Raw genomic sequence first — 57,671 nt, 5'->3', positions numbered from 1 at the left:
AGCTAGCAGATCATCAGCATGGCAAGAATCAAACGAATGGTTAGCGTTTCGATAGGCCGCTGAAGATAAAAATCCTTTTCTTTTGTTTCCACGTATCAATTTATCAAAAACGACATTCGCAGGCGCAAAAGAAGTATATACATCATCTGATGCCGACTGATCAGATATCTCTTGAAGTACGCTTGTGGTTACATATGCAGTTTTACCAGGTTTTGACCAAGTCATTTCCATCATCCTATAATTCTATTGAATAGTGAGGCGAGTAAATTGTTACTGTTCCTTAAAAAAGGGATGCTGCGCGTGGGAGTCCCTATTTTTGTATTGGCTATCCTATGGTTTAGCTTCATCTTTTATAGAATGGCTCAAGTAGAACGTTCGGCTGTGCCACAGCCTGCCGATGTTGCGATTGTCCTTGGCGCCGCTGTCCATGGTGATCAGCCCAGTCCCGCCTTGGCAGAACGTTTAGAAAAAGCATTCGAGCTTTATCAGCAAAAATACATAAAATCCATTATTGTTTCTGGCGGAATTGGAAAAGGAAAAGAGCATAGCGAAGCTGATGTTATGAGTACTTATCTTATAAAAAAAGGAGTCCCCGCCTCCAGCATCTACCTGGAAAGCAAGGCTGTAAATACGCTGGAAAATCTCAGCTTCAGCCAGAAAATCATGCAGGAGAATGGCTATCACACAGCATTGATCGTAAGCCATAATTATCATTTAATGCGTGCCATGGAAATGGCCAATGTATTAGCAATGGATGCACACCCGGTTGGAACCGACTCAGCAAGCATCTATATCCCTTACTATCGTGTGAAGGAAGGCTTTGCGTATACCAAATGGACCTATCATAAGCTTTTGGTACTGCCTGCCCAAGAAAAGGCGAAGGGAAATAAATAGTTTCCCTTCTTTCATTTTCGGTCAGATTTTTTGAAAATAACAGAGACTGAATTCCCATGAATTCATGCAAAAATATCTATAGATTGCTAGATAACTTTTCATATTCTTTTAGAATACCGTACTTTTTTTACATTAGCCGCTATTTTTTTCACTAAAAGTGTATTTCACCTAGTTCTTTACTCATATTAACTATCGATCTAACTAAAAAGTCATAGTCTTTTTGGATTATGTGTCCGATATCCCTTCCATTGCAGAACTACGCCGTCTTTTTTTAAAGATTTATCCGCATTTGATGCTTCCAATTAGCATTACATTTCTTACCGGCATTTTCACTTTTGTTCCCTCCGCTTCTGATTGCATCATATTTTGGGCACAAAAATGAGCAAAAAAGTAAAAAATACCCTTCATTTATTGTATAATGTAAAAATACTGATTTATCAAAACATACATCCTGCAACTAGTACTGGTAGGAAAACAAGGAGGTTACAAGTGTCAGCCAAAATGAAATTATTTTGTATCCCTTATGCCGGGGGATCTGCTACCGTATACACCAGTTGGAAAAAAGCTTTTCTCCCAGATATAGAGCTAATCCCTATTGAGCTTGCCGGGAAAGGAAGTCGGTTTAACCAACCTCTGTACGAACATATAGAGGAAGCGGTGTCCGATATTTTATCGATTTTACAGAGTAAATTAGATTCCAGCCCGTATGCATTGTTTGGTCATAGCATGGGGGCCTTGCTCGTTTTTGAAGTGCTTCATGCTTTAAAAGAACAAAATGCTCCTATGCCAATCACCACTTTTTTTTCTGGAAAAAACCCTCCCCATATCGCACCCACAACGAATCGCCACAAGCTTGAAGGCAAAGCGTTTTGGGAGGAAGTTAGATCAATGGGCGGGACTCCAGCCGAACTGATGACAAGCACAGAGTTAATGGACATATTCACGCCTATTCTTAAAAGAGATTTTAAATTAGTAGAAACGTATGCACCTAATCTGAATAGAGAGCTTATTACCACACCCGTTACGGTTCTCTATGGGACAAAGGATGACACCGTATCTGTAGATCGAATGACAGAATGGAGTAGACATACAAGTGAAGATATCAGCTTTGCCACCTTTGACGGCGGGCATTTCTTCATTCAGGAGCATGAGCAGGCTGTGATCAGCCTAGTTAATCAAACCTTGCTGTCAACCATGCTCAAGGTATAAAAAATACGATAGCTATCTCATCATACCTATAAAAAAGGCATTTCCTACCCGATCTGGAGGAAATGCCTTTTTACCGTTATAGAAGCAGATATTGTTGAGCGTTTTTTGCCTCTGGTTTATCCTGTGTGTACCTTATCGTTGGCGATCACTTGAATAAAATTCAGGTAATGTCCCAACAAGGTTTTCATTGCTTCTTCTTCAAATAAGTCGGTATTAAATTCCAGCTTAAATCTCAATTGATGCTCCTCTTCATAGACATGTAAGCTTAGATCGTACTTAGAGGTTTTATTGGAAACAATGTCCAAATAGGCTTTTATTTGTTCATTTTGATAGAGATGCTGTACCGCATTTTGCATGGTGAAGACAATTTGGAACAAAGGCGCCATATCGGCAGTATGCTTTACTTGTAACTCACGTAACACAGTTTCTAGTGGGACATTCTGATTATCATGCGCTTCTAACGCCATTCCTCTTACCTTATCTAGCAATTGGTCAAAAGTGAGCTCTTCCTTGAAATCAAAGGATAGTGTCACCGTATTGGCTAGATAGCCGATAATCTTTTCTGTTTGCGGCATGTTCCGATTCGCTAGAACCGTCCCAAGACGGAAGGTATCCTGCCCAGAATAACGGAATAATAGCGCCGCAAAAGTAGAAAGTAAAAACATATACGGTGTAGATTTCATATGTTTACTTGCTTCCATGATGTTTTTTGTTAACTCCTGGGTCACAAGCTGTTCAATGGTCATCCCTTGATAGCTTTGAATAGCTGGGCGTGAGAGTTGAATAGGCAGGGTTAATGGCGCTGTTTCAGTTGCCAAGTTCTCTTTCCAATAATATAGTTGATCAGCATATTCTGGGTTCTCTTTTGTCAGCCATTCCTTTTGGTCTAGCAGATAGTTTGTATAGGTATAATCTAGCTCTTTACTATCAATAACACCGTTTTCTTGCATTTCCTTATAAAAACGTAATAGCTCTTTGGTAAATACATGTATCGACCAGCCGTCTGAAATAATATGATGCATGCTTCCCAACAGGATGTGTACATTGTCGCCAACATGAATAAGGGTAAATCTTGACAGAGACTCCTTCATTATTTGAAAAGGAGTGTTTGCTTCCGTATCAATCAAGGCTGCCAGTTTCTGTTCTTTTTGTTCCAAAGGATAGGAGGATAAATCGATAATCGGTATCCCCACTACATAGGTATCGTGGATAAATAGCTTTGGATCATCCTCGATCATTCTGATTTCGGAACGTAGTGCTTCCTGCGATTGAATAACCGCCTGTATACTTTTTAATAAAGCTTGTCTATTCACATTTTCCTCGAAGGTAAGAGTGAACGTGATGTTATAAAAAGGACTGTCTGGACGCGTTTGATATAAGTACCATTGCCCTCTTTGCGATGGAGATAAGTCGATGATCTTTTCCCTCTTTTTAGCTGGCTCATAGATTCGCATGACGTTGGCCTTGGTCCCAGCTGCATTTCCCATGCGATGGATTAATCCCTTAATTGTAGGATTTTCAAAAAATACCTTTAGAGGAATGGCTACACCAAAACGTGACTGTACAGAGGAGAGTAATTGCGTTGCCTTTAGAGAGCTGCCTCCCAAATCAAAGAAACTATCAAAAGCCTGAAGCTGGTCGACCTGTAGGATTTCAGACCATAGCTGCTTGATTTCCTCTTCCATTCTTCGGTTATTGCTTACAAGGTGATCCTCAGCCTGATCTGAATGAAGCTGATCGACCTGTCTAAAAATAACCTTTGTGGAATGGCCCTTTTCATCAATGGTGTGTAATCTGATGGTGCTGTACATTTCAGATAAGGAGAATTGATTATGGGTAGTGGAGAAATAAACCGTCGTTACTAGTTCCTTTTCTACCACCTCAGAACATAGCGTTGCAATTTCGGAAACCCCTTTATTCAGCCCGATATACAGCATGTTATGTTCAAGCATCAAGCCTAATTCGAATGAAAAGATTCCTTTTTGCGGAGAGATCGGTTGATGTCCTTTTCTTATCAATAAATCTTTCATATCTGTAAATTGTTGCCCTAAACCGATATCATTCCATAAGCTCCATGCGAAACACCGTACGCCATCACGTTTTTGTGCTACATAATCGGTAAATGTCTCCACAAACATATTGGCGGAAGTGTAGGCTCCCACTCCATAGCCTGATAACAAGCCACTGGAGGAAGAGGAGGTAACCAAAATAGCTTCAGGGTATTTTTCAACCAATTTGCCTAATAGATAGGTTCCAGCTACTTTAGATTCATACATATGTTCCAGTGATTCAACAGATTCTTCCAATAATGGTTTTTCATAATAGACGCCAGCTAAATGAATAATGCCATCCACTTTTTCAGCATTCATATATAACATTGATTCATTAATTGCCTCTTCCATTACTGTTACATCTGATAAATCAGTGCTTTTATAGATGATTTGATTTTCTCTAGCAGTCAGCTTCTCTAATTCGCGAAGTGCTCGATAGCGCTCACTCTGTGTACCAGTATTTTTGTCAGTTGCACTAGGAAGCGCGGTCTTTCCGAGTAGTAGAATATTGGCATCAAACTTTTGAATCAAGTATTGTGCAATTTGCTTGCCGACCCCGCCAAGACCACCTGTAACGACATAAAATCCTTTTTCTACCAACGGCAATGGTTTTTTGTTAGCTTCTTGAAGATTTACCTGTTGCAGTTTCGGGACAAATCGTTTGCCCTTCGAATAAATAACCACGCTTTCCTCGTCCGGCAGCCCCTGCTCTGCTTGTAGCGCTAGCAATGGATGATAAGGAGGATGGTTGGTGTCTATATCTACAAATTTAGCGATTGTATTAGGAAATTCATGCTTCATAGTCTTAATGATTCCTGGAATCGTTGCTTTCTCGTAAGCTGAATGTTCAGGATTTTCTAACGAGAATACATTGGAAGAAACGAACGTCAACGTTTTTGGCATACCTACTTCTTTATGTAAAGCTTGTAACAAGAAAATAAGGCTAAAGCTACCTAAGAATTGACTTTCTTTTAAATAGGATAGCTCTTTTTCCGCTTCATCCAAGTCCTCCTGGTATGTCCATAGATGTAGAACATGATGAATGGTTACCGATTCTTTTTTTAGTTCCTCACATAGTAACTGATAGTCCTTTGGCTCATGCTGGTTTATTTCGTAGTGGAATTCTCCTCGCTTTTTAAAGCTTTCTCCCTGATCAACTATAATCATCGCGCTAGAACCATTCTGAGACAAGGATGACCATTGATCTCCCAGCCCTAATGTATCGCGAAAAATAAGATACGTTTCTTGCGGAAGCGGGGAGGCTAGTACAGAAATAGGGCGTTCTTCCCACTTTCTTGCATACATCCATTCTGGAAAGGTTTGATGCGGGTCCTCATTTTGTGTCTCTATTTGCTTAATAATCTCATCAAATTCCCCAGCATATAGTCTCTCCGTGAATTTATTTCGCTGAATTTTACCAGATTCCGTTTTAGAAAATGTTTCCTTCTTAATCGGAATGATGCGCTTCGGTGTTATACCTAAATTCCTGCTTACTGTTCGTCTAATTTCCGTAATGATAAAACCTAGGAATCTCTCATCTATCTCATTTATAGGAGTAAAAAAGATCGCTAGCTCCTCAACGCTTTTGGAGGTATCAATAAACGCTGCGGCGGCTACGAATGTAGATTGCACCCCGTAAACACTTTCTACTAATGATTCAATTTCGTAATTATAATAATTTTTTCCGTTCATAATAATGATATCTTTTTGACGACCTGTAACTGTTAATCGACCTTCATTGAGGAATCCTAGGTCCCCTGTAAAAAACCAGCCATCTCCAATAAAGGCCTCCTGATTGGCCTCTTGATTTTGATAATAGCCTGCCATGATTGTAGGGCCTGTGACTTGCACTCGGCCAATATGATTTTCATGCAGCAACTGGTTATTATCATCAACAATTCGAACACTTACACCCGGGATAGGTCCTCCTACCTCTGTAAAGCAAATATGTTCTTTTTCCGTATCATCTACAAATCGAAGCAGGGTTTCAAATGAAATCTTATCTACATAATGAACGCCAGATTGAGATTCACTGCGGAATGTTTTGGAAAATACAATACCGGAAGAGGTTTCAGACATTCCAAAAGAGGGGTACATGCAATCGTCACGGAGTTGATGTTTACGCAATATGGATAAAAATCGCTTAGCTGTCTTAGCAACAATCGCTTCTCCGCCATTTAAGATATGTTTTACACTGGATAAATCCCAGCTGCCTTCTTCAATATCCTTTTCTTGGTCATTTACCAGAGAAAAGGCGAAATTAGGAGCCCATGTTAAGGTAGCTTTATACTTGTCCATCCAATGCAACCAATTCAACGGCTGAGAAATAAATGAATCTACTCGTGGTAATATCTGTTGGCAGGCTAAATAAACACCTAGAATATGATACATGACCAATCCGCCAACATGCTCTAATGGCATCCAGCATAAAAGAACCTCTTCGCTGTCAAATCGGTTAAATTGTGCTGTGGCCATTGTGCGTGCCACCAGACTAGCATTTCTATGCTGCACGCATTTAGGTAAACCAGTACTACCCGATGTTAACAAATATAGGACAAAATCTTCCTCTTGATACGTATAAAATTCTTGTTCCTCATCATTATTCATTAACTGCTCAGCCGTGCTGATAACAAACTCATCTGTTTCCCAAACTTCCGATAACTTGTTAACTTCCTCCAGCAAATCTTCATCCGTTATGATTACTGGCTTATCTAACATGTTCCAGATATTGTATAGCTTCGAAGTATCAGCATTCTTTTCTGCATACGAGGCAGACGTAGCAATCGGTACAGTAATAAACCCACCTAATACGCAAGCCCAAAACATAGGGACATAGTTTTGATTTTTTTGAAATTGAAAAATAACCCGATCTTGAGGCTTGATCCCCATGTTCCGCAGTCCCTTTAATAGGCGCTTAGCTTGCTCAAATAACTGTCGATAGCTAGTTTCGATTTCATCTCCGTTATCCAAAACATAGATGATTCCCTTATCCTCCAGCTTAGCAGCATTGAGTAATACATCAATTAACGTAGTAGGACTGCTAGCTGTTCTCTTTAATTCATCCCCATGACTAATTGCTAAGGGAAGGGAGCTTTCAATCCGTTCGGTTTGCCGCAGCAGCTCTGATTTTGGTGTATCTATTTTTAACCTGTCTGTTTTCATCATGGTTGGGATTAAATCTTTTGCATGCCATATTCTGTTGCCTATATTTTTTTCTTCCTGTACCACACGAACTTCATCGATATATTCTAGGCCTTTGAGACTCTTCTCCATCTCCAAAACGATCTGAGATTGCTTTTGTATACTCATTGTCTCCTCCTGCTCTATGTTCGTATCATGAAAATTCTATACAGAAATACCTTAGTCCATGAAGAAGAACTAAGGTATTTTCTTTTTTTTACAGAACTCCCATCCCCTGCCACTCTTCCTTAGTAGGCGGCCCCAATGTCGGATCATGGAATGGATCATGTAGAGATTCTTTTATGATTTGATCAATTTGCTCTAGATCTTGTGCTGAAAGAGACCATCCCATTACTCCAGATACCTCGTCTAACTGAGACGGCTTCCTTGCCCCCCAAAGAGATATGCTTACACCAGGGTGATCTAACGTCCAACGTACAGCCAGTTGTGCCGTTGTTTTTCCTTTTTCTTGAGCTATTTCTTTTAAGCGATCCACTGCCTGTAGATACTGATCAAAATATTCTGGCGCAAATAAAGGATATCCATGTCGTAAATCGTCTTCAGCAAACGTGGAGTCTTTCGTGAATTTTCCTGTCAACAAGCCTTGTGCCAATGTTCCCCACGTAATGGTATTAATATGATTCTTATCGCAGTAAAGGAAGGTATCCTTATGCTCTGTTTGAAGCAGATTAAGTCTGTTTTGGCTACTGTGAAGCGGAGCTATTTTTTGCCACTGTTCTATTTGTTCAATGGAAAGATTGCTTACACCAATCGCTCTAATTTTGCCTCCCTTATAAAGCTGTGCAAAAATTTCTGCTGTTTCTTCAAGCGGCAATCCCGGATCAGGCCAATGAAGCTGGTATAAATCAATATAGTCTACTTGCAAACGGCGTAGGCTATCTTCGAACTCTTGAAGAATACGCTCTTTAGAGGAGTTGCACCAGTAAACGCCTTCTTCTCCTACCCACTCTACGCCAGCCTTGGTGGCGATATGAATTTTGTCTCTTTGACCATGTTGCTTAATAGCCTTACCGCATATTTCTTCTGATAAACCAAATCCATAAATGGGAGCTGTATCTAACGTATTTATCCCGATATCGAAAGCACGATGGATCGCTTGAATGGCATCTTTTTCATTGGTGCCTCCCCAAGCCCAACCGCCAATGGCCCAGGTTCCTAATCCAATACGGGAGCACTTTAACTCAGATGAACCTAATTGTACATAATCCATAAAACGACCTCCGCTATCATATTTTTCACTCTTAACAGATAAGTAGACAAATGAAGTAGAACTCAACTTATTTTAATATTTACATTTTTGACCTTAAAAGTCAATTTATGACACAAAATTACATTATTCTCTTTTTATCTCGCGCTATAACGAACTCCAACCAGACTCAATAGCAAGGTAAGCAGCACGATTGTAGCTAGAATGGGAATGCCAATATTGATCCAATATAACCAAAGACATACGCCTAGATAAATCAAACCCATAATAGACGATACAATGGCAATTGGCTTTTTCGGGGATTGCTTAAGCATTTCCTCTTCTTCCGAGCCTTCTTTAAGATTAACTCCACCTCTTCCCTTCTTATCAAGGGAAGCTATACTTAATTGAACGATGATGGAGCCAAAGGTAAAGCCAAGAATAAGCAATCCACCTAGTAGCCACTCCATGAAAGAGAATTGCAGGACAATGGCTAGAATGAGGTGACCTATAATCGCTGGGGCTACCACCAAGAGCGAAGCTGTCATTGTTTTTGCCCAGAAAATCGTACTTCCCTTTACAGCCGCTACATAATAAAGAATGTAGTTTTGTTCTTCTAATTGGTAGAGAGCTGATACAACCTCACCAAAAACGAGTGCTGTAAGCAGGGAAACGAACAACAGGACATAATAGGCTTGGTTCGCTTCTGTTAAAAAGGAACTGGCCACACCCGACTTCGCTACCACTGCTCCACAGATAATGGCAATCACCCAAAACCAGAAGCGGATTTTTGTGATGGGGTTTCTTATTAAGAGCGTGATGTCTTTAAAAACGATGGCATCATGAGCGTTTTTGACCAAATTCGATAGATTTTCCTGTGTTTCTGGTCTGGTCCTATCTTGCGACTCCGCATGGTTCAGCCAGCTTTCGTAATAAAACCTTCCAATTTGTTCAGAGAATAGAAACAACGCTCCAAGACCAACCGCGAAAACGCACAAAACATATACCATAAAACGCTCTAAGCTTTGCCAAGCTTCTGGAGAAATTGTTTCAACCTCAATCAATGCCCAAACCAATAGGCCAATTAAAGCAACATAGGCAAGTGAGGAGATACCTACGAATGTTTTGACAATAATAGGGAAAAACCGCATGGTCAGAACCATTAAAAATCGGCTTAAGATGTCTGTTAACCAAATCATCAATAGAGAAACGGCTAGGAAGAACAAAACATACAGAACTCTTTCCATAGCAGAATAGCCAATCGTTAATGGAATAGCAATCATAATGGATGACCACGTGTACAGAGGTAGACTTGAAGTAGATTGCCCAAGGATCATCCGAAACGGAGAAACTCCCGATACATGGAACAAAGTCAGTAATCGATCAGAGTACATTTGTTGTGTCAACGTATTCATGCCACGAAGCAAACCGACAAAAATACATTCCCCTATGAGAAGCATCAATCTAGCACTAAGACTGGCATGTAAGAGAAGCTGCCCAAAATTCTCCGAAAAGTACATGGCAATAGCAATGGTTCCCAAGCCCACATAAATGATCCATTTAGAAGGACTATGGATAAAAAAGCGATTAAAGAAGGGTCTTGTGTAAAAGAAACTAATCCATTTCGTTTGTGCCCACATACAATTCTGTCACCTCCTGCTACTCGATAGCGGATAAAAAGATATCTTCCAATCGCCCTTCTTCATTGCCTGCCACTTGGCGCAATTCTTCCATGCTTCCCGTCACTTTGACTTTTCCTTTATGCAGGATGGAAATTGTATCGGCTAATTCTTCAACAATGTCCAAAATATGGGTCGTAATAAAAACAGTACCACCCTCTTCTTTGGCAAAATGTCGAATATAATTTTTCACTTCACGGGTCGCCTTTGGGTCCAATCCATTCGTAACTTCGTCTAATAGCAGGATTTTAGGGCGATGAATCAATGCGCAAGCAATCGAAACCTTTCGTTTCATTCCTAATGAGTATTCTTTAATAAGCTGGTCTGCTTTATCTGCCAGCTCAAAATGTTCTAACAACGTGTCAACACGTTTATTCATATCTTCGTCACTATCATAAAGAGCCCCCACAAAGCGTATCATCTCTCTGGCTGTCAATCCTTCATGAAGAAGTGGAACGTCTGGAGCATAGCCCGCAATTCTTCTTGCCTCACGATCCTGCCAAATATTGCGCCCTAGAAATAGAACCTCTCCCTCCGAAGGGTTCAATTGGCCCGTCATCATTTTAATTGTGGTTGTCTTTCCCGCTCCATTGCTACCTAAAAACGCATAAATATGCCCTTGAGGTACTTCTATATTTAGATGATCAACAGCATAGACCTCATTATACTTTTTCGTAAGGTTTTTTAGTTCAATGACTGCCATGGGTTCCCTCTCCTTCCTTTAGCTATTCATTTAGGCTGGGAACCAGTCGCTAGCATAGCGCTAACGACTAGTTCCTATCTTTTCAGTAACAGTATGATTAGGAGTAACAAACCCAACTTTGATCATATGCATAGCCAGCTTGCGCAAATACTCATCATCAGGAACAGGATAGGTAAACGAGGTATCCTCTAATAGCTGCAATGTCCTACTTGAATCGACTGCAACATTAAATTGTTCAGCATGCTCTACATCATCCAACATCGTGGTTAGAATCCCAGCCAAGAACAGCTTTTCATCACCCTGAGATATCATTATATCTAATTCACGTGTAACATCTTCTCGGCTTTGTACCCGTCTTGAAAAGCCAAGCTCTTCAAATACACGATACATATCATCGTATGTTACCAAGTGCGGATTTTGTAAATGGAAGACTCTTTCCTGAATTCCTTTGCTGTTGATGATGTGTACAATAGCTTGTGCACATGTATCAATAGGGGTTAGATCAACCATACCCTGCATAATCTCCTGATCAAAACCTCCAAGCTCAAGGAAGGCTTTCGATAGGAGATAAAACATATTTTCATTAATGTTTTCCTGAAACCATCCATCCTGAAAGCGTCCTGTTAAATTGCCAACCCGGTAGACACGTGCATCGAGTCCGTTTTCCATTCCGCCTACAATTACGGCTTCGGCTTCAAATTTACTTCTCAGATATACATTTGACTCATAGTTTTGACCAACATAAAAGTCCTTCTCGGTAAATTCTACAAGCTCTGTTGCTTCTTCAACGGTGGTTCCCGAAACGCTCAGGGTTGAAACATGGTGCATTGGTAATTTATTGTTCAAGCAAAAGGTAACTACTTGCTGCGTTCCATGTACATTTGCTCTTTCAAACTCTTCATAGTACCCGTAATGCTTCACCAATGCAGCCGTATGAATGACAGTGTCAACGATAGCTCCTAGCGTTTGGTAATGTTTTGCCTCTAATCCAAAGTTGGCTTGCGTAATATCACCGTGAATGATTTGGATGCGGGTAAACCACTCATCAATTTGGGAGCTACTGAACTGTGAGGAAAAGTAAAAATCAATTTTTTTACGTAGACGTTGCATAGCAGCTTCATCATTTTCTGCACGAATGACGCAAAGAATTGTCGCTTCTGTTTTTTGTAGCAGCTCATGCAGCAAATGAATACCTAAGAAGCCAGTGGAGCCGAGCAATAAAACATACTCCATCTCTTTTTGTCTATCGTGGACGGGTACTACCGGGATTGATTTCTTCTCACCCTTTTTAAAGACCGAGCCACTGCCAGACAGATTTTGATTTTCCTGCATATCAGATGCCTTGCTTGCTATTTCCTCAAGGTTCTTGCAATTATAGAAGTCTTTCATTTCAAGCTTCCAGTTAAAGGTGTGAACCTTAGCAAGAATTCTTAGAATCGTTAGGGAATGTCCGCCTAGCTCAAAAAGATTATCGGTAATACTTATTTCACTAGCTTCTAGTCCCAGAACCTCAGCAACAATTTCAACTAACTGTTTTTCAGATTCATTACGTGGAGCAACAATTTCTCTAGTCAGTTGCAAGCTGCCTTCTGGTTCTGGCAATCCTCGTTTGTCGACTTTACCATTGGAGGTAAGTGGAAGTTTGTCTAAGCCAATAAAATAAGATGGCACCATGTGTTCTGGCAAAGCATCTCTTACATGCTTGCGCAATTCTTTAACATTCCATTGGCCATGGGCAACAATATAAGCGCACAAGTATGAGCTGCCTTGCTCATTTCGCTTGGCTAGAAGAACCGTTTCACTGATAGCAGGATGCTCCAATATCCTTGTTTCAATTTCACTAAGCTCAATGCGATGTCCGCGAATTTTCACTTGTTCATCCTTGCGTCCTACATATTCAAGAACTCCATCCGGTAACCAACGAGCCAAGTCCCCTGTGCGGTACATTCTTTCACCAGGTCTAAATGGATTTTCAACAAATCGCTCCATCGTTAACTCTGGTAGATTAAGGTAACCGCGTGCCAATCCTTCACCGCTTACGCACAGCTCTCCAATGACTCCAATTGGCTGTAGCTTGTCATCAGCGCTTAAAATGTGGATCGTGGTATTATGTAGCGGTCGACCAATCGGTATAATCCCCCATTCCTTAATGCGCTCATCCACAGTGTAGGTTGTAGCAAAAACTGTTGTTTCTGTGGGACCATATCCATTCACCAATCGTCCATTTCCGAGGAAATCCAATGCCTTTTCCACATGCTTAAATGAAGCCTTTTCTCCTCCAAATGCTATTTTGCGCATGTTTTGGAGACTGCTTACATCCAGTTCCACTAATGCATTAAACAATGAGGTAGTCATAAACGATACAGTGATCTGCTGTTCGCGTATCAATGTAACCAAGTCTGTTGGATTCAAAATCACTTCTTTTGGTACCAGTACCAGCGTTGCTCCGTGTAATAACGAGCTGAATATATCAAAGGTAGAGCCGTCAAATGCATAATTAGATAACTGCAAAAGACGATCCTCAGTCGTTATCTCAATATATCCGTTATTGCATACCGTTTTGATAATGTTTCGATGAGTAGTCAGGTTCCCCTTTGGTTTACCTGTAGAGCCAGATGTGTACATGACATAAGCCAAGTCTTGCGGCTGATTGATCAAATCTATGTTAGCTACTTGTTCATCTCGACTTATCTTATCCTCTATTATCAAAACTTCTCCCTGATAACCTGGTGGAACCATGTCTCTGTGTTGTACCAACAATAGGTGAGTTTGACTGTCTTCAAGCATGTATTGAATTCTTTCGGTCGGATAGGTCGAATCGATTGGCAGATAGCCCCCACCTGCTTTTAAAATTCCAAAAATACCTACAATCATCGACAGCGATCGATCCGTAATTAGCCCTATTACCTGATTGGGTTGAACGCCTTCTCTTCTTAATACGTGAGCTAACTGGTTAAATTTCACATTTAATTGTTCGTAGGTAAACTGTTCCTCACCACATATAAGCGCGATTTGATCAGGGTTTTTGTCTACCTGCTCTTCAAATAATTCTTGAATTGTTTTTTCTCTTGGATAGTCGACTTTTGTCAGATTAAAGTCTTCAAGTAACATTTTTCTTTCGGCATCTGCTACTAACTCCAGATGGCCAATGCGAGCTTCCGGTTGCTCAACAATTTGCGCTAGCAGTTGTTCAAAATGACTTGCCATACGTTTAATGGTTTCTAGCTTAAAGCATTTGGTGCTGTATTCGATTGTTACATAAAGGGACTCTCCTTCTGCTATTAACCAGCTAAGAGAGAATTTTGCATTCTTTTGTCCCGTTTCATAAGGAAAAATTTCCAGATCACTCATGTGGAACTCAGATATTTCTATATTTTGCAAGGAAAACAAGGTATCAAATAGCGGATGACGACTCATATCGCGTTCTAAATCGAGTTTTTCAATCAACTCTTCAAATGGATATTCTGCGTTCGCGTATGCTTGGAATACGGTCTCTTTTACCTGTTTTAGATAGGAGAGGAAGGATTGATCCGCCTTTGGCTTGCCGCGCAAAGCTAATGTATTTACAAACATACCTATAATGTTTTCCAAATCAGCATGAGAGCGTCCAGCAATTGGAGAACCTACAATGATATCCTCCTGCCCGGTATATCTAGCTAAGAACACCTGATAAGCAGCGAGAAGCGTCATATATAACGTCGTGCCTTGGCTAGAGCAGATTTGTTTGACCTTTGCTAGAAGATCAGCATTAATTTCAAACGTCCATTCATCTCCGTCAAATTGCTGTATAGCAGGGCGTTGAAAATCTGTTGGCAATTCTAAGGTAGGCAGCTCGTCAGAAAAATGATGTAACCAATATTTTTCCTGCTCTTTTAATCTAGCTCGCTGCTCATCTGATTGTTGCCATACGGCGAAATCCTTGTATTGGACAGCGAGCGCTGGCAATGCTTCTCCCTGATAGAGTGTCATGAATTCCTGCAGGAACAGGTTCATAGATACACCATCTGAAATAATATGATGCATGTCCAAGCTCAAAAGATGATGCTGTGGATGCAAGCAAATTAAACGAGCTCTGAAAAGCGGAGCCTCACTTAAATTGAAAGGTCTGATAAATTCCTCCAGTTTTACTTGAACCTCTGACTCCACAGCTTCTATTACTTCTAAATCCCATGAAATATCTTTATTTACTTTTTGAACTAGATTTTCATCAATCATATGAAACGATGTACGGAGACTTTCATGTCGTAGGACCAGAATCTGTAACGCTTCTCTCAGCTTATCCAGATGCAGCTTTCCTTTTAGCTCAAACGTAAACGGTATGTTATAGCTCGTCGTTTCACTATCTCTCATTTGCTGTACAACATACATTCTTCTTTGTGCAAAAGAAACAGGATAATAAGGCTGTTCCTCCGCTGGCTGAATCGCTGTGTAAGCAGAACCGTTCATCTGATCTATGTAGGCAGACAGGTCTTTAACCGTTGGGCGAGCAAACATCTCATTTAACTGCACATCCACACCTAGCTCCTTGTGCATACGAGACACAAGCATCATCGCCTTCAGCGAATGTCCGCCTAATTCAAAGAAGTGATCTGTAGTACCAATACGCTCAAGTCCTAAAATTTCTTGGAACAGTTGAACTAGCTTTTCCTCCGTCTCTGTTGCAGGTGCCACATATTCGTTCATTCTTTGCCTATCAGGCACTGGTAACGCTCGCTTATCTACCTTTCCGTTTGCAGTAAGCGGCATTTTTTCCATTTCCATCATGTAAGCTGGAATCATATATTCGGGCAATGTTTCGATTAAATGCTCGCGTAATGAAGATACGCTCCAGGCCCCGGTCGCTACCACATAAGCGCATAGATAGGTATAACCTTGCTCGTCGTTTCGAGCCACGACAAGCGCCTCACTAATGGAAGGATGTTCAAGAAGCTTTGTTTCAATCTCACCTAACTCAATTCTGTATCCTCGAATCTTGACTTGCTCGTCAATCCTTCCCAGATATTCGATGCTGCCATCGATTCTCCAACGAACTAAGTCCCCTGTGCGATACATTCTCTCTCCAGGTACAAAGGGATTATCAACAAAGCGTTCTACGGTGAGTTCAGGCTGATTTAGGTAGCCTCTTGCAAGCCCTGCACCACTGACGCACAGCTCGCCAGGTATTCCGATCGGCTGAAGATGTCCGTTCTGATCTAAAATATAAACGCTGTGATTGGTGATCGGCTTTCCAATCGGGAAGACATCCTGCTCAGGATGCAGTTGACCGCTCGTCGTTACTACTGTAATTTCAGTTGGACCGTAATTGTTTATGATTTGATATGCTGTCTTTTTAACCTTTTGAGCCCGGTCACCGCCAATGAGTAACACACGTAATGTACTGCTTGTAAGCTCCATGAATTGTTCGGCTAATTGAGTAGGTAAGAAGCTAATCGTGATCGCATTCTTTTCAAAGTATTCATGCAGAGCATAAATATCCCCACGGCTCGATTCCTCTAACACATGAAGCGTAGCTCCCTGTATAAGCGGAGGGAAGGTTTCCCACACCGATGCATCGAATCCAAAGCCTGCCAATTTCGTGCATTGATCAGTCATTGTTACGCCAAATGCCTCGTTATGCCACATGACTAAATTAACCAAGGCTTGATGTTCAACCATAACTCCCTTAGGCAGTCCTGTTGAACCTGAGGTATAAATCATGTATGCTAAATCATTTGCGCTCGTAGCAAGCGGCAGATGGGTCGTACTCTCCTTCGCCCAGCTCTCTTCTGTTAACCATAAGGCACTTCCCTTAAAGTCCTGCGGCATATTCAACTGGGGCTGGATAAGTAATTGTTCCGCTTTGCTATCTTGTAGCATATGGGCGATTCTTTTTTCTGGGTAGGATGGGTCAATAGGAAGATAGGCCGCACCTGCCTTTAAAGTCCCAATCACCCCAACCAACATCTCTAGGGAGTGCTCTGCCATGATCGCTACGATCTCGTTAGGTCTTACCTTTCGTTTTCTTAGCACCCATGCCAATTGATTGGCCTTCTCATTTAACTGGCGATAGGTTAAGGACTCCCCTTTATAAACGACCGCGATCTGCTCCGGTGTCCGTGATACCTGCTCCTCAAATAACTGGTGAATGGTTTTATCCATTGGAAAATCTGACTTGGCTGGAGTTGAATAGCTTAATAGCTGATTCTTCTCCTCCTTGGAAACAATAGCTATCTCATCTATTTGAATATCTAGGTTATGAATGGTAGACTCGGCAATCTGTTGCAGGTGATTAAAGATATTATCAATAAAGCTTCTATGATAAAGATGCTGATTATAAGAGATTTTTACTAGTAACTCTGTATCAAGCTGAACTTGCACATTAAAATCAAAGTTGGTCTTCTCATGATCGTCTATGACGTTCACAACTTTCAATTCTTCTGAATCGGACTCGCTCGAATCAACGAAGCTGTCCGAGGCAATCGGGAAATTTTCAAATGCCACAATATGATGGATCAGTGCATGATTCGATCCGGTAACTGCTTGAATATCAGCCAATGTTAGATAATTATATTTTTCAGAGTTGACAGATGCCTCCTGAACCTGGATCAGCAATTCCTTGAAGGTTTGCTTATCCAATGTCCGAATGCGAACAGGAATGGTATTAATAAAAATTCCAACTATTTTTTCCACATCAGGAATCTCTGGTGATCTTCCTGAAATAACCGAGCCAAATATAGCTTCCTGAGAGTTATTATACTTTTGGAGCAGGATGCCCCACATTGTTTGAAACAAGGTACTTATTGTTACTTGGCAAGCTTTTGCTACCTGCACCAGTTCCTCCGTCAGCTTTTTATCAAAGTGGAAGGTTACCTTATCAATAGAGCATACTTCCTTCTCTCCCTTAGCATTTTGCTTAGGGATAACAGATGCCCCCTCGAAATCTTGCAGATATTCACTCCAATAGGCTTTTGCTTTCTCTTCATCCTGTTCTTCTAGCCAACGAATATATCTGCTGTACGGAATCGATTTCTCAGCAGGGATAGGTTGATTTGCCACGAAGCATTGATAAAAATAAAACAGCTCCTGGTACAAAATACCCGTGCACCATCCATCAATGATAATATGGTGGCTACTGATCACTAATTCATATTGTTTAGGTGCGACTTTTAATAAAGATAGCCGCATGAGGATATCCCGGGAGAGGTCAAAGCCCTCGTCCCGGTCCCTCTGTTTTGCTGCACGAAGAGCCTTTGCTTGATCCGACTCGCTCTTCATAGAGAAATCCTCATAATGAATCCTTGCTGTTCTCTCCTTTAACACAACCTGCATCGGCTCTTTTAATTTCTGATATAAAAAGATCGTACGCAGAACATCATACTTGCGAATCAGCTCGTTAAAGCTTTTCTCAAGAGATTCGACACATATGTCACCTTCCATTTGAAAAGTTGTCTGATCAAAATAGGCAAGGTTTTCTTTGTCTTTTAAGGTATGAAATAACATTCCTCGTTGCATCGGGGATAAACTATAAATGTCTTTGACGTCTGAGGTATTAATCAAGTTAATCTTCTCCTCCTCAGGATACCTTTATAGATTTTTAAGTGTTGTAAACACGTCGTTTAAGTCCTCTAAAGAAAGCTTCTTCGTACTAAAATCACTAGGTGTTCGCTCTGTCTGCTCGCGTTGAACACAATGATCGAGGACTGCTTTTAAATTGCTCTTATAACGATCTGCCAGACGTTGAATTGTCTCCTGTTCGTAACGTTTCGGATTATAATCAAAAGTAACATGCAACGTATTATTCATTACAAGGCAAGTCATATTAAGCGAGCTCGGATTTGCGTTCATTGGGCTTATCTGATCTCCTGTATTGATAAGGACTCCATTATCCGTCTCAGACTGACTAGCGGAATCTTCTCCCATCTGACCTAGGTAGTTAAAGCTTATGTGATGAGAACTTAATTGGCTCTGGCTTACATCAGACTGAGTCATGTATTGTAAGATTCCAAAACCAATACCATTATTCGGCACATTGCGCAGCGTTTCTTTTACATGTTTAATCACACTGGAGAGTTGATGCTCCCCTAATTCAAATAGGACTGGAGAAATGGTCGTAAACCAGCCAATTGTACGGCTCAAATCAATGCCTTCCACAATCGTCTCACGGCCATGACCTTCCAAATTCACTATGATATCGCTTTGCTGAGTCCACTCATTTATGGTAAGAACCAACGCTGTCAGCAATAAATCATCCGCTTTTGTCTTATAAGCATGGTGGGCATTCGCAAGCAAGTCTTGGGTTTCATTTATATCAAAGGTAAGCTGTACTTCTTTTGTATCTGCAAAAAGGAATGTATCGCTTGATTCCTTATCCGCAGGCAGCTCTCTTACCGATTTGTTCAACAACCCTTTCCAGTAGCTTGCCTCGTCTTGTAGCTTTTTGCTGCGAGCATACTCCTCCAGTTGCACAGCCCACGTCTTAAAGGAAGTGGTTTTCGCCGGCAGCTCGCCCTTTTGCTCATAAAGCGTCTGGAAATCCTCCAACAGGATGCGCCATGAGACACCATCAATTAAGAGATGATGTACGACAATCAGAAGATAATCGCCATATGCCGTACGGTATAAGCCAAGCTTTACAAGAGGGCCTGTTGTCAAATCAAAGCTTGCTTGGAGTTGATTCGCTTCTTGTTCGATGCGGCTTTGCCAGTCTCTTTCCTTGGTTACATCCACCTCATGCAGGGTAAAAAACTCTCCCTTGATACCCTGATTTTCTTGAATGATCTTCTCTCTAAACTGGTACTTCATTCTTAAGGCATCATGGTGTTTAACAATGGTTGTAAATGCTTGTTCTATTCGTTGACGATCCCAGCCTTGTTCATTCGGCAGAAGCATAGATTGATTAAAGTGATGTGGATGCACAAAAGGTTGTTCAAAGAACCAGGATTGAATCGGTGTAAGCGGCACTTCGCCTTCAATTGAATCTTGCTCAATCAAAGCACCTCTTTGTTCAAGGTAAGGAGCCAGCATGGAAATCGTTGGATTTTTAAAAATATGTCTACTATCCAATTTCCGATTATATTTGCTAAGTCTAGCTACGATTTGCAATGCCTTAATGGAGTCTCCGCCTCGTTCAAAGAAGTTGTCCTCTACCCCAATCGGTTTGAACTGCAGGACTTCTTCCCATACCTGAACCAGTATTTCCTCGTCCTGAGAAGAAGGGGCAACGATTTCATGGCCTGCTTGTGCTGATATGAATTCGGAAGGATCAGGTAATGCTTGTTTATTTACCTTTCCGTTTCCTGTCAATGGAATATGATCTACTTTAATAAAGTAAGCAGGAATCATAAACTCAGGCAGAGCTTTAGCCAAATGATGGCGCAAATCGTTGACTTTCACTTCTTTATCCTCGATGAAATAGGCGCATAGTGTCGTTGCTCCATGTGTATCGACTATTGGTACAACAACAGCTTCTGTAATCGAAGGATGCGTAAGTAATTGGCTGGTAACCTCCCCAAGCTCGACCCGATTTCCGCGTACTTTAACCTGATCATCCATACGACCGACATATTCGATATTGCCATCAGGCAACCAGCGAGCTACGTCTCCTGTTTTATACATACGCTCACCAGGTGCAAAGGGGTTGTTTACAAATTTTTCTTGTGTCAGCTCAGGACGATTCAAGTACCCACGGCTTAATCCAGCCCCTGCTATGCAAAGCTCACCTGGAACCCCGATTGGTTGCAGCTGTTGATTTTCATTGATGATATAGGCCTTTTGATTAGGGAACGGTTTACCAATCGTGATGCGCTTGTCCTCTGCTGTAATCACACCAAAGGCACTGCAAACAGTTGATTCTGTAGGGCCGTATCCGTTTATAAAGGTGCGATTTTGCCCCCAAGTTTGCACAATATCAAATGTGCAAGCTTCTCCGACACTAACTATGCATTCTAGAGCTGGTAGTTCCGTATAAGGTACGGACCTTAATAAGGATGGCGGCAATGCTACTGTTGTTATTTGATTCTCTAGCAAGTAAGGAATTAAATTGGTTAATAGCTCCTCTTTCTCTTCAATATACAAAGTTGATCCAGTTAAAAGAGCTGGAAAGATCTCTGCTACCGAGGCATCAAAGCTGCTAGAGGCAAATTGAAGGACTCTGCTTCCTGCTCCCATTTTATAGGGGTGAGAAATATGAATCAGATTATGTAATGAACGATGCTCGATCATTACTCCCTTGGACTTTCCAGTAGAGCCTGATGTGTAAATAATATAGGCCAAATCTGCAGGCTGATTCATACTAGATAAATCCGTATCATCCTCATGATAAATATCAGCTTGATCAACGAAGAGAACTTCCCCCGAATATCCTGTAGGTATTTGGATTTCTTTTTGGGTTAACAGCATTGCGGTCTGACTATCCTCTAGCATGTGCTCAATCCGATCAAGCGGGTACGTTGGATCAAGTGGCAGGTATGCTCCTCCTGCCTTCAATACGGCTAGGATACTAATGATCAACTCATGTGAACGATTAATCATGACCGCAATTATTTGATCACGCCCGACCCCATGCTCTCTTAATGTACGAGCCATCTGATTTGATCTTTGGTTAAGCGCACGATAGGTTAACTCCTGACCTTTATATACAAGCGCCACTGCATCAGGTGTCTTCATAGCCTGTTCTTCAAATCTGTTTTGGATTGCCTGATCGTAGGTTATTTTTGTTGGTTGATGATTGAATTCCTCTAAGATTTGGATTCTCTCATCTTCTGTCGTCAACTGAATATCAGCTAAACGAATTTGGGGATTTTCCATAATCTGCTCGATGATATGTTCAAAGTGTCCGATCATTCGCTGAATCGTATTGCGCTCAAATAGGCTTGTGCTATACTCCACGTTAATTTCTAGACCGTCTGCTTCAAATATCATCCAGCTCATGTCAAACTTGGTGTTAGTCCAGTCAATATCCAATGGTTCTATACCCCAATCGGGTAACTCCACGTGGGATGTCTCCAGATTTTGTACACCAAACATTGTGTCAAATAGCGGATGTCTGCTTGTATCCCTTTGAACCTTTACTTTTTCAATTACATCTTCAAATGGATACTCCTGATGACCATAGACCTCTAGCATTTTAGTTTTCACATTTGCTAAAAACTCTTCGAAGGTTTGCTCAGACTCCAACTGATTTCGGACTGCCAGCGTATTTACAAACATACCGACAGTGGACATGACATCTGGATGCGGTCGGTCCGAAACAGGCGTACCAACAATAATGTCGCGCTGATTCGTGTATTTGTGCAGAAGAACGTTGTATGTCGCAAGCAGTACCATATATAGCGTTACTTCGCGATTTTTCATGAAGGCTTTTACGCTTGCATGGAGATCACCGCGTAGGCCTTGGCTTACATAATCTCCTTCCAATCGGCGAATTGGTGGACGAGAATAATCAGTAGGCAGCTCCAACACCGGCAACTCTCCAGAAAATTGCTGCATCCAGAAATTTTCACTTTCTTTCAAACGATCCTGCTGGGACAATTGCCACACGGCGTAATCTTTATAGTGTATCTTCACTTCAGGTAACGCTTGCCCTTGATACAACTGGATAAGCTCCTGGAACAAGATCGTAGTCGATACGCCGTCTCCTACAATATGGTGTACATCCATCATAAGAATGTGCTCATCTTTATGAATCGTAAGAAGACCGGCTCGGAACAAAGGAGCTGTACTGATGTCAAACGGTTGGATAAACGAATCCTTTACTCTTGAAACATCATTGGCGCTGACGGTTTTCATGTCCATTTTCCACGAAACCTGTTCGTGAACCTTTTGAACTAGCTGCTCCTCGATCATATGAAAGGAGGTTCGTAATGATTCGTGCCGATCAATTAATGTTTGGAAGACCTTCTCTAATTTCTCAGCATCTACAGAGCCTTTGATTTTATAGAAAGACGGCATATTGTAGCTCGTACCCTGAGCCTTATCTTCCAATGCTTGAATGACATACATCCTTTTTTGTGCAGAAGAGACAGGGTAGTATTCCTGTTTTGCTGCGGGCTGAATTCCGACGTATTCTTCTTCATCCCGACCATCGATAAATCGCGCCATTTCTTTTACTGTCGTATGATTAAAAATCTCACGCAAAGGCAGATCAATCTTTAATTCCTTATAAATGTTGGAAGCAAGCATCATCGCCTTGATAGAGTGACCACCTAGCTCAAAGAAGTTATCCTCTATCCCTACTCGCTCCATGCCCAGCACCTTTTGCCAAATCTGTACAAGAGTCTCCTCAGTTGGGTTCGTTGGAGCAACATATTCGGTTTGCAGCTCTACTTCTTTTTCTGGTTTTGGCAAGGCTTTCTTGTCTATCTTGCCGTTTACTGTGACTGGAATCTTATCGACTTTTATAAAAAACGATGGAATCATATAGTCTGGTAACGTTTGACTTAATTCCTTACGTAAGGCTGAAACCTGCAAATCGTTGTCCGTCACCAAATATGCGCATAGGTATACCTGCTTTTGTTCTCCTGAACGAGCTAGAACCACAGCCTGCTTTACAGATGGGACTTGGTTTAGCCGAGCTTCAATTTCTCCAAGCTCAATCCTAAATCCACGAATTTTTACTTGGCCATCCATACGGCCTAAAAATTCGATTGTCCCATCCGGCAACCATCTAGCTAAATCTCCCGTTTTATACATTCTTCCGTTTGGCACATAAGGGTCGTCCACGAACTTTTCATCTGTAAGCTCAGGTCTATGTAAGTATCCACGAGCTACGCCTTCTCCACCTACGCATAACTCCCCAGGAACACCGATTGGCTGAATCTGACCAGATTGATCTAAAATATATGCTCGCTTATTAACGGTTGGCGTACCAATCGAAGGCTTATCCGTCATTTCTACACAATCACCAATCGTAGCATCAACCGTCGTTTCTGTAGGACCGTACGCATTTAAAAATGTGCGGTTGGCTCCCCAAATCCTTACTAAATCGGCCGGTAATTCTTCCCCGCCAGTACTGATAGTTTTGAGCTTAGGCAGTTTCGCATATGGTAATTCTTTCAGAACGCTTGGTGGAATAAACGGAATAGTCGTAATGCCAGCTTCGTCTAACCACTCCATAAAGGCGTGTCCGGATAGTAATTGCTCTTTTTTTACAAGATGCAAGGTAGCTCCCGTTAATAGGCTATGGAAGATATCACCAACCGAAGCATCAAAGCTTAAAGAGGCAAACTGCAAAACCTGGCTTCCCTGTGCTATTCCATAGATGCCTGCTGACAAATGCAAATTATGAACAGCACGATGATCAATCATGACACCTTTAGGCTGACCAGTAGAACCGGATGTGTAGATAATATAAGCTAAGTCGCTGGATTGATTCACAATCTCTAGATCTGAAGTCCGCTCGTGATACACCGTATCTTCCTCAAGATACAGGACATGCCCTTGATAGATAGAAGGGATTTCGCTCTGTTTAGTGGTTAACAGCCAATTGGTTCCACTGTCTTCCAGCATATATTGGATTCGGTCGAGCGGATATTCCGGATCAATTGGCACGTATGCACCGCCTGCTTTTATAACGGCTAGCACACCAACGATCATTTCCAATGAACGCTGCACCATAATTCCAACGAGCTCTTCCCGCTGAAGTCCCTTCATTCTAAGTGTCCAGGCTAATTGATTCACTCGCTGATTTAGCTCCTGATAGGTCAATTGTTGATCTTCAAATCGAAGTGCAATTGTTTCTGGAGTTCGTTTCACCTGTTCTTCAAACAGCTCAGGGAGCGTTTTTTCTTTACCAAAATCAACTATCTCCCCTTGGAAATCATTCAGGATTTGCTGGCGTTCCTCTTCTGTTATCATTGCAATTTCTTCAAGGCGCTCATCCGGATTCTTGATTACAGCCAGGGCCAGTTGCTTCATATGTTGGAACAGTCTTTTTACATTTTCGCTTGAGTACACGTCATCGTTGAATTGGAAGGCAATATCAAGCTGATCCTCATTAGGCCGAATCATCACGTTTAGGTCATAGCTTGTTTTCTCATAGGTTTTTATACTATCCATCGTAAATTCTTCTTCCTCAAAAGAACCTTCACTTATCGGATAGTTTTCAAAAACTAAGATGTGATCTAGCAATTGACCAGAAAATCCTGCATCAGTTTGAATATCTGCTAAGGATACAAACTCATACTGTTTAGACAATAGCGTAGATTCGTGAACTCTTTTTAATAAATGGCTAAAGGTATCATTCGTTTGTTTTTGAATACGAATAGGGACAGTGTTGATAAACAAGCCAACCATGTTTTCTACGCCATGGATTTCAGAGGGGCGGCCAGATACGACCGCACCAAACACAACATCATCCTTATTGTTATACTTTTGCAGCAGCATGCCCCAAATCGTTTGAAATAGCGTATTTACTGTCACTGAATAATGACGAGCGAGCTGAGTAAGTCCTGCCGTTATGTCTTTATCCAGTGTAAACGCGCATTCCTGCACCTCGTTATTGTGACTTGCATGCTTTGTATCGAGACGAATGATACCTGTTAATTCCTCATAGCCCTCTAAGTAATTTTTCCAGTAATCCCTCGCCTTTGTTACATTCTGCTTCTCAAGCCAACGGATATACTCGCTGTATGCAGGAACGCTCTCCACGGTAATCGGCATATTTTGACGATGCTGCTGATACATTCTGAACAAATCCTGTAACACAATGCCCATGCACCAGCCGTCCATTAAAATATGATGGAAGCTCCAAATCAAATGGTAGGACTCAGCACCAGCCTTCAAAATAGCGAAACGCATGAGAATATCCTTCGAGAGTTCAAATCCCTTTTCCCGATCCTGATTTTTAAACTCTTCAACATATTGACTCGCAGCTTTAGAATCTAGGTTAGAGATATCTTCAAAATGCACACTTGTTTTTCTTTCTTTTAAAACCATTTGCATGGGCTGGGTCATATTTTTATACAGAAAAACGGTTCGTAGCACATCATATTTGTTTATGAGATGCTGAAAGCTTGCTTCGAAGCTATCTACATATAGCTGTCCATTAATCGTAAAGTGCAATTGCTCAAAATAAGCCGTGCTTTCTTCTTTTAAATGCTGAAACAACATGCCTTTTTGTAGCGGAGATAATGTATAGATGTCTTTAATATTTGCTTTACTTAACATATAAAGCCTCCTAATGACATAACCAAAGTTTATTCATCTAGTAACTCAAATACTGATTCTAAATCCTCCATCGAAAGCTCTTTGGTGGAAAAATCACTCGGGGTCAATTCTGTTTCTTTCTGCTGAACACAATGATTAATAATCTCCAACAAGTGATATTGATAACGTTGAATCAGCTTTTCCATAGTAGAATCATGATAAGCTTGGCTATCATAAGATATTTGAATGGACAACTGATTTTCCACTACAATTCCACTCACATTTATCGGGAACAAGCCTTGATTCATCTGACTAATCTGTTGACCGGAAGACAATGGGGACAATTGATACTCCTCTTCCTGTCCAGATTGATCCATTTGCCCAAGGTAATTGAAACTAATCTCTGGATTTATCGCATGGGAGCTTGGATCCAGCTCTGTTCTTCCTTGACTCGATAGGTATCTAACAACTCCATAGCCAATCCCTTTATTAGGTATCTGTCGCAGTTCTTCTTTTACTTGCTTAACCGCATTTGAAATACCTTGCTTCTGCAAATCAAATACCACTGGATACATAGACGTAAACCAACCAACTGTACGGTTAATGTCAATATCCACCCCAATATCCTCGCGTCCGTGGCCTTCTAGTGTAATTGCGATTAGATTGGTTTGTGCCCATTCCTGAATGGCTAGAGCCAGTGCCGTCAACAACAGATCGTTAATCTGTGTGTTGTAGGCGTTATGGGCATCCGTTAATAATTGATTCGTTTGCTCTTTTGTCAATTGGATAGCGACCTCTTGTATATCCTTGAGTAGATAAGGGGCGCCTGCTTTCGAATCTCTTGGCAAGGCAGGTATCTCTTTTGCAATAATGCTTTGCCAGTATTTCAGCTCTGATTGAATTTCTTCACTATTAGCGTACTCTAGCAGGCTCTTGGCCCACTTTTGGTAGGAGTCTGTTTTGCTCGTAAATGCAATCGGCTCTCCCTGTAAATCTTGTTGATAGCCATTCATGAAATCCTCGGTAATGATTCGCCATGAAACGGCATCGACTACTAAGTGATGAATTGCTATCAAAAGATGATCCCCCTCAGATGTCTGAAAGAGTCCCAGTTGAACCAATGGACCGTCCTGTAAATTCATTGCGGATTGTAGACGATTAGCTGCTTGTTCGATCAGCTCTGGCACATTCGCCTGTTGTCTAAAGTCAAAAACGCTTAGCTCAGACAGCTTTCCTTCCATTCCGCGATTGATCTGAATCGTTTTACCATTTTCCTGCTGATAGGCCATTCGCAAGGCATCATGGTGTTCTACAATTTTTTGGAACACCCGTTGTACAACATGCTGATCCCATCCTTCCTTCCGATAAAACATCATGGACTGATTCCAATGATGTGGAATATCGAAGGTTTGCTGGAAAAACCATTCCTGTATAGGTGTTAGCTCTACCTTGCCTTGAACAATTCCTTGCTCCGCTTTACTGTCCTTGGTTTTGATGTATGGGATGACCTGAGCAATCGTTTGTGCCTGGAATAAATCCTTAACTTCCAATTTTAATTGCTTCGTATTTAATCTGGCTGCGATCTGAATAGCCTTGATCGAATCCCCACCCAGTTTAAAGAAGTTATCATGGATTCCCACTTGGGAGACTCCTAGCACTTCTTTCCATAGTTCCGCCAGAGTTTCTTCTAATGTGGTGGTTGGGGCAACATAATCAGTCTCTGATTGCTTGGACAAATCTGGTAGCGGAAGTGCTTTTTTATCCACTTTCCCATTCGATGTAATTGGGAACTCCGTGATTTCCGTAAAGAAGGCCGGAATCATAAAATGAGGCAGCTTTCTGCCTAGATATTGACGAAGCTCGGCCATATCACACGACTTTTTCGGTACAACATAAGCACATAGATATGTCTGATTCTGATCGTCTTGTCTTGCGAGCACTACTGTCTCCTGAATTGCTTCATGCTCCAAAATAGCCGATTCGATCTCACCTAGTTCAACCCGGTATCCTCTGATCTTAATTTGATCATCCAATCTACCTAGATACTCAATATTTCCATCTGGTAACCAGCGGGCGATATCTCCGGTTTTATACATGCGTTCGCCCGGGACAAACGGATTAGCTACAAATCGCTCATTCGTTAACTCTGGACGATGCAGATAGCCGCGTGCTAGGCTGTCGCCGCTAACGCATAGTTCACCTGGAATCCCTACTGGCTGTAATTGATTCTCTTTATTCAGGATAAATACCTGATTATTAGCAATTGGACGGCCTATCGGGATTTTTTTATCCTCAGGACTCACTATATAGCTTGTTGTTACAACCGTGTTCTCAGTAGGCCCATAGTTATTAACAATCTGATACTTCTTCTGCTGAACGGCTTGCTGGGCTTTATCACCGCCGATAAGCAACCAGCGCAGGGCAGAATGATCCGCATGATCTGTCTGCATAAACTGTTCAGCAAATTGCGTTGGTAAAAAGCTGATCGTAATTCCTTGATCTGTTACGTACTGATTCAGTTTTTCTACATCATATCTTGTTTCTTGATCGATAACGTAAATCGTTGCACCAGCTATTAAGTAAGGGAAGACCTCCCATACAGATGCATCAAATCCAACCCCTGCGTATTTGGTGCTTCGATCATCTTTTGTGATGCCAAAATATTGAACGTGCCAAGCTGAAAGATTCATCAACGATCCATGCTCCACCATGACGCCTTTTGGTTGTCCAGTGGAACCAGATGTATAAATGACATAAGCCAGATCGGTTACTTTGTTATTCACAGGTAGGTCTTCCAGCTCTTCGGTAGACAACTTCTTGCTATCAATTGCCAAGATTTCCCCAGTAAATTGTATCTGTACCTGTTCATGACCCCTCACTAGCAGAACCTTCGATTGACTATCCTCCAAAATATAGGCAATTCGTTCCTCCGGATAAGTAGGGTCAATTGGCAGATAAGCCCCTCCTGCTTTCAGAACAGCTAGAATGCCTACAAAAAACTCGACGGAAGGCTCAATCATAACAGCCACAAGCTGTTCGTTTGTTATGCCTTTTTGTTTTAAGAGAGTAGCCAGATGGTTAGCTTTGGCGTTTAATTCTTTGTATGTTACTTGTTCTTCGCCAAATACGACTGCCTTTTGATCAGGCATATTTTTCACTTGCTCCTCAAAGAGCTGATGAACTGTTTTATTTGCTGGGTAATCTGATTGAGTCAAATTAAATACCGATAAAATCTGATGTTTTTCATCCTCCGTCGCTAATTCTAAGTCAGCAATCAAACGTTCCGGAGCATCCCCGATCTGTTTTAGTAAATGGGTGAAACGTTTCCCTAATCGCTCAATTGTTTCTGGCTTAAAGAGGGAAGTACTATACTCAATGGTGACATACAAATTTTCCGCTTCGGCCATCATCCACGTCAGATCGAATTTTGCATTTTTCCATTTTAAATCCCGCGGCTGAAAGGAAAGATCCATGATATTGATTTCAGCCATTTCCATATTCTGCAAAGCAAACATCGTATCAAACAGTGGATGACGACTTAAATCTCTTTCTAAATCAAGCTTTTCTAGTAACTCCTCAAACGGATATTCTGCATTGTCATATGCTTGCAATACTTGCTCTTTAACCTCGGACAGATATGCACTAAAGGTTTGAGTTGATTTTGGCTGCCCTCTGAAGGCTAACGTGTTAACGAACATACCAACAATCTTTTCTACATCCGCATGAGGTCGGCCGGCAATAGGAGAACCCACAATAACGTCCTCTTGCCCCGTATATTTTGACAATAATACTTGGTAGGCGGCCAGCAATGTCATATACAAGGTTGTACCCTGCGAAGAAGATAGTTTTTTTAATTTGTTTATGATCTCAGCACTAATTTCAAATGACCATATATCCCCTTCTGACTGCTGAATGGATGGACGGGTGTAATCGGCAGGCATTTCCAGTACAGGTAACTCTCCCGAAAATTGGTTGAGCCAATACTGCTCCTGTTCACGTAAACGATTAATCTGGGCTTCTGTCTGCTGCCAAACAGCATAATCCTTGTATTGAATTCTAAGGGAAGGGAGCTCCTTGCCCTGATAGATTTGCATCAGGTCTTGGAATAATACGTTAGTTGATACCCCATCTGAAATAATATGGTGCATATCAAGCATCAGCAGATGTCGATCAGCTTCAATTCGTACGAGTCCCGCTCTAAATAAAGAAGCGTCACTTAAATCAAACGGCTGTATAAAACCATCAATGATTTGCTGAAGATCCTCGTCTTTTGCTTCCATGACCATTAAATCCCAATCCACTTCAGGATGAACCTTTTGCATTAATACCTCATCAACCATGTGAAAGGATGTTCTTAACGATTCATGTCTCATGACCAGTTTCTTTAATGCTTTTTGTAACCCTACTACATCGAGAGCTCCTCCTATTTCAAGCAAAAAAGGCATATTGTAGCTGGTTGTATTACTGCTGCCGATTTGCTCCACTACGTACATTCGGCGCTGTGCGGAAGAAACCGGATAAAATTCCTGCTTTGCGACCGGTTCAATCGCTATATAATCCGATACTTCTGTGTTTGTAAGAAATGCGGCCAATTCTTTAACTGTAGGTCGAGCAAACACGTCCTTGAGCGGCACTTCTATATCTAATTCCTTGTGCATACGTGAAACCAGCATCATTGCTTTTAAGGAATGACCGCCCAGCTCGAAGAAATTATCCTGTGTACCGACTTGTTCAACACTTAGGATTTCTTGGAATAATTGAACCAGCTTTTCCTCTGTTTCCGTCTCAGGAGCCATATAGGAGCTTACTTGTTGAACATCTGGCTCTGGCAATGCACGCTTGTCTGCCTTGCCATTGGAAGTTAGCGGCATTTTTTCTATCTCGATAAAATAAGATGGCACCATAGAATCCGGCAATGTTTCTTTAATATGCTTGCGAAGCTCTGCGACTGACCAAGCACCATTTGTCACCAGATAGGCACATAAGAAGGAATGCCCCTGCTCATCCTGCTTCGCCAGCAAAACAGTCTCGCTAATAGCAGGATGCTCAAGTAATCTAGCTTCAATTTCACCTAATTCGATCCGATGTCCCCGAATCTTAACTTGTTCATCTATTCTGCCTACGTACTCAATGCTTCCATCCGGTAACCAACGAGCTAAATCCCCTGTGCGATACATTCTCTCTCCCTGCACAAAAGGATTCTCAACAAAACGATCAGCAGTCAGCTCTGGAAGATTGAGGTACCCGCGGGCAAGCCCTTCTCCGCTCACACATAGCTCGCCTAATGCACCTATCGGCTGTAATTGATTGTCTGCTCCCAAAATAAAGACCTTCGTATTGTTCAACGGGCGACCTATCGGCATAATCCCCGTCTCCTTGATCGTATGGTCCACCGTATAGGTAGTGGCAAAAACAGTAGTTTCTGTTGGTCCATACCCGTTGACCAAACGTCCATCTCCCAAGTAATCCAGCGCTTTTTCTACGTGCTTGATCGAAGCTTTTTCTCCTCCAAACACCACCTTGCGCATGTGTTTGAGACTTGTCACATCCAACTCAACCAGAGTGTTAAACAGAGATGTTGTCATAAAGGAAACGGTAATATGCTGGTCTTGAATGACCGATGCCAAATCAGTCGGATTCATCAGTACATGCGTTGGTACTAAAACAAGGGAAGCTCCGTTTAACAGTGCGCTGTATATATCAAAGGTAGAGCCATCAAACGCGTAGTTGGACAACTGTAGAAGACGATCATTGGGCGTAATCTCTATGTAGCCATTGTTAATGATGGTCTTGACGATATTTTGATGTGTTGTCAGATTCCCCTTTGGTTTACCTGTTGAACCTGAGGTGTACATGACATAGGCCAGGTCTTGTGCTTGGTTGACCAAATCTAAATTGTCTGTATTCTCATCCATCCAGCTATCTTCTGTTAACAGCAGTACCTCACCCTGATAATTGGCTGGGATCATTTCAGCTTTTTGCACCAATAACAAATGGGTGCGACTATCCGCTAGCATGTATTGAATGCGTTCACTCGGATAAGATGGATCGATAGGCATATAAGCGCCACCAGCTTTAAAGATGGCTAGAATGGCTGTGATCATTTCTAAGGAACGATCCGTAAGTAACCCTATCACCTGATCAGGTAAAATCCCTTGTTTGCGTAAACCACGGGCCATTTGATTCGCCTTTTCGTTCAGCTCGCCGTATGTTAGTTGAGCCTCGCCAAATACGAGTGCCACTTGATCAGGGTTCTTGTCAACCTGCTCTTGAAACAGCTCATGAATCGTTTTCTCTCTTGGATACTTTGCATCAGTACGATTAAAAATGGTTAAAAGCTTATCCTTTTCCAGATCGGATACAAACTCGGTAGCTGGGTCAAAGATATCTTGCTGCGCAATAACCAAAGAAACCAGCTTTTTCATATTCAGCTCTAAAAGATTGAGATACTCTTTTGAATAAACACTTTCGTTATACATAAACTTAAAGATTAATTCCTTGCCAGGAATGACTAGCACGGTCAGATCATAGTGCGTCTGTTCAAACGTGTGGGCATCCTTCACAGCAAATCCGAGTACGTTTTCCTGATTGAATGTTTCTTGATCCATCGGGAAATTTTCAAACGCTAAAATATGATCAAGCAATTGATGCGTATAAGCTGCGCTCGCCTGAATATCGGCTAAAGAAAGATATCCGTATTTTTCTGCCTCCAGCGCTGTTTGCTGTACGTTTTTCAGCACTTCCCCAAACGTTTTTCCCGCTTCCTTTTTAATACGGATTGGAATCGTATTACTGAATAACCCCACCATTTGTTCAACATTGGGCACCTCGGCGGGTCGTCCGGAGACAACCACACCGTAAGCCGCGTCATTCGTGTTATTGTATTTTTGCAATAACGCTCCCCAAATTGTTTGCACAACTGTATTTAAGGTTACCTGATACTTTTGAGCCGTTTGCGTTAGTTTTTGTGTAGCTTCCTCTCCCAAGGAGAAAATGAATTCCTCTTGCTTGTAGGGATGATTGCCAGACCTTAGACGCGGGATACCCGTAAGGTTTTCAAATCCCTGTAGATACTCTTTCCAAAATGCCAATGCTTGTTGGTCATCTTGTTTCTTTAACCAACGTATATATTCGCTATATTGAGGGGCCACCTCCGGAAGCAAGGCTTGTCCTGACAAGCGACGTTGGTACATTTGAAATAAATCCTGAAAAACGATACCCGTGCACCAGCCATCCATCAGGATATGATGATGACTCCACAGTAATTCATACCGATTGGCGGCTGTTTGAAACAATGTAAAACGTAGCAGGATATCCCGGGAAAGATCAAAGCCTCTTTCCCGGTCTTTTTTTCTATATTCCTCGATGAATTTCCGTTGCTCTTCTTCATTGATTTGAGTAAGGTCCTCAATCTGTAAATCTATTTTGCGTTCACTAAGCACAACCTGAACAGGGTCTACTTTTTTATAGCGGAACACACTTCGGAACATGTCGTATTTTTGTACGAGTCCCTGAATACTTTCAGCCAAATAGGTTGGGTTTACAACCCCCTCCAGCAAAAGGGTAACCTGCTCGAAATAGGCATCGCTTTGCGGGTCTTTCATAGAATGAAATAGCATACCCTTTTGTAACGGAGAAAGTGAATAGATATCTTTGATCTTGTCTTTTTTTTGCACGATGTATGGCACCACCTGTCTCATTGCGATTACAGATCATCTATGTCTTCAAATAAATCATCTAATAGATCGTCTAGCTGTTCTTGGCTTAATTCCTTTTCTGTAAAATCAGTAGGCGTAAATTCTACAGTATCCTTTTCCAAGCAATGCTGAGTAATGAGAAGTAAATTGTGCTTGAAGCGCTCCATCAGGATTTCAACAATCGCTCGATCAACGGCTGCAGGAGCAAATCGGCAATTTACATGCAACTGGTTATTCGAGACCGCTCCATTAAACTCCAACAGGTGAGTGTCATAATATAGCGGGCTGATCGGCTGACCAGTAGGAATTCCAGCAGATTCGCTCTCCTCCTCTTGTTGATCAAATACCCCCAGATAGTTAAAGCTGATCTCCGGGCGAAGAGAGAAGGTAATATCCTGTTTGTTCGCATCGCTTGTCAGATGCTTGAGTATGCCGTAGCCTATGCCCTTATTAGGAACTCGGCGCAGGGTTTCTTTTACCGATTTAATGATGAGAGGCAATTCGTCATTTTCTACATCAATAACGACTGGGAACAGCGAGGTAAACCATCCAACAGTGCGGTTCACGTCCACCTCTTCCCCTATTTCCTCACGCCCATGACCTTCTAAGTGGATAGCCACTCGATTCTCTTTTGTCCATTCCTTATTGGTTAATCCTAATGCAGCAAGCAACAGATCATTAATCTCCGTGCGATAAGCTCGATGTACACGAGTAAGAAGATTTTGGGTTTCTTCTTCTGATAGACTCATCGTGACATATTCGCTATCCTTCACATAGTATCTACCGTCATCATTTCCTTTTTTAGGAAGAGGAACGATAGATACTTCTTCCATCTGCTTCCAATATGGAATCTCGTGTAAAAGAGCATGACTATTTGCATATTCATTCAAGCGCTCACTCCATGTTTTAAAGGAGGTCGTTTTTTCAGGAAGTGCAATTGCTTGATCTTGAATAACTTGCTGATAAGCAGCATGAAAATCCTCAAGCAAAATACGCCAAGAGACGCCGTCAATCACCAGGTGATGGATCACGATCAGCAAATAATCCCCAGCCTCGGTGGTAAATAAGCCAAGTCGCACCAGAGGCCCCTTTTCTAAATCAAAGCTCGCTTGCAATTGATCAGCGATTTGCTCGATTTTCGTTGCCTGCGTATCAGTTGGTTCCTGGGTAAAGTCGAACACCTGCAATGTGAACGCCTTGTCCTCAAGTCCCCTGTTGATCTGAGTCACCTTGCCCTCGGTATGCGGATACACCATGCGCAGGGCATCGTGATGCTCCGTTAGTTTTTCAAATACCTTCTCGATCGCATCTTGGTTCCAGCCTTTCGAGCTGTACAGTAACGAATCCTGATTAAAATGATGCGGCTGTTCCTGATTTTCTTCAAAGAATGCTTTTTGAATTGGCGTAAGCATAACTTCGCCTTCAACAGTTCCTTGTTCAATTAATGCCTGACTGGTTTGCATCCATGGAGCAAGCTCTGCAATCGTTGGGTGCTTAAACAGATGGCTGATTTCCAGCTTGCGGTGGTGGCGACGCAATCTTGCTGTGATTTGAATTGCCTTGATGGAGTCACCGCCCAGCTCAAAGAAGTTATCGTAAATACCGATCCGCTCAACGCGTAACACCTCTTGCCAAATCTCAACAAGGATCTTCTGGCTTTCGGTAGTAGCCTCTACGTACTCCACTCCCGTTTGTATTTGTCCATCAGGCTCTGGCAAAGCCTTTTTATTCACCTTCCCGCTTGGTGTCAACGGAAACTCCTCAAGCTCGATAAAATAAGCAGGAATCATATAATCGGGTAGTGTTTTTCCTAGATGTTTGCGCAGTTCTGCTACCGTCCATTCCTCTGCTGCTACCAGATAAGCACACAGATAAGCTTGACCTTGTTCATCTTCACGAGCCAGCACAACCGCCTCTACTACCTGCTCATGTTCAAGAAGTCTCGTCTCAATTTCACCCAATTCAATTCGATGTCCACGAATTTTCACCTGATCATCAATTCGCCCTAAAAACTCAATATTTCCATCCGGAAGCCAACGTACTAAATCCCCCGTCTTATACATTCTTTCGCCTGGGGCAAATGGATTATCCACAAATTTCTCTCTAGTTAATTCAGGGCGGTTCCAATATCCAGGAGCAATCCCTACTCCACCGATGCATAGCTCACCCGGTACCCCAATTGGCTGAAGTTGATAATCCGGATTAATAATGTAGGCTTTTTTATTCAACACAGGCTTACCAATATGCGGCTTATCCTCTGGCGTACATAAGCCAATCGTTGCATCTACTGTTGTTTCAGTCGGACCATAGGCATTTAAGAATATTCGATCAGTTCCCCATAATCTGACTAAATCTACAGGTAATGCTTCCCCACCTGTACTGATATATTTCAATGCTGGTAAATCCTCATACGGCAATGCACGCAATGCAGAAGGCGAGATAAACGGAATGGAAGTTATCTCGTTTACTCGTAACCATTCAACAAATTCAACGCCATCCATAAGCAGGTTGCGATCCATCAGGTAGAGAGTGGCTCCATTTGTAAGGGTATGGAAAACCTCTCCTACAGAAGCGTCAAAGCTAAAGGAGGCAAACTGCAGAACGCGACTATTCGCAAAGATTCCATAGGTTTGGGCCATTAAGCATAGGTTACATACTGCTTGATGATCAATCATTACCCCTTTTGGTTGACCTGTAGAACCTGAGGTATAGATCATATACGCCAAATCTTGAGCTGTATTGTCGATCCCCACATTCGTATCAGCCGCTTGGTACCACTGCATCTGCTCAATCAATATCCGATCACCTGTGAATTCTGATGGGACCTCATGCTTTTGCTGGAACAATAATAGTGATGCATGACTGTCTTCAAGAATATACAGCTTTCGATCTAGAGGGTAATCAGGATCAATTGGAACATAAGCTCCTCCTGCTTTGAGAATTCCCATCATTCCAATAACGGTTTCTATAGAACGATCCGCCATGATTGCAACAAATTGATTTCTCTGTATCCCTTTGTCGATCAAGCAACGTGCCAATCTATTTGCACGTTCATTAAGCTCGCGATACGTGATGGATTGATCCTGATAGACAACAGCTATCTGTTCTGGCGTACACTCCACTTGTTGCTCGAATAGGCTATGAATGGTTTGGTTATCAGGGTAATTGGCCCTAGTATCATTAAATTGCGTTAAAATCTGTTCACTCTCTGGCAGAGTAGCAATTTTGATTTCAGCCAAACGAATGCCTGGATGCTCAATAATTTGTTGTAAAACATAGGTGAAATGCTGAGCCATTCTGCTAATGGTTTCTTTTGTATACAGGCCTGTACTGTATTCAATAGCTACCTTGAGTGTTTCTTCCTCAAGCATTGTCCAATCCATGTCAAACTTGGCATTTTTCCATTCAAAATCAAATGGCTTGAAGGTCAAGCCTGCCAAATCAATATCAGACATCTCCATGTTTTGCAAAGTAAACATCGTATCGAAGAGTGGATGGCGACTCATATCTCTTTGCAGATCGAGCTTCTCAACCAATTTCTCAAATGGATACTCTGCATTGGCATAAGCTTGTAAAACCTGTTCCTTAACTTGTGCCAGATAGGCAATAAAAGTCTGCTCTCCTACAGGCTGTCCACGTAAAGCGAGCGTGTTGACGAACATTCCGACGATGCTTTCTACATCTGCATGAGCCCGTCCGGCAATTGGTGAACCGACAACAATATCATCTTGACCGGTATACTTAGCCAGCAACACCTGATAAGCCGCCAATAAAGTCATGTATAAAGTAGAACCCTGACTTACTGATAATTTTTTCAACTGGCTGAGAATGTCAGCATCAATCTCAAAGGTCCATACATCCCCTTCGAACTGCTGGACTGCAGGACGCGGGAAATCTGTCGGCATTTCCAAGACTGGAGCTTCCCCAGCAAATTGATGTAACCAGTAGCTTTCCTGATCTTGTAAGCGGGCCACTTGAGCTTCAGTTTGCTGCCACACAGCGTAGTCTTTGTACTGTATCGTAAGAGGAGGGAGATCCTTTCCTTGATAGAGCTGTGTTATATCCTGGAACAATACATTGGTAGAAACTCCGTCTGAGATGATATGGTGCATATCTAGCATGAAAAGGAATCTCTCAGGGCTAATCCGCACTATGCCTGCACGGAACAATGGGGCTTGGCTGAGATCAAACGGGCGTATAAAGCCTGCTGTGATGCTTGCAAGGTCTCCTTCCGTTCCATCCATTATCTCTAAATCCCATGCCACCTCTTCATGCACCTGTTGCATCAACTCTTCGTCAATCATATGAAATGAGGTTCGCAGCGACTCGTGTCTTTCGACCAATTTCTCAAGTGCTAGATGAAGCTTATCAATTTCTAAAGCTCCCTCCACTTCAAGGAAAAGCGGCATATTGTAGCTGGTTGTTTGGACATTTCCTAAATGCTGCACCACGTACATCCGTCTCTGCGCGGAGGATACAGGATAGAACTCCTGCCTTGGAGCAGGCTCAATCTCGGAGTGGCCTGATCGATCAAGAAGGTCGATCGTTGCTGCCAATTCCTTGACAGTAGGATGTGCGAATACCTCTTTCAAAGGCACCTCGATGCCCAGTTCTTTATTCATTCGTAAAACTAGCATCATTGCTTTTAGCGAATGACCCCCCAGCTCAAAGAACATGTCCTGTGTACCAACTCTCTCGACACCCAAAATCTCTTGGAATAACTCTGCTACTTTTGCTTCTGTCTCCGTTTCTGGCGCCACATATACACTAGTAATTTGTCCTTCTGGCTCTGGTAAAGCGCGTTTGTTCACCTTTCCATTAGAAGTGAACGGTATCTGCTCTAATTCCACAAAATAAGTAGGCACCATGTATTCTGGCAAAGCCTCGCTTAGATGCTTACGTAATTCCGCAACCGTCCATACCCCATTTGCAACGATGTAAGCACATAGGTACGAATGCCCTTGCTCATCTTGCTTTGCTAGTAAAACCGCTGCGCTTATAGCAGGATGCTCCAATAATCTTGTCTCTATTTCACCCAGCTCAATTCGGTAGCCGCGTACCTTAACCTGCTCATCCATCCGTCCTAAATACTCAATGCTTCCATCCGGCAACCAACGTGCTAAATCACCGGTACGATACATTCTATCTCCTGACACGAAAGGATTTTCCACAAAGCGCTCTGCTGTCAGCTCTGGACGGTTTAAATAGCCACGTGCAATTCCTGCTCCGCCAACGCACAATTCCCCTGGTACTCCAATCGGCTGAAGCTGATTATTCTCATTTAAGACATAGACACTCGTATTGTTTAACGGACGGCCAATCGGTACGATTCCCGTTTCCTTGATGCTAGAATCCACCGTGTATGTGGTAGCGAAAACGGTTGTTTCTGTAGGGCCGTATCCATTTACCAAACGCCCTTCTCCGAGATAATCCAGTGCCTTTTCTACATGCTTGTATGAAGCCTTTTCCCCGCCAAATACAACCTTGCGCATGGATTTCATGCTAGTCACGTCAAGCTCCACTAAAGTATGGAACAAGGACGTAGTCATAAACGAAACCGTAATATCCTGCTCGCGGACGATCTTCGCCAGCTCCATTGGATTTAGCATGACCTCTTTTGACACCAGTACAAGAGTGGCTCCATTTAATAGCGCGTTGTAGATATCGAAGGTGGAACCATCAAAGGCGTAGTTAGATAGCTGTAATAGGCGGTCTGTTGGCGCAATCTCGATATAGCCATTGTTGATGATGGTGGTCATAATGTTTTGGTGAGTCGTCAGGTTGCCCTTTGGTTTACCAGTAGAGCCTGAGGTATACATGACATACGCTAAATCCTGTGATTTATTGATCAGCTCCAAATTCGACGAATCTTCATGCATCCAGAACTCTTCCGCTAGGAGTAATACCTCCCCCTGATAGCTAGTAGGGATCATTTCCGTTTTTTGCACCAATAACAACTTAGTCCGGCTGTCCTCTAGCATGTGCTCGATCCGATCGATTGGATAGGAAGGATCAATTGGCATATAAGCTCCGCCTGCTTTTAGGATGGCGAAAATCCCTATCATCATCTCAATGGAACGATCAGTGATTAATCCAACTGCTTGATCAGGCTGCACACCTTTCTTTCTGAGTACCCGAGCTAATTGATTTACTTTTGCATGGAACTCACTATATGTGAGCTGCTGTTCTCCAAACACAAGCGCCGGCCGATCTGGAAAACGCTGTACTTGCTGTTCGAATAGATGACAAATGGATAAATCCTGTAAATCATCAGTAGCAGTGTCGTTAAATACCGTCAGTATTTGCTGTTTTTCTTCGTCTGTTGTGAGTTCTAAATCTCTGAGTAAGCAATCCGGATGCTTAGCCACTTGTTCTACTAAATAAGTGAAATGCTTTTCCAGCCTTTGAATGGTTTCATGTTTAAACAGGCTGGTGCTGTACTCAACCGAAATCAATAGATTATTTTGTTCGGCTATCATCCAGGTCATATCAAATTTTGCATTTTTCCAGTTTAAATCACGCGAATGAAGCTTTAGACCAGAAATATTGATATCGGACATATCCATGTTTTGTAAAACAAACATCGTATCAAACAATGGATGACGACTCATATCTCTTTGTAAATGCAGCTTCTCTACCAACTCTTCAAATGGATAATCAGCATTGGCATAGGCTTGCAGTACGTTTTCTTTCACTTCTGATAAATAGGAGATGAAAGATTGCTCTTCTTTTGGCTGACCGCGCAAGGCTAGTGTATTGACAAACATCCCCACAATGCTCTCTGTGTCTGCATGCGGTCTTCCTGCAATCGGAGTTCCGACAATGATGTCATCTTGACGGGTATACTTAGCCAACAGGATTTGATAAATCGCCAAAAGAGTCATATACAACGTGGTTCCTTGCTTAGCTGATAATTGCTTTATGCTGTCCAATACTTTGGCATCAATTTCAAATGACCAGGAATCTCCGTCAAACTGCTGTATGGCTGGACGTGGATAATCAGTTATCATTTCCAAAATTGGCAGGTCACCAGAAAATTGGTTTAACCAATACCTTTCCTGCTCCTGAAAACGGACAACCTGAGCCATTGCCTGTTGCCACACCGCAAAATCCTTGTATTGAATCTTGAGAGGACTCAGCTCTATCCCTTGATACAACTGCGTTATATCCTGGAACAATACATTCATCGATACCCCATCTGAGATGATATGATGCATATCCAGCATCAATAAATGTCGCTTCGGATTGATTTGAATGAGTCCCGCACGGAATAACGGCGCCTTGGCAAGATCGAAAGGACGCATAAAGGAATCGGCAAGCTGTTGAACCTCTTCCTCTACGGCATGAATCATTTCCATCTCCCATGCGACTTCTGCATGTACCTTTTGCATCAACTCATCATCAACCATATGGAAGGAGGTTCGCAATGACTCATGACGCTCAATTAGTTGTTTCAAAGCTAGAGATAGCTTTTCTACCTCAAGAGCACCCTCCATTTCTAAATAGAACGGCATATTGTAGCCTGTTGTTTCCACATCTCTCATTTGTTGAACCACATACATCCGTCGCTGCGCATTAGATACTGGGTAGTATTCTTGCTCCATGGCCGGTTGGATTTCGCTGTAATCCGACTGTTCAGCCTGTCTGATATAGGCTGCTAATTCTTTAACGGTTTGTCTGGCGAATACTTCTTTTAACGGAACTTCTATTTCTAATTCCTTGTGTATTCTTGAAACCAGCATCATTGCTTTTAGGGAATGACCACCCAATTCAAAGAATGTATTCTGCGTTCCCACTCGTTCTACAGCTAAGATCTCTTGGAAAAACTGAACTAGCTTCTCCTCTGTCTCATTGACTGCCGCAACATATTCATTGGTAATCACTCGGTCTGGTTCAGGCAATGCACGCTTGTCTACCTTGCCATTTGAAGTAAGAGGCAGCTTTTCAAGCTCAACGAAATAGGATGGTACCATGTACTCTGGCAGAGCCTCCATTAAGTGTTGACGTACCTCAGCCACCGTCCACTGATCCGTGCTTACGACATAAGCGCACAGATAGGAATGACCTTGTTCATCACGTTTTGCGACAAGTACCGCTTCACTGATAGCAGGGTACTCCAGGAGATTTTTTTCAATTTCGCCCAGTTCAATTCGATGTCCGCGAATCTTCACCTGTTCATCCATTCGTCCGATGTACTCAATGTTGCCATCTGGTAAGAATCTAGCCATGTCTCCCGTCCGATACATTCTATCTCCGACAAGAAACGGGTTATCCACAAAGCGCTCTGCTGTGAGCTCTGGACGGTTTAGATAACCACGTGCAATTCCTGCTCCGCCAACGCACAATTCCCCTGGTACTCCAATCGGCTGCGGTTGATTATTCTCATTCAAAATATAGACACTCGTATTGTTTAGTGGACGTCCAATCGGTACAATTCCTGTTTCCTTGATGCTGGAATCCACCGTGTATGTGGTAGCGAAAACGGTTGTTTCTGTAGGACCGTATCCGTTTACCAAACGACCTTCTCCGAGATAATCCAAGGCCTTTTCTACATGCTTGTATGAAGCCTTTTCCCCACCAAATACAACCTTGCGTATGGATTTCATACTAGTCACATCAAGCTCTACCAAGGTATTGAATAGGGACGTAGTCATAAACGAAACCGTAATATCCTGCGTAAGGATGATCTCCACCAGCTCCATTGGGTTTAGCATGACCTCTTTTGGCACTAGTACAAGAGTCGCCCCATTTAATAGCGCGCTGTAGATATCAAAGGTGGAACCATCAAAGGCATAGTTAGATAGCTGTAATAGGCGGTCTGCTGGTGCAATCTCGATATAGCCATTGTTGATGATGGTTTTCAAAATGTTTTGGTGAGTCGTCAGATTGCCCTTTGGTTTACCTGTAGAACCTGAGGTATACATCACATACGCCAAATCCTGGGCATCATTAATCAACTCTAAGTTGGACGCTTCCTCCTGCATCCAGCACTCTTCTGCCAGAAGCAATACTTCGCCCTGATACCCCTCTGGAATCATAGCGGCTTCCTGCACAATCAAAAGCTGTGCCTGACTATCCTCCAGCATGTAGGTAATCCGTTCTAATGGATAAGAAGGATCAATTGGCAAATAGGCTCCGCCAGCTTTTAAGATTGCCAAAATTCCTATCATCATTTCAATGGAACGATCAGTGATTAATCCAACCGCTTGATCCGGCTGCACCCCATGCTTTCTTAATACACGAGCAAATTGATTTGCTTTTGCATTCAACTGTCCGTAAGTAATTTCCCTATCTTTAAATAACAACGCTATCTGATCAGGGTTTTCCTCTACCATCTGCTCAAACTGCTGGTGGATCGTTTTATCATACGGATAATCAGCTTCTGTATTATTAAACTCCTCCAAAAGTTGGTACACTTCTGCATCCGTTGCCAGTTCCATATCTGTAAGTTTCAAGTCAGGATTTTCCGCCACTTGATTTAGCAAATGGGCAAAATGCTTCGCCATCCGCTCGATTGTTTCTTTCTTAAATAAACGGATACTATATTCAACTGAAAAATGTAAGGATTCTTTCTCGATAGCCGCCCATGTGAGATCAAATTTTGAATGCTTCCATTCCATGTCTTTCGTTACGATTGAAAGATCTTGTATCGTAACCTCTGTTATGTCCATGTTTTGCATGACAAAGATTGTGTCAAATAAAGGATGGCGACTTAGATCGCGACTTGGATTAACCTTATCAACCAGCTCTTCAAATGGATAATCTGCATTGGATTGAGCTTGAAGAACCAGTTGTTTGATCGTAGACAGAAACTCGCGGAATGTCTGAGTTTCCTCTGATTTGGTGCGGATAGCCAGGGTGTTAACAAACATCCCAACAATCGATTGCAAATCAGCATTTGTCCGCCCTGCTATCGGAGAACCTATCACAATATCGTTTTGCGATGAATACTTGGAAAGCAAGACATGATAAGCCGCCAGCAATAGCATGTAAGCCGTGCAGCCCTCTTTAACAATGAGCTGTTGTAATTCCCGCCATACTTGCTGATTTAATTCAAAGTCCAATACGTCACCATCAAACTGCTGCATGGCTGGACGCGGAAAATCAGTAGGAAGCTCTAGTACAGGCACACTCTCTGAAAATTGTTTCAGCCAGTATTCCTCTTGTTCTTGCAGACGAGCAAGTTGAGACTCTCCTTGTTGCCAGACGGCGAAATCCTTGTATTGAATTCGCAGGGCAGGCAGCTCTCGTCCACGATATAATTGCGTAAAATCTTGAAAGAGTATGTTGGTAGATACACCATCTGAGATAATGTGATGCGTATCTAGCAGCAGCAAATGACGCTTCGAATTAACACGAATTAATCCTGCTCTAAACAATGGAGCTTGACCGAGATCAAAAGGACGAATGAAGGATTTTGTCAATGCATAAACCTCTTCCTCGGACGCTTCCATCTCCTCCATTTCCCATGCCACATCATCATGCACCTTTTGCATCAAGGTCTCTTCAATCATATGGAACGACGTTCTCATTGATTCATGACGCTCTATCAATTTCTTCAGTGTTTGTCTCACATTTTCTCTATCAAGAGCACCTTCTATTTCTAGCAAAATCGGCATATTGTAGCTTGTTGTATTCGTATCTCTAATTTGCTGCACCACAAACATTCGTCTTTGGGCAAAGGAGACTGGATAATACTCTTGTTTGGCGGTTGGCTCAATCATGCTGTAGGCAGAGCGATCCATCTTATGAATATACGCCGCTAATTCTTTAATGGTAGGACGTGTAAATATCTCCTTTAACGGGACCTCAATTCCCATCTCTTTATGAATCTGTAGAACGAGCATCATTGCCTTAAGGGAGTGACCGCCAAGCTCGAAAAATGTATCCTGCGTGCCAACTCGCTCAACACCCAAAATCTCTTGAAAAAATTGAACCAGCTTCTCTTCTGTTTCGTTCTCTGGAGCAACGTAAGCACTGCCCATTTTTCTGTCTGGTTCAGGCAACGCTCGCTTATCTACCTTCCCGTTTGCCGTAAGCGGCAGTTTCTCAATCTCGATAAAGTAGGAAGGCACCATGTATTCTGGCAAGGATTCCATCAAGTGTTGACGCAGCTCTGTAACAGTCCAAAATGCCTGACCTACTACATAAGCACACAGGTAGGAATGACCTTGCTCATCTCGTTTTGCCAGAAGCACTGTCTCGCTGATAGCTGGGTGCTGTAAAAGAACCTTTTCAATTTCGCCCAGCTCAATCCGATGGCCACGAATCTTTACCTGTTCATCCATCCGCCCAATGTATTCGATGTTGCCGTCTGGTAAAAAGCGGGCTAAATCTCCGGTACGGTACATTCGCTCACCCAAGACAAACGGATTATCCACAAAATGTTTCATCGTTAGCTCTGGACGGTTAAGATAACCACATGCTACCCCCTCGCCGCCAATGCATAGCTCACCGACTACTCCTATTGGCTGAGGCTGTCCATCTGTATTTAAAATGTACGCTTTCGTGTTATTAATCGGTCTTCCGATAGGAACAGATGCCCTCGTCAGCATGGAGTGATCTACAGAGTAATAGGTAGCAAACACGGTAGTTTCCGTTGGTCCATACACATTGATAATCCGATGCTCGCCTAAATAATCAAGGGCTTTTAGGACATGCTTGACCGAAGCAAGCTCTCCTCCGAACAACACCTTTCGTACCGATTGAAAGCATGTAATGTCCAAATCCACCAGTGTATTAAACAGAGCAGTCGTCATGAAGGAAACCGTCACTTGCTCCTTCTTGATAAGACGTGCCAGCTCATTCATATTGAGTACAGCCTCTTTTGTTACTAAAAGTAATGTAGCTCCATGCAATAATGCCCCATAGATTTCAAAGGTAGAGCCGTCAAAGGCATAATTGGAGAGCTGCGACAAGCAATCTCCCGGCGTAATCTCGACATAACCGTTATGAATGACTGTCTTCATAATATTTTGATGTGTTGTTAAAATGCCCTTAGGCTCTCCTGTAGAACCAGAGGTATACATCACATATGCTAACGCCTGTGCTTGAGTAATATGAGCCAGATTAGATGTTTCCTCATGCATCCAGCTCTCTTGGGTTAAGAACAATGCCTCTCCTTGATAATTGGCTGGTATCATTTCTTGCTTTTGCACCAATAATAGCTTCGTTTGATTATCCTGTAGCATATATTGAATGCGTTCAGCCGGATAAGCAGGATCAATAGGCATATAAGCTCCGCCTGCCTTAAAAATCGCCAAAATGCCTATGATCATTTCTGGGGAGCGTTCGGTGATTATGCCGATTACATCATTAGGCTGCACACCTTGCTTTCTTAACACGTATGCCAACTGATTTGCTTTCGCATTTACCTCACCGTAAGTCAGCTTCTCTTCTTTAAACACAAGTGCGATCTGATTCGGATTTTTATCTACTTGTTCTTCAAATAGCTGATGGATGGTCTTCTCTCTTGGATAATCTGCATAGGTATTGTTAAAATCATAGAGGATCTGATCTTTTTTATCTTTTGTTAAAATATCGATTTCCTTTACAGGGATGCTAGGATTAGCAGCCACTATGTCAGCGACAGTAACAAAATGTTCAATTACATTTGCTATGTATTCCGATGTATAAAGCTTGGAATTATATAAAATTTTAATGGAAGATTCATCACCAATCTGCGCCTGCACACTTAGATCATAATTGGTTTGCTCGTGATGATCTGTGGCGAATGCGAGCGAGAATCCAAGCTCTTTTTTATCTGCAAGCTGATTAAAGCTGTCCATATCGATATAAAAATTTTCAAACGCAATAATATGATTGATAAAATCGCCAGCTTCCGGGTGAATATCTGCCAACGAAAGATAATCATATGATTCTGAAGCCAAGGCCATTTCCTGTACTTTGGCTACTAGCGTGTCAAATCGCTCTTGTTGATCAGCTTTGATTCGCACAGGAATTGTATTGATAAATAGCCCAACAATTTTTTCAACATCAGGAATCTCTGCCGGTCTACCCGAGACAACTGATCCAAATACTACGTCATCCGTATTATTATATTTTTGTAATAATATCCCCCAAATCGTTTGGAAAACGGTATTGACTGTAATCTGGTAGGCTTTGGCTATAGCAATCAATCGGTCGGCTGTTTCTTGATTTAATTTCACGATGCATTGTCCGTGAGTATATTCTTCGTGATTCGCCCGTACTAATTGCTGTGGAACACCTGTTACTTTGTCGTATCCCTCTAATAGCTGTTGATAAAAAGCCTTTGCTTCCTGATGATCCTGTTTTTCCAGCCATTGAATATGCTTACTGTAAGGTGTCACATGCTCGAATGGAACAGGGGTATGATTCACGTTTCCTTTATACATACGCAAGAAATCATTAAGTATAATTCCAAGGCACCAACCATCCATAATGATATGGTGATTACTCATTATTAACTGATACTGCTCCTGATCAAGCTTAAATAATGACATTCGGATGAGAAGGTCCCGGGAGAGGTCAAACCCCTTCTCCCGATCCCTCATTTTAAACTGCTTGATGTAATTCGCTTTTTCTTCTTGCTCAAGATGAGAAATATCTTCAAAATAAATAGCGGAGCTTCTTTCCTTTAATACCATTTGTACAGGTTCTTTTACTTTTTTATAGCGAAAAACAGTTCGTAAAATATCATGCTTTTTGATTAATTGGTTAAAGGCTTCTTCCAAATAGTCAAGCTCTACCTTACCTTCCAAAGTAAAGATCAGTTGATCAAAATAGGCATGATTTTCTTTATCTTTTAAGGAATGAAATAAGATTCCTTTTTGCATAGGAGATAAGCGATACAAATTTTGCACATTACTTCTGCTAAACATATCTAAATCACTCCATATTTTTGCCTAGTTATTTGTATACCTCTTCTTCCAGGTCATCAAAAATATCATCTAGTTCTTCCATGGTGAGATCATTGATATCAAAGTCGCTTGGCGTATGCTCTACTCCTTCTTTCGTCCGGCAATGATTAATAATCTCAAGCAAGTAGGATTTGAAGTTTTGAACAAGAGCTTCGATTGTTTCTGGATAGTACGCACGAGAGTTATAACTAAAGTGCATTTGTAGTCTGTCAGCTTCTATACTTCCATTGATATCTAGGGACAGCTCACTGGTATTTGCCGGGCTAATCAGATCACCCATTAAAGAGGAGTTCCCCTCTTCCTTATCTGTAAATTGGCCTAGGTAGTTAAAACTGATTTCTGGCTTAAGCTTGAACGTCTCTTTTGCCAAATATTTAAGAATCCCATAGCCAAACCCTTTGTTAGGTACACGACGCAACGTTTCCTTTACTTGTTTAATGGCAAACGAAATGTCTGTTTTCGTCAGATGAATGGCAACCGGATACTCTGATGTAAACCAACCAACTGTACGGGAGATATCTACGTTTTCTAGAATTTCTTCACGTCCATGCCCCTCCATGCTAACTAGCAACTGCTCTTTATTCGTCCATTCCTTCAAAGCTAAAGCCAGTGCCGTGAGCAGCAAATCATTTATTTCCGTTTGGTACGCCTTATGAGACTCTGTTACTAGCTGTTGGGTTTCCTCAGTTGATAAAGACATCGATACAGTTAAAAATTCCGTATAGGTTGTCTTATTTGAGGTTGCGGCTTCTATATCTTTGTGTAAGGTATAGTCCGTGATAGCTTCATCTAGATGGCGCCAATATGAAAGCTCCTTTTCTAGCTCCTTGCTTTGGGCGTACTCTTGGAGCTTTTGAGACCATGCTTGGAACGAGGTCGTTTTTAATGGCAGAGAGTCGTTTCCGTTATACAAATGATAGAAGTCTTCTAGCAGGATACGCCAAGACACCCCATCTACCACTAAGTGATGAATGGCAATTAACAAATAATCTCCTTCATTAGCACGGAACAATCCAATCTGCACTAAAGGTCCTTGCGTGATATCCATACTTGCCTGCATCCGGTTCGCCGCTGCTTTCCAGTTCGACTGATCTTCCCCATCTTGTCTTACATCAATGATTTCGAAATGATAATTCGAGCCTTCCAATCCCCGGTTACGCTGTACAATCTCTTGCTCGTCGAGGCTATATACGATTCGCAATGCATCATGGTGCTGGGTTAGCATCTCAAAAGCTTTATCTACTTTCTGCTCATTCCAGCCCTCCGCATTAAAGAGGAGAACCGATTGATTGTAATGGTTGACCTGCGGGAATGATTGGGTAAAGAACCAATGCTGGATCGGTGTAAGCGGAATATTTCCTTCTACTACTCCTTGGTCAATCTCCTGGACGATCTGTTGTACAAGCAGACTTAGCTCAGCAATCGTTGGGTTCTTAAACAATTCCCGCATTTTAACCTTGAGATTATGCTTATTAAGCCGAGCTGAAATTTGGATGGCTTTAATTGAATCTCCACCTAATTCAAAGAAATTATCATGAATTCCTATATTTTCAACACCAAGCACATCAGTCCAAATCTGAGATAAAATGGATTGCATATGGTTAGTAGGGGCTACATAATCCTGCCCTCTCTGCATTTGCTTTTCTGGTTTTGGTAATGCTTTTTTATTAACTTTTCCATTAGGTGTTAGCGGTAGCTCGTGCAGCTCCACAAAATACGAAGGTATCATATATTCCGGCAAAGAAGCCTTCAAATACTTACGTAAGTCAGCCGCATTCCATGATCCTTCTGTAATCAAATAGCTGCATAAATATGTAGCCTCTGACTCATCAGAACGTGGAATGACAATTGCTTCTTTAATGGATGGATGCTCTAGTAGTCTTGTTTCAATCTCTCCTAGTTCAATACGGTGGCCTCTAATTTTTACTTGATCGTCTAATCTTCCGAAGTACTCAATTGTTCCATCAGGCAGCCATCTGACTAAGTCCCCGGAGCGGTACATTCTTTCACCCGGAGCAAACGGATTGGAAACGAATTTTTCTTGGGTTAGATCAGGTCTGTTTAGATAGCCAAGTGCAACCCCTTCCCCGCCAATGCAAAGCTCGCCAGGAACACCAATCGGCTGTAATTGATTGCTGCTATTTACTACGTACACCTTTTTATTCGTAACGGGTCTTCCGATATGCGGTTTTCCTTCAGGTGTACATATACCTACAGTGGCATCTACAGTTGTTTCCGTAGGGCCATATGCATTTAGGAAGACACGATTTTCTCCCCACGCTTTAACGAGGTCAGCCGGCAATGCCTCCCCACCCGTACTTATATAAGCGAGATCAGGTAAATCCTCATAAGGAAGCATCCGCAGAGCCGATGGTGAAATAAAAGGAATCGAGCTAATCCTGTTTTTCTTTAGCCATGCCACAAATTCATTACCGGATAAAAGCAAATCCTTTTCTATCAAATACAGGCATGCTCCGTTTAATAATGTATAGAAAATCTCGCCCACAGATGAATCAAAACTAAAGGATGCAAACTGTAGAACACGACTCGAAGGATAGATACCAAAGGTTTCAGCCGTAAGCTGCATATTGATCACGCATCGATGATTAATCAATACTCCTTTTGGTTTTCCGGTTGATCCAGATGTGTAAATGATATAAGCCAAGTCGGATGAGTTATTCGCCTTGGAAATATTTTTTACATCCATCTCTAGCAATTCTGGAGTATCAATAGAGATGACTTTGCCTTCAAAGGAAGCTGGTGCAGTTTGGTCCCTTTGCTTTAAGAGAATCTTAGCTTTGCTGTCAGATAGCATATAGTCGATACGATCCTCAGGATAATCGGGATCAATAGGTAGGTAGGCTCCACCCGCCTTCAAAATACCTAGCATACTAATGATCATCTCAAACGATCGATCCACCATTAAACCGATAAAATCATTTGCGGAAATTCCATTGCCGCGTAATAAATGCGCAACTTGGTTAGCACGTTGATTTAATTCCTGATAGGTCATTTGCTTGTCTTTAAAAACTAAGGCAATGCTGTGCGGGGCTTTTTCTGCCCATTCTTCAAATTGCTCCTGAATTGTTTTTTCGCTGTCAAAGGATTTATCCGATTGATTAAACTCAATCAAAATCTGTTGTTTTTCTGCCTCGGTCAATAGTTCAATCTCAGAAATAGACAGATCCGGCTGATCAAGGATTTGCTCCAAAATATGCTCAAAATGCTTAGCCATGCGCTCAATGGTCGCCCGATCGAACAAACTCGTGCTATATTCAACCAAAACCTCCAATGATTCGCCTTCCACCACTGTCCAATCCAAATCAAATTTTGCCTTCTTCCAATCAAATAAGCGTGGGCAGAAACGTAAATCATCGAACTGTACAGCAGATGGCAATTTCTCTACGGAGAACATAACATCGAATAAAGGATTACGGCTTACATCTCGCTGAACTAGTGTTTTTTCAACCAGCTCCTCAAATGGATAGTCTGGATTTTGATAAGCACCTAGCACTGTTTCTTTGACCTCTGAGAGATACGCTAAGAAGGAATGCTCGACTTTTGGAGCTGTTCTGATCGCCAGCGTGTTTACAAACATCCCAAATACTCTGTCTAAATCTGCATGTGGACGTCCAGCAATCGGTGTACCTACGATGAGATCCTCTTGACTTGTATATTTGGTCAATAGAATGTTATAGACCGTCAGCAGCACGGTGTATAACGTCGTTTTTTCCTTAATCGCTAATTTTCTCAGCTTCTCTGTTAGACCAACAGATAACCCGTGTGTGAATAATGCTCCAGCAAACTGTTTATCAGCCGGGCGCTGGTAATCCGTAGGCAATTCCAGAACAGGAATTTCCCCTTGGAATTGACCTAACCAATATTCCTCTTGCTGTTGCAAACGCTTCTGTTGTTCCTCCGAATGCTGCCAAACGGCATAATCCTTATATTGTATTTTGAGATCTGGCAATTCCTCGCCCTGATACAGCTTGGTAAGCTCATCAAAAAATATCTGGTATGAAAATCCATCCGAAATAATATGATGCATATCTAATAGCAATACATGCCGACTAGCATTGACACGAATCAGCTTAGCTCTAAAGAGAGGAGCTTGACTCAAATCAAATTTGCGGAGGAATTGAAACATTTTTTCATCAATTTCTTGCTCTGAAGCTACAACTGACTCGATATCAATGTCTAAATCCCACAGTACATCCTCATGTATCTTTTGCATCAGTACTTCATCGATCATGTGAAATGATGTCCGCAACGACTCATGCCTTGCCACAAGACTCTTTACTGTTTGTTGCAGCCTTTCCACTTGAAGAGGCCCTGTGATTTCCATCATAAACGGCATGTGATAACTGCTAGTCGCTTCCTCATCCTCCCATTGCTGGGCGATATACATCCGTTTTTGGGCGGCAGTAACTGGATAGTATGGTTTCTCTTCTGCTGCTCCAATTTCAATATAGTTTGCTTCTTCTGACCCAGTCAGATAGGCAGCCAATTCCTTCACGGTCGGACGACTGAACACTTCCTTCAAAGGTACCTTTATGCCAAAATCCTTATGAATTCGCGAAACCAAAAGCATTGCTTTTAAGGAATGACCGCCTAATTCATAAAAGCTGTCTTGAGTACCAACACGCTCTACATCCATAACCTCCTGGAATAGCTGAACCAATTTTTCTTCCGTCTCATTCTCCGGCATGGTATATGCGTGTAATGCCTGAGATTCCGGTTCGGGCAATGCTCGCTTGTCCACTTTTCCATTTGAAGTAAGCGGCAAGCTATCCAGCTCGATAAAATAAGAAGGAATCATATATTCTGGCAGGGTTTCCATCAGATAATTCCGCAGTTCCGTTACAGGGCAGAAGTTGTCTGTAACAAGATACGCACCTAAAAAAGAATGGCCATTTGCATCCTGTTTCGCCACCAGCACTGTTTCTCGAATCGAAGGATGCTCAAGCAGCTTTGCCTCAATCTCCCCTAGCTCGATACGATGTCCACGAATCTTGACTTGTTCATCAATCCGCTCCATGTATTCCATGACACCTTCAGGCAGCCAACGAACCAGGTCACCTGTACGGTACATTCTCTCACCTGGTTTAAGTGGATTATCAACGAATTTGTCTGCCGTTAAGTCGGAACGATTAAGATATCCAGGCGAAATACATTCTCCGGCTACACATAGCTCTCCTGGTACTCCAAGAGGTTGTAATTGATCATCTAATCCAAAAATATATACCGAAGTGTTGCTCAAAGGACGACCGATCGGGACACTTCCCAGCTTTTTAATCGTGTTATCGACTGTATAGGTAGCAGCGAACACCGTTGTTTCTGTCGGACCATATCCATTTACTAGGCGCCCTTCACCCAAATAATCCAATGCTTTTTCTACATGCTTAAATGAGGCCTTTTCCCCACCAAATAAAACCTTGCGTGTATTTTGGAAGCTGGTTACATCAAGATCAACCAACGTATTGAATAGAGAGGTTGTCATTAAAGCTACCGTGATATTGCTATCTTTGATAATTGCTAACAGATCGGTCGTATTCATTAGTGTTTGCTTGGGAACTAGCACGAGAGTAGCTCCGTTTAGCAAAGCACTGTATATATCAAAGGTAGAACCATCAAAAGCATAATTAGACATTTGCAATATTCGATCTGTTGAAAAAATATCAATATACCCATTGTTGATTATGGTAGTCATAATGTTTCGATGAGTGATCAGGATACCTTTTGGCTTTCCCGTTGTCCCAGATGTATACATGATATTGGCAACATCCTGTGGCTGATTGACTAATTCTAGGTTCTCTGTCTTCTCATCTGCCCAAAGTTCCTCTGTAAGGATAAGCACTTCACCCTGATAATTGGCTGGAATCATTTCTGCTTTTTGTACAAGCAAGAGATAGGATCGACTATCTTCGAGCATATACTGGATACGCTCCGCAGGATACGTAGGGTCAATAGGCATATAAGCTCCACCGGCTTTTAATATCCCAAGAATGCCTATTATCATCTCTAGTGAACGCTCTGCCATTAGACCAACTACCTGAGTTGGCAGCGTATTATGCTTCTGTAAAACACGTGCCAATTGATTGGCTTTAGCGTTCAATTCCCTATAGGTAAGCTGCTTATCCTCATATTCCAGCGCTACCTGATCTTCATTTTTGGCTACTTGATCTTCAAACCGTTTATGCAATGTTTGCTTGTCTGGATAATCAACTGACGTTTGATTCCATTCCTCTAGCAGTAAGCGGCTTTCCTTTTCATCAAGAATAGATTGTTTATCTATTTTTTCATCTATGTGAAGAGCAATCTTTTCTAAAATTCGTTGATAATATTTAATTAGTTTTATAGTATCTTCTTCTGGCAGTGCAGATACAACCCGAACAAAATAGTCATCCATTGTGGTCGAAACAGAAAAGTCAAACATGGTGTTTGTTTTTTCATATCCATCTAACCAAAACTTTACTTTATGATCCTTTATCCCTTTAAATACATGGAAGTCGACAAAGTTAAAAAGACAGTCAAAAACTGGATTACGCTCGCTTCCCGTATCGCCAATTACTTCAATAATCTTAGCAAAGGAAAGCCTTCCATATGTTTTAATCTCCACAAGCTTTTGCTGTGTCTGCTCTAATAGCTCTCTGTAGCTCACATCTTTCTTTATAATGGCGCGGAATGGAACTGAGTTAAGAAAACATCCCAACACCTTTTCAGCATCTTCTATAATTGGTCGGTTGTTCTCAATCAGTCCCACAGTCAGGTCTCTCTCATAAGAAATCATATGCATCATAGAAAGAAAGGCTGTTAGGCATACGGTCTTTAATGGAATGTGATGAGCTTGTGCAATTTCTCTGCATTTATTTATGATGTCAGGGTCTAGCTTCTCAACAATGGTAACGTGAGCACCGCCATTTTCATCCACTTTTACTGGGAGCTGTAGCCGTTTGTAATCTTTTAATTCTTTTATCCAATATTCACGAAGCTCATTTTGCTCAGATAATAGCATCTGATCAATCACATAATCCTTATAGGTCGTGTGCAAGGGCTCCAAAGTGCAAGTTTTGTGCTTTAATTTGAAATAAACATCAATTAATTCCGTAATAAAAGATGCAACACTCCATCCATCCAAAATAGCATGATGAAAGATCCAGACTAAAGCAACTTGGCTTGCATTCAGTTTAAAAACTCTCATTCTCCATAAAGGAGCAGTTGTTACATCAAAAGGGGATTGACGATCCTGTGCCAAATACTGATGGATATGTTCTTTTTGTTTTTCTCCCAGATGCGTAATGTCTGTCTCATCAATTCGAACAGAAACCTCCTGGTGCACTACCTGAACTGGAGTGGAAAATTCCTCAATATGAAAGCTGGTTTTTAAGATGTCGTGCTTATCAACCATCATTCTCATCGCTTGCTCTAGTACATGAACATCAAATGAATCATCATCTACTTGATAAACAAATTGATCATGGTATACAGCTTCATGTACATGTTTTAACGAATGGTAGACCATCCCTAGCTGTATATCGCTCATTGGAAATAGGTCTTTAGCATTGCTTAGCTTATCCGACATGACTATTTCTCACTTCCCAAAATTTTCTCTTTTAAACGGTCCAATTCCTGAAGTTTCAACAGTTTTTGATTGCTAGATTGCTTGCCTTTTTCACCGATTTGCTGTCCCATTTCTCTAATGGTTCCATACTTATACAAATCTCCAATTTGGAAACTAATCTGAAACTCTTTGTTTATAGCATGCAATAGCTTAATCGCTTTGATGGAATCGCCACCTAGAGCAAAATAATTATCGTCTATGCTGATTGGTTGCATTCCAATATTTTCTTCCCATATGTGGACTAATTGCTTTTCTGTAGGTGTTTGTGGAGCTACATAAGTTCCTGTAGAGCTTTCTTGAAGTGATGGTTCTATTTTACGAAGTGATTCTTTATCAATTTTTCCATTTGGCGTAATAGGCATTTGCGACACAAAAATGAAATGAGCCGGAATCATATAAGAGGGTAATGTTGTAGTAAGTTGATTACGAAGATCTGCTGCTGCCAAATCTTCCGTAGATGTTAAATAGGCATGTAATTGTGGTTGTGCATCTTTATCATTTGTAACTAAAACTACTGCTTCTTTAATCCCTGTTTGCTTTAATAGCTCGGCTTCTATTTCTCCGAGTTCAATGCGATAGCCCCTGATTTTTACCTGGTGGTCAATCCTGCCTAGGTATTCTAGCTCTCCTTCATGTAGCCATCTAGCTAGGTCTCCTGTGCGATACATTCTTTCTCCAGCGACAAACGGGTTATCCATAAACCGTTCTTCCGTTAATTCAGGTTTGTTTAAATAACCACGGGCTACTCCCTTGCCGCTCACATACAGTTCACCTTTCACCCCAATTGGAGCTAGGTTTCTCTTGGAATCTAAAACATAGGTTCTAAGCGTTGGGATAGGCTTTCCGATATTGCTAACTGTGCTGTCCATATCATGTAATTGAAACTCCTTATAAGTCACATGAACAGTTGTTTCTGTAATACCGTACATATTAATCAAGGCTGTATTTGGATATTTTTGTTTCCATGCTTTCAATTGTGATGGTGTCAACGCTTCTCCACCAAAAATGATTTTACGAATCGATAGATTGCTGTCTGAGTGCTGCATTTCTTCAGATGAGAGCTGATAAAAAGCTGTAGGGGTCTGATTTAAAATCGTAACCTTTTGCTCCTGAAGTAAATTTCGGAAGGCATGAGGATCTCTGGCTATCTCAAAAGAGACGAGAACGATTTTTCCTCCATACAGTAAAGCCCCATACATCTCCCAAACAGAGAAGTCAAAACAGAACGAATGGAAAACGGTCCAGACATCATCACTAGTAAAATCAAATAGATTTCTGTCATTAAATAGCAAGCGAATGACATTTCGATGCTCAATCATAACCCCTTTTGGTTTACCAGTAGAACCTGATGTATAGATAATATAGGCCAAATCCTCAGGCTTATTTACATGCTCTAGATCAGACGTCTCTTCGTTTAAAAGGGAGCCATCGTGCAAGAGGATCAGCTCTGCATTACAGCCTTCCGGAACCATCTCTCTATGTTCAGCTAAGATAATTTTGGTCTGGCTATCATTAATCATATAAAGAATACGTTCTGTAGGGTATGTAGGATCCATAGGCATATAAGCAGCTCCAGCCTTTAATACACCGAGAATGGAAATAAGCATGTCCATGTTGCGATCCGCTAGAATTCCAACAATCTCATCTGGACCAACTCCATGCTTCCGTAAGCTATGTGCTACTTGATTGGCTCGTTCATTCATTTCTTTATACGTCATACTTTGTTCATTAAAAATTACCGCAGTTTGATTCGGTCTTTCTTGGACTTGCTTTTCAAACAGCCCATGAATGGTCATCTCCTGAGGAAAATTAGCGTCCGTATCATTGAATTGATTCAATAACTTATGCTTTTCTGTTTCACCCAAAAAATTTAATGTAGATAAATCCATCAGGACCACCTCTTTGTCTTTTAAAATAAAAAAACGAAAAATTTTGAATCAAATTTGGCTGATCTTCCGTCTAACAGATAACGAATTGCTCACATCATCGCTAACATTTATGCTAGCAAATATGCGACAAAAAATTGCATTATAATACATAAAATTACAGGTTTATTTTTCAATACTACCAATAATGGACATTTTCTTCAATATTTTTCTATCACATTTTATTATTATGTTTTTATTATGTAAAAATAATGATTTTGTTTCCTGTGAATTAGTAACAATGTTATTTACCAATCAAATTATTGTTATTTTTTCGATTCATTACTGTTTTTTATTAGACTAAAAAAAGAAGGCGTTTTCAAATCGCAAAAATAGCCGTAAAAGCTCGTATCTATAGCCTTCTTATATAGAGAACTGCATTCTCGACTCTATATTTACCAAGATATAAAAACGTTTACATTTTGTGGAATATACCAATCTCATTTTCGCTTTCATTTATGGATAAAGTAAATAGATGCGC

General features: G+C 41.7%; 13 protein-coding genes (1 of these 13 running past the window's edge). 2 read left to right on the top strand and 11 right to left on the bottom strand.

Going from position 1 to position 57,671, the window contains the following annotated elements:
• On the bottom strand, positions 1-225 hold the 5' end (the start) of the coding sequence (locus AYJ08_RS09770; protein ID WP_231929077.1) for an aminoglycoside adenylyltransferase domain-containing protein. The gene continues 798 nt to the left of window position 1, outside the view; the window shows 225 of its 1,023 coding nt (coding positions 1-225); the start codon lies at positions 223-225; the stop codon falls past the left edge of the window.
• A 42-nt stretch (positions 226-267) separates the two neighbouring features.
• Here AYJ08_RS09770 and AYJ08_RS09765 point away from each other — a divergent pair, with 42 nt between their 5' ends.
• Both AYJ08_RS09765 and AYJ08_RS09760 read left to right on the top strand, forming a co-directional pair.
• Positions 268-894, top strand: coding sequence for a YdcF family protein (locus tag AYJ08_RS09765; protein ID WP_231929076.1), 627 nt, complete (start codon positions 268-270; stop codon positions 892-894).
• Positions 895-1,383: 489 nt separating this feature from the next.
• Complete coding sequence (locus tag AYJ08_RS09760) at positions 1,384-2,103, top strand: thioesterase II family protein (protein ID WP_082890914.1); 720 nt, start codon at positions 1,384-1,386, stop codon at positions 2,101-2,103.
• Between the two features lie 116 nt (positions 2,104-2,219).
• Here AYJ08_RS09760 and AYJ08_RS09755 read toward each other — a convergent pair whose 3' ends face one another.
• The 10 genes from AYJ08_RS09755 to AYJ08_RS09710 form a co-directional block, all read right to left on the bottom strand.
• Positions 2,220-7,463, bottom strand: a complete 5,244-nt coding sequence (locus AYJ08_RS09755) for an SDR family NAD(P)-dependent oxidoreductase (protein WP_064017562.1) — start codon at positions 7,461-7,463, stop codon at positions 2,220-2,222.
• Positions 7,464-7,551: 88 nt separating this feature from the next.
• Positions 7,552-8,565: an aldo/keto reductase gene (locus AYJ08_RS09750; protein ID WP_064017561.1), complete on the bottom strand. Its 1,014-nt coding sequence runs from the start codon at positions 8,563-8,565 to the stop codon at positions 7,552-7,554.
• Positions 8,566-8,699: 134 nt separating this feature from the next.
• Positions 8,700-10,181, bottom strand: a complete 1,482-nt coding sequence (locus AYJ08_RS09745) for a hypothetical protein (protein WP_064017560.1) — start codon at positions 10,179-10,181, stop codon at positions 8,700-8,702.
• 19 nt (positions 10,182-10,200) lie between these two features.
• A complete protein-coding gene (locus tag AYJ08_RS09740; protein WP_031411071.1) occupies positions 10,201-10,923 on the bottom strand; it encodes an ABC transporter ATP-binding protein in 723 nt (240 codons plus the stop codon).
• A gap of 60 nt (positions 10,924-10,983) precedes the next feature.
• Positions 10,984-18,459 carry a non-ribosomal peptide synthetase gene (locus AYJ08_RS09735; protein WP_064017559.1) on the bottom strand — a complete coding sequence of 2,492 codons (7,476 nt, stop codon included), beginning with the start codon at positions 18,457-18,459 and terminating at the stop codon, positions 10,984-10,986.
• 27 nt (positions 18,460-18,486) lie between these two features.
• On the bottom strand, positions 18,487-26,067 hold the full coding sequence (locus AYJ08_RS09730) for a non-ribosomal peptide synthetase (protein WP_064017558.1): 7,581 nt from the start codon (positions 26,065-26,067) through the stop codon (positions 18,487-18,489).
• A 29-nt stretch (positions 26,068-26,096) separates the two neighbouring features.
• Entirely contained in the window at positions 26,097-33,722 is a 7,626-nt protein-coding gene (locus AYJ08_RS09725; protein ID WP_082890913.1) for a non-ribosomal peptide synthetase, read from the bottom strand.
• Between the two features lie 29 nt (positions 33,723-33,751).
• On the bottom strand, positions 33,752-47,605 hold the full coding sequence (locus tag AYJ08_RS09720) for a non-ribosomal peptide synthetase (protein WP_064017556.1): 13,854 nt from the start codon (positions 47,603-47,605) through the stop codon (positions 33,752-33,754).
• Between the two features lie 28 nt (positions 47,606-47,633).
• Positions 47,634-55,226 (bottom strand): non-ribosomal peptide synthetase, encoded by a 7,593-nt coding sequence (locus AYJ08_RS09715; RefSeq protein WP_064017555.1) that lies wholly within the window; start codon positions 55,224-55,226, stop codon positions 47,634-47,636.
• Positions 55,227-55,228: 2 nt separating this feature from the next.
• A complete protein-coding gene (locus AYJ08_RS09710) occupies positions 55,229-57,154 on the bottom strand; it encodes a non-ribosomal peptide synthetase (protein ID WP_064017554.1) in 1,926 nt (641 codons plus the stop codon).
• Between the last annotated feature and the right edge of the window lie 517 nt (positions 57,155-57,671).

It is taken from the genome of Brevibacillus sp. SKDU10, from assembly GCF_001645205.1.
Classification (GTDB): domain Bacteria; phylum Bacillota; class Bacilli; order Brevibacillales; family Brevibacillaceae; genus Brevibacillus_B; species Brevibacillus_B halotolerans.
Note: the sequence above shows the minus strand (reverse complement) of the source record. Positions and strands in the feature narration are given on the sequence as shown.

What these genes read in the sequence shown, in the direction of transcription:
- AYJ08_RS09745 (WP_064017560.1), bottom strand. Translation starts at nt 10,181, where the DNA reads ATGTGGGCACAAACGAAATGGATTAGTTTCTTTTACACAAGACCCTTC.
- AYJ08_RS09730 (WP_064017558.1), bottom strand. Translation starts at nt 26,067, where the DNA reads ATGTTAAGTAAAGCAAATATTAAAGACATCTATACATTATCTCCGCTA.
- AYJ08_RS09720 (WP_064017556.1), bottom strand. Translation starts at nt 47,605, where the DNA reads ATGTTTAGCAGAAGTAATGTGCAAAATTTGTATCGCTTATCTCCTATG.
- AYJ08_RS09710 (WP_064017554.1), bottom strand. Translation starts at nt 57,154, where the DNA reads ATGGATTTATCTACATTAAATTTTTTGGGTGAAACAGAAAAGCATAAG.
- AYJ08_RS09755 (WP_064017562.1), bottom strand. Translation starts at nt 7,463, where the DNA reads ATGAGTATACAAAAGCAATCTCAGATCGTTTTGGAGATGGAGAAGAGT.
- AYJ08_RS09750 (WP_064017561.1), bottom strand. Translation starts at nt 8,565, where the DNA reads ATGGATTATGTACAATTAGGTTCATCTGAGTTAAAGTGCTCCCGTATT.
- AYJ08_RS09740 (WP_031411071.1), bottom strand. Translation starts at nt 10,923, where the DNA reads ATGGCAGTCATTGAACTAAAAAACCTTACGAAAAAGTATAATGAGGTC.
- AYJ08_RS09715 (WP_064017555.1), bottom strand. Translation starts at nt 55,226, where the DNA reads ATGTCGGATAAGCTAAGCAATGCTAAAGACCTATTTCCAATGAGCGAT.